Raw genomic sequence first — 55,074 nt, 5'->3', positions numbered from 1 at the left:
GACTTCGGCACCGCCCTCGCCATCCGCACCGGTCATGTAAAGTCCGATGCCAGAAGAAAGCGTAGACTTGGCGTTTTTGCGAGCCACCTCGTTGTAAGCAGTGCGAAAACGGCGAACCATGATCGCGTCGCCGTCATCGTCAAACATCTGCTCGCCGGTCATTTCGTCGATCAGAGGGATCACGAACCCGAACAGATTTATGAGAATGAAGATGTCCCAGGCCATCAGGTCTATCGGCTTACCCGCCAGTGCGCCTTTTACGTGAGGGACAAAGTTGTAGAAGTCGAGAATGTGCTGGGCGCGATCCTCGTAGAAGTAGACGCCGCGTTCCGGCCCATGCTCTAAATCGTTAAGGAATCGCTGGCACGATAGGCGCACCAGTTCGCCAGCAACAATCTCGCCGGAGAGCACGCGCTCGGCGTACTGGATACCATCCGAAACGGTTGCCATTCATCATTTGCGCTTTTTCAAAAATTCTTCAAGTGGGTCAGCTTCTCCTGCACCCTCGCTGCTTACCTTGCTGCGAGACGCCGGTGTCATGCCGAATTCTGCCATCATGCCGCGTAGGCGTTTCCAGGAATCTGCCATCATTCCTACCCGTGGATGAGCTTTTATCAGAGTGTCGCCTGTCATCGTCCTTGTTGTGTAGGTTTCCCCCTCTTCATCCAGAATGTCTCTGTGACTTCTCCATTCCACATAAGCACCGATCAACAATTCAAGTGCCATCCCATCGAGATGCGTGATCACCTTGGAACAGTCCAGCTCTTCACCGATCCGCTTGAACCAATACTTCTCTTGCTTATTGAAATGCTTCGGGATTGGGGGGACCCCTGACGGGGGTTTCGGCTCTGACTTGTTTATTGAACGTTTTGAAGGGTTCCCCTTGATCAAACGCAGATTCGTTGGGGTTCTCGGTGGTCCAGACATGATAGAAAACTCCTATTAATCGCGATTGGGGATCCCCATGAAAAAGGTTTCCAACCTGCGGGCGCGTAACAAAAACTTAGGCGGCGGTCCTGAGGCGCAAGGGGTCTGAACTTTTGACCCGCCCTCCCCCTCGGAAATGAGAATTGATATCATTTGCATTGAGATGATTCAAAATGCAACTATTTATTGTGTTATTAATAATCATTATCATTTGAAGCGTTCTCGCCCTGTTTTCTTTCGATGGCAGGGCCAGCAGAGGCTTTCGAGATTGCTTTGATCATCGGTACCCCCATTGGCTTTAGCGATAATGTGGTCGACAGTTGTTGCCGGAGTCAGCCTGTCCTGACGTTTGCACTCTTGGCACAGGTGTTTATCACGGGCGAGAATGAGTGGTCTGAGCTTGTCCCAACTGGTGCCATATCCACGCTCATGCCTTGACTGTCCACGCTGGTGCTGCTGCCAACCTTCGTTACGGTGCGTCTCACAGTAGCCCGACCTGTCAGTCGTAGTGCGGCCGCATCCATGCTTTCTGCATGCGCGAGGTATTGCTGCTGGCATGATTAATCCTTGTTATGGAGATACGGCAAGACGCCAGGCGCGCCGACGCTCGCTCCTTGGCTCGTTGTCCGGGTGCCGCTCAACGGACGCACCATCGGCATGATCAACCAATGAGTAACACGGATAGATAACCTCACCACCCAGTGCGTCACCGACTGAATAGTCAGCAGCCTGATTGCGATTCCAATTGCTGAGTATCTTTGCAATCCCACTGACTGGCGGGCTGTAGCAAACGCCGTGAATGAGGCGGCCAATTATGATGTGGTCACCCTGGCGCTTATCGGCATCAATCAGCCGCGTTGCTATTTGCTGCTGGTACTGCGGCGGGCGGCCCGTACCGAGGTAGAAGCTTATGAGATGATCAGGGAATCTGGTCACCCATTCACTCACCGACTCACTGAAGCCTGGCAACAGCAGGGCATCGTCTTCCAATATCACCACGCGGCAATCTTGCTGGCTGGCCCACTCGATAGCGCGCCGGTGATTCCAGTTGCTGCCGTGGTCGCCTTCATCAATCATCAGTTGTGCGTGCAGCGTATCAGCGAGGCGAGTCGCCATGTCTCGGCGCTTGTGATGTCCTACAACACAGAAGGTCACTTGTGGCGATACCATGCGAACTCCTTACCCATACCATCATCAGATTTAAAGACGGTGTGAACCCTTGGCCCCGTGACAACACGGTCACCGAATGACTTTGCAGCCATGCCAAACGCTCCCATATCAACCGCTGTCGCTGGCGCTGTCTCCATCTTCCAGAATCGCTGGCTTTCGATGCGGTAATGCAGCCTGATGATCCGGTGCGCAAACTCCATCACGTCATCACGCGAGCCGCCGAGAAGTCCAGCATTAAGCAGTGGCTCATCGCGGTGTTGATCAATGAATTCACCGTATGCGCGCCCGTGATGATTGGCCTTCATCCAGCCGTCGGCGTAAGTCTTATGTTCTGAGCCAACGTATATCGTGCCGGGTACCATCTCAGCCCAAGGCTCACGCAGCATCTCGACGTCCGTCCCATCCGTACACCACACTAACCGGTATTCTGGATGCGCTCTGAGGTGCTGATAGATGTGCACCCAGCGGGCAAAGTACGGGCTCATCTGAACCGCGGGCACCATAACCAGAGAAGCGCCAGCAGGTGCAACACTGAGCTGGTCGGCCAGCACCACAGCGTCAGCGCCGCGAATCGAAGACGACCAGACAGAAAGAGCTGATTCATCAGGCTTCATTGCAGCTGCACGCTGGGGATCTGGCTGGCTGGTCAGCAGGGTCGTAATGACCACATCACGTTCACGCCGATAAGGGGCAAATCCGGTATAGCCACTGTCACGCCTGCTGTTGTAAATCCCGACATTGCGCTTTACCAGCGCCTCACGGTCAGGCCGAGGAACAGAACGCTCGACAGACATGTGCTCATCGAGGGAATGGATCAGCTTTTCCGAACCAGTCACATCAGCGAATGCCCACGTGGACAGGCCAGCGTTATGGATGCGCAGCGCCAGATCGGGATGTTCGTACATGCCACGACCATAGATCGGGTCAAAGCCGCCGACCTTCTCAATCGCGCTGCGGTGGTAATACAGCATCACGCCGCGCTGGCCGGTGTAAGCAACATGCTGATCATCTCGATACAGCACGGCCATATCTTTCAGCTTCTGCGCGCCAGCCAGATCGAGAAATTGGTAAGCCAGGTGAGGCTCAGGTGATTCGATGTAAGGAACGTGCCAGTTATCTCTGATCGGATAGGCGTCATCGTCCCAAAGGAAAAGGTGCTCGCAGCTAGCATCAATCAGCGCCTCGAGGCTCCGGTTCTTCGAAGCGACGATCCCGAGTGATTTCTCATGCCTGATTATTTCAATACCGCCAGCGGTGGCAGTTTGCGCTGAACCATCATCTATCACGATCAACTTGGCGCCAGCAGGTAAGTGCTTCAGGTGCTGCTCAATCGTCTTTGCCAGAACAGCAGGCCGGTTGTGCGTCGTGACGGCGATTCCAATCTGAAAGCCCGAACTGCACACCGGCGCATACTGGACACCATCGATAGTGACCTGCATATAAGCTCCAATAAAAAAACCGCCCTTAGGCGGTGCTTTAATCTTATTTTGTACAATCTGAACAAACTACTTCGGCTCTCTAATATTAGCAGCCCAAATATTAATTCTTTTGTCTATTACAACGGTGAAACCAGATTTCAAATCAGCGTAAAGCTCATTAGCTCTTGTTGGTTTTGATACGGTATAACTAACAATGCTGTTTTTTTCTAACTTTTGGCAACTGAAATCCAAGGTTTCCAGTCCCATATTGACATATATTTCTGCGGATTTTTTATCTGCATCACAAGGATTTTTAACGATGTAGGATATCACTATGCTAGACCAGTCAGTGCCTGGACCGACAATACTCACCAAAACAGGCTGGTTATCCTCTGTCTGAGTGGTTGCATAAATAACACCATCCGTTCTTCGCCAAACGTTGTATTCACCTTCGATGTAAGCAGCATTTACACTCGATGCAAACAACAGCCCAATAACAACACTAAATATAATCTTCATCTGTTATCTTCCCTGTTAGAGATCTTTTGTCGTCCTTGCTTATAAAATAACATTCACTCTTACACTTTTACAGATATCACTTTAAACAAAGTGAATTTATCTATCAGCCGACCTCATTCCCTATTTAACGTTGCAACGTTTCTGGGCTTCAACTGCAAAGCCCTGAAGGTATTGGATCACTTTGTCGTCTTTGATGGCGCTGGCTCGGAGATCGAGAACAGCCCGTCCACCAGCGCCAGAGAGTTCGACTTGTGCTGCATCGCCCACGCCGCCGGTTCCGGTAGTGCTATTCCCGACGAGCTCGCAGGTGGCAAGGTTTGCTGCTGCGATCCGCACCCGGCGAGTGCCAGCAGCGACATCAGCGCGCAGCCTGTCATTCTTGGACTGTTCATCGGCTAATTCCTTCGTGTGTTTGGCATCCAGCGCAGCCAGTGCGGTTTGCGCCGCTTCGGTGCGTTTCTTCTGGTTGGTCAGGTCAATCACGGCCTGATCACTGAATTTCTTCAGCTCTGCGGTGTGGGTCGCTTTAAGCTTTGAAACATCAGAGTCCCAGCGCAGCCCCTCAATCCACCAGACCAGCGCGGCGGCCAGCACTATGGCAACAGCCGATTTCCAGTAAGCCTTAACCACAGCAGCAAACAATGATGTTTCCACGTCGTGCCTCTTAGATGCCCAGCGCTTTCTGGGCAATTACCAGACGAGCCTGACGATCGGCCAGACCGTTCACGCCGCCGTTGATGCGCTTGGTCAGCCCCACAAAGTCGCCTGAGTCGGCAAAGCTGTTGCAGTTGTTTGCCTTCCAGAACCAGCCCGCCGACCGCGCCGCGTATTCATCTTTCAGAAGCAAGTCAGGGTCGGTGATTAGGTCAATGCCCAGCGCTCGGCCACAGGCCAGATAGTTATCGAGGAACGTGATTTGTTTTAGGCCACGTCCACGGAATTTATAACCGTCACCCGCTGCTTTGTTGCCGTACCGGCCACCATAAGCAAGATTGGCAATGGCGCGCTGGCGCTCAACAGGCAGTGGGCCTTCTCCATTCCGGCGCCCGAGCTGCTCACGCTGTGATGCAGTGAGGCGCGTAAACACCGAAAGCCCGGCGATCGAATAGTTGAATGACTCGACCAGGGTTTTAAATCCACCGGACTCATGGCCCACCTGCGCAATGAATGCCGCCTGACGCGCCGGAGTGGAAATGTCGAATTCAGCCATCGTGCGCACCACATGCGGATACCAGCGCGCGGCTAAGTCGGCGCTCAGGGAAGCCGCCCGGGTAAATTGGTCTTTTGTCATTGTGGATGTCTCAGGACACTGAACAGTTTTGCGACGTTACCGCGGACTGCGAATACCGCGATGCAGATGACGATGTTCAATAGCAGGATCGCCCAACGGGTACCGTCATAATGATCGAAGAAAAACCGCAGCGGCACATGGCCGTAAAGCAGGATCAGCAGGTAGGCCAGCCATGACGCCCATTTTCGATGGGTGGCGCCGTTCTTGCGAAAAAAGCTCAACCGGATAACCATCAGCGAGCACAGCACCACGTTCAAGATTACCAGCGGGTCATTTATTACCACTTTGCCCCCTCCACCGATCAATCAGTGATGTTGGGTTTTTTGCCCGGTTGCTGGCGAACGTAAGCAACTGCACCGCCAGTGCGGAGATGATCACCGCGCCCAAGGCATCCAATGGTTTATCAGGATAGTTAAGCCAGCCAGCTAATTTTGCACCGGCGACGCCAGCACCGAACAAGCCGCAAATAAACGAAACGCCGAAATATGAAATGCGGCGCCAGGCTGACAGGTCCACCGCGGATGTGACGTAAAAAATAGCGCCAGCAAACGCACCAAACACCACGCCGTAATCCAGACCGGTGAACCAGCCGAAGACGCCGACCGTGGCGAGCGCCGCTGAAGCCGCTGAAGCTGATACCGGCTCGGACATTGATAAACCCCTTATCGCTGTGTTTGTCCTCCACGAATCGAGGGCAATAAAAAAGGCCGCCTAACGGCAGCCCCAATACGCAAAAACCCCGCCGGAGCGAGGTTTTTTTTCATTTATGGCAAAATATCAAATATGCTTAAAATATGCAGTACTTTGTTCATTTTTGCAAGTATTAAGACGTTAAAATCTTGGAACGTGCATCACTTCTTTTACATGAAATAGCTCTTAAAGCTGATCTATCCAGATCCTGACACAGCCAAAGTAATTCATCCCATTGCGCAGCATAATTCTCTGACCAATTTGATTTCGTAACGCCAGTGAGTTTTGCCAATTCCCCGGCGGGATATGTTTTCCCAATGCGGCCGGTACCTTCTGTGGCGTAATGCTGAACAGCTAGCCAGACAAGGGATGATAGTCTCGCCCGTTTTTTCGCGGTGATCTTGCTACCGCGGGATTTACTTTCAAATTGTTGCCAAATGAATTTGCAGATTGAAACCTGATGGGCGAAATCCAAATCATACCCATAGCAATATCGGAGCCATGCACAGCTATCTTCGTCTAAAGCTGACAGTGCACGGCGCCAACTGCTCGAGCAGAAGGTTATTTCATGTATCGGCGGGAACGGCCTAACTCGAGAACGTGTCTCTGAACAGCTGACCGGATCTAAGTCGGCGCTGACACGGCTTTTATCCAGAACGACGAAATGCAGGCGCTTGCGTTTTTTGCTCGATGTGTCGGCAGGTGCATGTTCTTCGAAAGCAGCAAGCTGCCCCTTTGTAGCGCCGCAGTAGTTGGCCAGTGCGATGATCACTCGTTCTCTGATGTATTCAATATTCATGCGGACTCCACACTTATTTTGCTTTGCCGGTAGCGATAACACCCATCGCCAGCGCGCGGTCTAATGTCGTCAGTAACAGGTGTTCCTGTGTACCGTGTTCGTTTTCCCAATCCTGAGTATTCGCATGAAGTGAGTCGTGACACCGTCTGCACAGCGGGATCACGAACAGGTCATGCGCTTTTGTCGCCATTCCACCAAATCCGTTGCCGGTGATGTGGTGCGGATCATCAGACCCGTTACCACAGGCACAACATGCCTGGCGCTTTACCCACTGGGTGTATTTCGTGTTTTCATAGCGGCGGCGTTTCGGGCGCAGCAAGAAAGATTCGGGCGTCTCCGGATCGATTGCCAGCGCCAGCACAGGTTTAATATTGTTCCCCAGCGACTCACGCGGTTCTTTCTCGTACGGGTTGGTGTCCGATTCTTTCAGTTGGGTGCCCGGTGCGCGGTATTTCACGCCCAGAGCCTCGCAAATTATTTCCTCCGGCAACTGTCCCGCCAGCCCTTTACTCGTTGCCCACCAGCACAATTCCGGTAAGGTCAGGCGGTGGCCGTCTGGTAGCCGAGACCGCGCGCGGATTGCTTCTGTCACGAATTCAGTGACGTTCGCCAGCGAAGCGGCGTCCAGTTTGGCTGATTCTTTGTCGCGGTATTCATTGTCGTGAGACCAGCACAGGGACACCATGCCGCGCGCCCGGCGCACCTGCACCAGCTCATGATGATGATATTGGCCGCCGAAGTCGGTGCACTGACAGCCGCGGTTACGCTTAACCCAAAGCTTCAGTGCATCCCAGCCACCAGCCAGACCAATCACGCGCTCTGACGAAAGAAAGGCCGCCAGACGCGGATCACGCGATAACGGCTGAGCCTCTACCGGTACCAGACCGTCGGGCGCGGCGCGCAGGTCTGCTGGCTCGTCGGTGATCAGCAGACGTTTACCGCTAAAGTGCTGCAGCATGTCGCCCGGCGGCCGCAACAGCACGATCCCCAAATCCCGCTGGGGGTATGGCTTTAACAATGCTCTCACGCCGCGTTCTCCTGTTTCTGTTTCAAATATCCGGCCCACAGCCCGGCAACCCATTCAACACCCTTTGCCGTGAAGCGAGCCTGCCGGAATGCGTGCTGATTCTGCTGGCTGGTACCGGTTTTCACCTCAAACCGGCCGGCCTCTAAATGATTGGCCTTCGGCGTCAGCTGGCCTTCCAGCCGGTAAACAATGTCTTTCTCCAGCAGGAACATCCGGAATTCAGGTTCTTTCGCATGCAGCAATTTGCAGACCGCGCGGAATCCCATAGAACCCTTAGCCATGACGTACTGATCAACGAATTCTACTTTCGGGGCCGCCAGCGCCAGCTGTGATTCTAGTACCTGTTTTTCTTCGGCTAGATCAGCAGCCAGTCGTAACGCGTCCGGCAATGACTGCGGTAACTGGTTTTTCAATTCCAGCTCCTGCCAGCGGTCAACCACCGCGGCGGTGAACTCAGGCGACAGCCGGGCAACCAGCACCAGCGAATCGCGCTTATTGAACCAGTACTCCTGATATTCTTCCCCATTCTGTTCGTGCAAATAGGGGGTGTGCTCCAACGGCGCGCTTAAAATTCCAGCAACAACCAACCTTTCAGCCGACCTTTTCACGTTGCTGTGCTTACTCTGCACCAGCTCAGCAATCTCACGGCTCGACATCGTCACCACTTTTCCTGACAGCAAACTGTTCGACATAAATACCCCACACGTTAAACCGGCTGCACACCGGCAGGTTTGAAATCAATGATCCTTACTTCTGCTTTCCCGTCCTTCGTTAAGTCTCCCCATTCAACGGTCATTCTCTTCACCTGGCTGTCGTCTGCCCACACTCCGGCGTGCGTCAGGCTGTCAAACAGCGCCTTCTGGAAGTTATCCAGATCCCGGCGCGCCCGGTTCGGTGGGAACAGGACGACATGCACGTCGAGTTCAGCAGTTAGCGGCTGCGGCTTGCGCTTCAACTGCTCATACACGGCGGCAATCGCGTTTGACCGGTATACCCGCCCGCGGGCGCTGATCAGCATGCCTTTGCTGGTGGCGCGCCAGTAACCGTTAACGCTCGGCGGGAATGGTAGTGTGAGTTTCATTCAGCCACCTCGGTAATCGCTACGTTGGTGAAGTGAATTTCGCTATCGAACGGAAGCTCACCACCCAGATATAGAACCGGTCCGAAGGTCTGCATCAATTCCCATATCTGAAACTTTGAATAACCTTCTGAATCGACCGCGGGGGGCGTGAAGTCAGGCAGGCTTGGCGCTAATATCTCAAGCTTTTCACGCTGGGATTTCATGACTGCCAGGCCAAATTCGTTCAGCTTGACTTTGACGCAGTTATTTATATTTACCGTTGCCGTTTTCATAGTTGCACCTCCGGATCGGTGTAGGTATCGCGAGTGACGGCAGCGACCGGAATACCAGCTGCAATGCTCTTGTTGGCAATTTCCATGCTGATTTTTGCCAGCTTTCCTTCAGCGTTTTTAATACGGTTTCGAGTGTTGAGCTCTTCTCGTTTCAGCTTTTCAAGACCCTCACGATGTTCAACTACTTCCCGACGCAGGGATTTAAGCTCCCAGTCGATCTTCTGCTCGCCTTCCGCGCGGGCATTAATCCAGTCGAATGCATCCACGACTGCACCACAGCGCCTACATGTGAGTTGCCGAAGGTGTTCATCAACTAATACATTCACATGGCCACAACGATATGCAGCATGTTCGGGCTTATCTGCCTTGACGAGGTTTAGCATTTCTTTGATGTCGGCATTCGACTCAAAGCGCTTGGTGAAAGCCAGCACGTTTTCGCTGTCGTCTTTCGGTTCATCAATCACAATTCACCTCCCCTGCTTTGAGCAGGCTATTCAGCACAGCATCGGCATGATCAAGCGCACTATCGTGATCCGACGGGCAAAGCTCGCCAGTAGGTGATGCAGCCTTGAGATAGCTGCGATAGGCATCAAGCCAGATTTTCTGGAGTTCGTTCACGCTGCCACCTCCTGCAGATAATCAGCGCCAGCAGTGATCAGCGCTTCACGCGATACTGTGGTGAACTGCCCGCGCGGTTTGATGAATGGCCTCCAGATAACCAGCAGACTGCCCTTGCTGTTGCCGTTCTTCCCTGGCTTGCCGGTCCCGGCATTTATGAAGGACAGGCGACCATCAGTGATAAAGCGGATTTCGTCGGCGGTAGTCAGCGCCAGCGAGAACCAACCTGTTGAGGTATCGGCGGGCAACAGCATTACCACCGGCTGGTGCTGGGTGCGGCACTGCTCGGCTGCCTTCTCAACCCACGGGGTGATCGCGCTGTATGGAGGGTTACACCAGATTGCCCCGTAACTCTCCCAATCGGCGCTCAGCGCATCATCGGTTTCAGTCAGGTACCTGGCGCAGAGCGCGTTCTGGTGGTCGGCGGCAGCGTCCAGATAGAAACCAAACTCCAGATCAAGCGCGGTGAAGACTTCAACCGGCGTCTGCCAGCGGTCTTTGTGCTCGATCGGTGTTGTGCTCGCAAATTCAGATGTCATGCCTGTCCCCTTCCCTGACGTACTGCCCACAAATTACGCTCAAACTCAGCATTGATTTCAGCCTGCGTTTTCACTGCCTCGGATGCCGCGACGAGTCGATATTTACGCGGCGATTTTTCGGTCATGGTGATTGTGATTTCTGGTCGGCGGCGCAGCGCGTTGAGGGCGCCATGAACTGCCGTAGGGTGCGGAGTCAGCCCGGTGTTATCCACGATAACGGCCTCGATTTCAGCGGCGGTGCGCGGGGTGTTATCGCTCGCCAGCACTTCAAGAACTAATTCTGGGTATGATTTCATGCGGCTTTCACTCCCTGCTGGCGCTGGGCGCACTCTTTCCAAATCTTGGCCCACGTAGTAATGGCGAAGTCACTGCGCATGCTGCGGACGCTGGCTTTGCTAGCCTCGGTGCACACCAGTTTTTCCAACTCGCTCGGGGCTTTGGTTGCTGCTACACCGCTGATGAACCGGCGGTATGCCGCGTCGCGTTCGGCGGAATCAACTGCAACTTCACCTTCAGCTGTCCACTTGCCGTTCACACAGACCGGGCGCCACTCTTCGCCCATTTGGTCGCGCTGAGCAGGTAACCTTCGAATTTGTCTGGCTGGAACAGGGTTGTCGGGCGCAGATACTCGGCCATTTTTGGAGAGTCTCCCCAGTGAACCTGCTTGTATTCGATAACCAGCTGCAGTTCTTCCAGGGTGTGACCTTCGCGGAGACGGGCACGCATGTTTTGCAGCGAGCTTTTGGTGGGCTGGTAACGTGACCCGGTGATTTGGTTGAGATGTTTCAGTGCCTGTTTAGCCTGATCAGTAATTTCAACCTCGGCGTCGGTCTGCGCAGCAGGCTGACAAAGGGTTTTTATATCTGATGGATCTTGTTTTGAATTTACTAACGGATCCCCTCCAGATTCTGGACGGTCAAAACCGCTTTTAATCACGTTTTCTGGACGTTCAGAATCTGAATATTCAGAATTGGAACGTTCAGAATCTGAATGTTCAGGAACTGGACTATCAGAATAGAAACCCGCAGCGGCTTCGCGGAGCTTCTTAACGTTCAGGTAATACAGGTTGGTTTTATTGCGGTTGCCCTTGCGGCGTTCTTCTCGGGATAACCAGCCATCTTTCTGCAACTGAGTGATAGCAGTAATGACCGTACTGCGGCCAGCGCCGATCTGGCGGGATATCGTCTCAATGCCCGGATAGCACGTGCCTTCATCGCTGGAGAAATCAGCCAGACGCAGCATTACCAGCAATTGGGTACCTTTCACGCCAGCCTGAGCCAGCCCGTCCCAGACGTATGCGGATAACTTAACGCTCATCGTAATTCCTCACGGCAGCTGCAAATCTACGGCTTGTTACTCGCCCTTTTTCAACCAGATAACGAGCCCTTGTTATTGAAACACCGAAAATGGCGGCGATTTCGGCAAAGGTTTTCCCGTCAACGCGGAGTGCAGCAGCAAACAAATAACGGCGCTCAGCCTCTGGCGATTTGGTAGTTATTACGGTATCCAGGAATTCTCGACGTGACAGATTATTAGTCATGATCTTCTATCCTCTCAAACAGCGATCGGAACAACTCAACCGGCTGTGCGCACTCATGCGGGTAACCGGCGCGCATGAAGATGACGCGATCCCCCGCTCGGTCGAAGCCCACGACGTGTACCACAACGCCCCGCCAATCCTTGTAACGCCGGTCCAGCTTTTGGATTTTTTCAGACATGCGCTTACCTTCCGGCTGTGTTCACAGACGTAACCTACCCACCATGCCGCGAACTGGTAGTTGCACGGGATCCAGCGGTTGCCTATCATCACTTCGTACGAAAGAGAGCCAGCAGTACCGCCAGTCGCTACACAGCGAATTTGCGGAACTCCTGCTTTTATGAGTAAACTGTTCATGCGTTAATTACTCCACACGATTTGTTAATGCGCCCGACGCCTCGGGACTGCACTCCTGAGGCGTCAACCTTTCCGGCTTTCGCCTTTTTGCTGAACAGCGCCAACACAGCTCGAACTTCCGCATCACGCGCCGACAGATGGCGTGAGTGATACTTCATGATTTCTTTCGCTTCCTCAGCATCAATGAACCCATCTTCCAGAGCGGCTTGAATGATCATGTCTACGTGACCACGGTGCGCCGCTGTGCGCATACTTTTGCTGAACAGCTCCACTTGGTCGAGTTCTTCCAATTGCGGGATATCGACGAACAGACCGCCGCGGCGTTGTGCAAAGTGCTCAGCCAGGCAACTCGTGCCGCTGATGTCTTCCATCGCTTCCAGCTCTGCCACCTCGAAGAAGCGACAGCCGTTCTTTTCGTACAGGTTGTTGTTGAACTGAGTTTCAGTCATGCCTAAAGCGCCAGCCATTGCAGAACGACCGCCGGGGAATGCTTTGCACATCGCTTTTACTGTGGATTTCAGGTCTACCATTTCGTTTTTCCTTCGGTAGTTATGCTAAGGATGCTGATGCGTTAGGATTTGCTGAGTCTGGTCGCTCGAGTGAAACCAGTATTTCTGCCTGAGAAATCTGGCCGTTAGTTGCAGCTGTGAGAGCTGAAATGTAGCGGGAGCTAATCTCTGCGCCGTTGAGCCACTTACTAACCGTTGATTGGCCTACGCCAATTCGGCGAGCCAATTCAGACTGAGAGCCGGTGATGCTGATTGCTTTTTCAATGACATGGTTCATTTGGTTATTCCCTCCATCATAATTATGCTTAATTATGCTTTAGGGAATAAAAATAAGCAAGTCGGTAGAGACTTTGACAGAATATGCGCGTGGGAATAACTTTTGGGGTATGAAAACACTATCTGAACGACTGGCGAAAGCCATGGCCGATACCGGATTTGACAGTCAGACCCGGCTCGCTCGAGCTGCTGGGGTTGAACAGTCTGTTATTTCAAAGATCATTGCGGGGGCCAGCAAAACTTCAAAACACAGTAGCAAGTTAGCGGCTGCGATGGGTATCAGTGCTGATTGGCTGATCAATGGCGCTGGAACAATGCAAGGCGGCATTGATAGCCCATTACAACGCATTGATGTTTCTAAGTTAGTAAAAGTCTTCGATGAAAAAGGCGATACCGGTGAAGCAATCACATGGATCTCTGAAGTTCCTGAACACTATCGCGCATATATCATGAAGAGAAACACTGGCATAGCTCAAGCGCCAGCAGGCACCGTTGTGGTGGTTAACCCAAACCGTAGCCCTTCCACTAACGATCTCGTCGTCACGTTAATCTCAGGCACTTTATCGGTTTTCAGATATCACTTATCAGGTGATGGCGGCGGTTTCTTATCGGTTGATGACACGCGCATTCCTGTAACTCCAGTTCGTTCAGAATCGGATATCGTCGGACCCGTAGAACAGATCTTCATTCCTGCATTAAGCAAGTGAACCACCCGCGAATCAGGCACAGGAGAGCCCTTAAACTCTCCTGGACCAACTCTTACAAGCCACGTACCCATATCCAAATACCTCGCAGCATCAAAACCTTTTGATGATAGTTGCCGCCAAAAAAACAACTGTATATAACCCCAGTATAAGCACGAATTCCCCTTTACTGCAAAAAATTGTCACACTCCCGTGACGCCAACAAATCACCCAAAGAATATTTTTAATTATTCTTTATTGACTATATTTATTCCCTAAAGCATACTTTAATCATCAGCAGCACAACGTTAAGAGCACTGGTTGTTGAGAGTCTCACTAACAATCAACTTCTGAACCACAGAATCAGTGCTCTTAACGTTGTGGCAAGCATCAGGTGATGGCAGGGCTCCTTACCCTGTTGCGGGTTCAACTCCCGCCGCCCTATCAGATCGACGTGGAACTCGATAATTGCTGTGTGTAGTTGTCTTTCGGCGGTGGCATGACTCTTCAACCTACCCAAGGGGGAGCGAAGATAATGTTCTGATCATGACCACCGCCAATTTTTTCGCAGACATAGACAAGGGTTCGCTGGCCCCACCAGCACACCCAGTGCGTCACCGGTGGCCCTTTTCTATGTGTGTGAGTAATTAGCCCGGTGCAGTGGGCATAAACAGGAGTAATTAACGTGAAAGAACTTTGGTTTAAAAGCCTCCAGATTTACCGCATGAGCCGCGATATCGCGCTCGATGCAGCTGAAATGCAACGTCAGATGGCTCAGTTCGTTTTCTCGCCGTGTGGCAGCCAGGACATGGCGAAAACCGGCTGGGTTTCACCGATGGGTAAGTTCGGTACCGAAAAGCTGGTGCACGCAGCCGGTCACCAACTACTGATCTGTGCAAAACGTGAAGAGAAAATCCTTCCGGCGCCGGTGATTAAGCAGGAACTAGCTAACAAGATTGAGCAACTTCAAAACGAGCAGCACCGCAAGCTGAAGAAGACCGAGAAAGATTCTCTGAAAGATGAGGTGTTGCATAGTCTGATGCCGCGCGCGTTCAGTCGCCTCACCCAGACCTTCATGTGGATTGATCTGGATAGCCGCCTGATCATGGTCGACGCGGTCAGCGCCAAAAAGGCAGAAGACATGCTGGCACTACTGCGTAAAAGCCTCGGTTCGCTGCCAGTGGTGCCGCTGACAATGGAATCGCCGATCGAACTGAACCTGACCGAGTGGGTGCGCAGCGGCCTACCGCCAGCTGGGTTCGCTTTGCAGGACGAAGCCGAGCTGAAAGCCATTCTGGAAGAAGGCGGCACTATCCGCTGTAAGAAGCAGGCATTGGTCAGCGACGAAATCAGCAGCCATATAGAAAACGGCAAACTGGTCACTCAGGTTTCGATGGACTGGCAGGAACGCGTCAGCTTCCAGATCAATGATGCCTTCACGCTGAAAAAATTGAAACCGAGCGACACGCTGGCTGATCAGAACGACGACATCGACCGCGAAGATTTTGCCGCGCGCTTTGATGCCGATTTCATTCTGGTCACCAGTGAATATTCTGCGCTGATATCGAACCTTATTTCCGCGCTGGGCGGCGAAGCCCAAAGATAATTTAAAACCATCTGAATTTAATTAATTGCCATCACTGGCAAGGGATTCGATCAAGCCCAAAACGGTGTGCAGCCTATTTATTTTAAACGTGTGGAGTAATTTTATGACCTGGTTAACCACTTTTTCAGGCGAGCATTTGGATTTCTCAAATCCTAATCTACTTGCCTTCAATATCACCGACATCGCGCAGGGGCTATCCCACGAATGCCGCTTTGCCGGGCAGATTTCAGACTTCTACAGCGTGGCGCAGCATTCTGTTCTGTGCAGTCTGATTGTTCCGCCACAGTACCAGCGCGAAGCCCTGTTGCATGACGCTACTGAAGCGTACATGAAGGACATCCCAGCCCCGCTGAAGCGCATGCTGCCTGACTATGCACGCGTCGAGCGCCAGATTGATTCCCTGATCCGCGAAAAGTACGAACTCCCGCGGGAGATGAGCGCCATCGTCAAAACAGCTGACCTGATCATGCTGGCAACCGAACGTCGGGATCTGGAAGTCGATGCCGATAATTTCTGGCCGATTCTGGAAGGCATCATGCCGACCGACATTCTTATCACACCTCTCAACCCAGTACAGGCCCGAGCTTTATTTATGCGCCGCTGGGAAGAGCTGATGTTCTGAACAGGGGGGTGTCATGGGAAAAATAACTTTAATTGTTGAATTCGAGGACGGAAAAGAACCGGCTTTAAGCGCCTCAACTACCCTGCTCGGCGGCCAGCTGGTTGCATTTGCGTGGCGTGACCTGCTCAATGACCAGGTTGTGTCAGTTGATGCGGAACTGCCATCTGCGAATGAAGAGGTACTTCTTTTTGATGCTAATGGCGAAGGCTGGGTAATTGGCTGGCGTTCAATGTGGATGGCAATGGGGCAGAAAGAAACCGGTGAATGGGAGTGGTCATTCCAACTGGATGGATTGAGCCATGAGGATGTGCGGATCACCCACTGGGCATCAATTCCAGATGAACCAGCGCCAGCAGGGGTAAAGCTATGACTAAGGCAACCAAAGAATTCCAAATCTTCAGCATCATGAAAGCCCGTGTTGAGAATGCACTTAATCAAGGGCATGACCAAATGGCTATCCCTGTCGAAGCCCTGAAAATAATCCTCGATCAGCTCGAAGTTATCAGCAAATCGGAGTGGAAGCTGGCTGGTGAATTGACCGAACTGCAAATGAATTACAACGCGATTCAATTGAAAGGTGATCAGGTCCCGGTGGCTTGGTTAAACGACGCGCACCTTGCGCGCGGCCACATCAAAGGTGAGGCGGGTGAAGAGGATGCCGGTCCGGGTATGATGCCCGTTTACCGGGAAAAATACCTTCCGCCGCAGAAACCTGTCATCAGCAAGGAAAAGCTCTGCGACTGGTTAGAAGATAATTTTGATATCAATGATAGCCAGCGGGACGCATTCGCTCAGTGTTTCGCTCATCACTGCAACTGCATCGTCAAAAAGGAAGATTAATAATGAAAAATTTAACCAACGAACGTCTGAAGGAAATTATCGCGCACCGCTCCCCTTCTCTGCGCTGGGGAGAAGCGGAGGCAATGGCAAGCGAGCTTTTGATTTTGCGACCGGGTGAAGCGCCAGCCGTTACGCCTGACTCAGCGCCATCATTTATTCTGGATTTAATGGCCCAGATCCGCGCCGCAAAATCACCAGAGGAAGTCCGCGCAATTAAGGCAAAGGTCTGTGCCGCTGATCTGGATGTTGCTGTGGAGACGTTCGACAAGGCGATCGAAAAGCTTTCAAATCTGTAAGCCGGTGTGCAGCCGGCTCTATTAACGTGTGGGGGTTCGCATGATCAGTTTGGACTGTATCCCAGTCAGTGCCTATTGCAGCACAACTGGGGAAACAATTGATGCCATCAACAAGCGCATTCAGCGCGGCGTCTGGAAAGAAGGTGTTCAGGTGTTAAAAGTTGATGGCGTAAAAGAACGTTGGATTGATCTTGCGGAGGTAACAAAGTGGGCGAGAGGGAACCGGCAAAACTGCCAAGAGGCGTGACGTTACGCAGTCACAAATCAGGCCAAACCATCAATATCACATTCACGTATAAAGGGGTGAAATGCCGTGAGCCCCTTTCTAATATCGATGTGAACCCAAAAAATATTAAATATGCCGAAAGGCTGCTGGGAGAGATTTACAATAAAATTGAGCGTGGCATTTTTAATTACGCGGATCAGTTCCCGAAATCCACGCGGTTAAAACTCTTTGGAAATAATCAGAGCTCTAAATCTGTAAAAGACTATATGGACGAATATATAACTCTTTGCGAATTGAGGGGGCTGGCCCCCTCAACTATCACCGGTTATAAAAAATGCCGGTCCGCGCTGAAGGGCATGCACAAAATGCAGGTCTCTGACATCACCACGGCGATCGTGAAAAGCTGGATCAAGAACCAGACAACCACGTTGAAAACCACCCGTAACAGGCTGTCATTCCTCGGGCTCGCGATAGATGAAGCGGTTACTGATGGGTATCTGGCAACAAACCCGGTCTCTTTGGTTTCAGCATCCCGTTATAAAAACGATACGGACACAGCGGAGAGCGAATACATCGTTGACCCTTTCGAGCCAGATGAAGTAACGGCTATACTCTCCGCCGCCAGGTCACCACAGGAAGAAAACCTTTTCCGGTTTGCATTCAGATCAGGGCTGCGAAGTTCTGAGCTTTGCGCGCTGCGATGGGATTACATCGACTTTGTGGGCGCCACCGCACATATACAGACGGCCAGTGTTGAGGGGGTAACGAAGGGAACGAAAACGCGGGCGGGGAAAAGAAAGGTAGAGCTGGACGGCGATGCGATGCGGGCGCTAAAAGACCAGAAACAATTCTCCTTCACGCACAGCGAGTTTGTTTTTCTGGATCCAAAAACGGGGGAGCCTTGGGCGGGGGCTGATGCGATCAGGAAGAAAGCCTGGTTACCGGCGCTGAAGAAAGCCGGTGTCCGGTACCGCAATCCGTACCAAACCCGTCACACCTTCGCCACCATGCATATCAGCATGAATGCCAACCTGTTCTGGCTGGCCGGGCAGATGGGTCACAAGGGTCCGGAAATGCTGTTCCGGCATTACGGTTCATACCTGAAAGCGTACAGTGGGGTGACGGAGGAAGTACGTCAAAAGAGCCGTAAAGGATACGCAGAACCGTAAAAGTAAAATAACTCTTTTATTTTTAATTGGTTGGAAAGGTTCGGACGCGGGTTCAAATCCCCCCAGCTCCACCAAATAATGATCCGGTTATTACCAGATAAGTCCGGAGAAGTCCTGAAAGCCCGCATCCCTTCTAGGTTTGCGGGCTTTTTTGTGTCTGTAGAAGTCCGAGATCGAGAACATTCCTGTTCAGGAGCTGAAAGCATGCACACTTATTCAGGTGTTAGAGCCAATCAAAGCACGCGCAGCGTTAGAAGCTGTCGGAAGGTTAGTTCAGCGCATCAATGAGATAATGATTTATGCGGTGAATGTGGGATTGATTGAGGCGAATCCAGCTTCAGGTATAGGTAATGCTTTCGAACGCCCGAAGAAGCAGCACATGCCTACAATACGCCCTGCAGAAGCCTCAGCAATAGCTTGGTCAGAGACCGATATCGAGAACAAGCAGTAGTGTATTCCAGCGGAACGTATGAAGGCAAAACGTGATCATATAGCCCCTCTCTCAGAACAAGCTTTAGAGCTGCTGGAAATCATGCCTCCAATTAACGGGAATCGTCAGCACGTTTTCCCTAGCCGAAAGGTCGGGCTGTGCCGCAAACGTTGAAAGAGTATGAGATTGAATTCTTGAAGAAAAAGACCAATCCGGGTCTGCAAACCAATCTGATCTTAAGTGAAGACTGCGAGACAGACTGGTTGCCAATGTGCGAAATCAAGAATGCTTAAAAAGAAACCGGCTCAGGCCGGTTTTTTTCATTGAGAAGTAGTAACTGGTCACTTGAAGTGATGAGTTATGGGCAGTTCAGGGCAAACTAATCACCACATAACATAATGAAATTAAACAAAAAAACAAAAAGTGAACACTGTGAACACTGTGAACACTGTGAACACTGTGAACAGTTTTTATATAAATCTTTTTTCTGATGTTCAAATTGTTGCCTTCTTAGAGGCTCTTCCAGTCAGGCAACTTGTTGGACCGCTTGCGCCAATAGTGGAATAACGCCATGAATAAACCAAACAGCAAACCGGCAAAGAGGGCGATGAATACCGCATGCAATACGCTGAAGCCTTGATTTTTCCAGATAGTGAACCACATGAAAATGCCCCATATAGGGCTGTACAAGGCGGCGAAGAACATCGTATTAAGCCAGAAAGGGGCAAACGGAGGCGGTGGCATTTTACTCCCCATTTTCCAAAACAAGCGTAAGATGGGGGGCGCATAATTGCTCCGCCACATCTTTTTATTTTCCATCAGGTCTATTGCCTTTTTCTTCTTTTCTTCAAATACCATCATCCGACTCCTTTCATTAGATACCAATAAAGACTTTCTAATAATATGCCTTATTCAACGTAAGCCATTAGAGTGAAATAAACTAAACACTCAGCCTCCTATATCAGAATCAGAGCAGCCAAAATCATCGTGAGAAGCACCTCAATAATCGGTTCAAACCGGAATTTTGCATTTTTTGGCCAACGGTTCATTGTAAGTGACCAGTTAGGGCAATCTCATCACCATTTAACCATTTGAAAAATAAAGTAAACACATAGTGGACAGTTTGAGCATTTTATTCATAAATCTTTTTTTTGCTCTACGCCTGCATTTGATTTAGACTTTATTTAAATTAGATAAACCTGAAATAACATATGAAAAATACTGACCTTGAATTTTTGCAAGATAGCGCGGCTCAGGCGACCAGGCTTCTCAAGTCCATGAGTAACGTTAACCGACTATTGATTCTTTGTACTCTCATTGACTCACCGGGAACTTCAGCAGGTAATCTAAGTAAACTGACAGGATTAAGTCCTTCAGCCACATCGCAGCACCTGGCGAGAATGAAGGAAGAGGATTTGATTGAATGTTCCATAGATGAGCAACGAAGAAATTATTTCATTAAAAATGAATCGATTCGAAAAGTTATCGCAACGTTAAAGGACATTTACTGCCCTGAGGATTTAAAATGAGCACAAGAACTGTAAGTCCTGCAGAAGCACATGAACTCATGAAAAATGGCAGCACTCTGATCGACATTCGGGAGCCTGCTGAATTTCTTCGAGAGCACGTTCCTGGAGCTATCTCTTTTCCACTATCCGATATTTTGTTGGGGAAAAAAATCAAGGACCTGCCTGTAAATCATCCTGTTATTTTTCACTGTTTGGCGGGTTCACGCACAGCTCAAAATGAAGATGCGCTGGTCAGAACAGCAGACCCGGCAACAGTTTTATTGTTGTCTGGCGGCATTAATGCCTGGAAAAATGCAAATCTTCCGACGATTGAAGACAAGAAATATCCTCTTCCAATCATGAGGCAAGTTCAGATTGTAGCTGGAATACTTATCCTCGCAGGGGTATTGATGGGATACGCAATAGATGAAAGCTTCTTTCTATTATCGGGGTTCGTCGGTGCAGGCCTGCTTTTTGCTGGTGTAAGTGGTTGGTGCGGAATGGCAGTTTTGCTTTCCAAAATGCCATGGAACAAGCTTAAGCATTAAAGATTGGGTATACGTTTAGGTATACAAACAAAAATTGAATTCAATTTTTTACGGAAACCCGGCAATGGCTGGACAAACTGGAGTGAATGAAAGTTACACGCTGAAAAAAGGTCCGTCGGGGTGAATTCATCAGTGAGCTGTTCTGATAAAAGCTGAATATCAGTATTTTCATAGTCCAACATGGACCTCACTGATTCCCACGGCGTATTTTGTACCCAATCTGGTAGGGTCCCACGTACATCGTCGAAGCTTTTAATCAAAAAGTCGTAAGTTTCTTTAAAATTAATTTTCATTAAAATAAAAAATTATGTACTTTCGGCTTTTAATAAAAAAACGAGAAGGCACAAATATTTTTAAAAACAACCACATCCCTAATCTTCCTGCATCCAAACCAATATGATTCAGGAGAATAAGCCATGACATCATCTAATGTTAAGGTTCTACGCTTACCCGCTGTCGCGCTCAAAATGGGTCTTTCCAGATCCACAATTTATGACCGGATGAACCCAAAACCTCCCCGCTTTGGCCCAACGTTTCCAAAAACAAGGTCTTGAGGGAGTCAGTTGGTGGGATGGCGAGAGGCTGATCGTGAGTTCAGCCCCCCAATAATCACATTTATTTATAATTGGCAGCCAAAACATTTATTTAAATGATGCGAGTACCTTTATTATTTAAATACACATGGTTAAGGGTAAGTTTAATTTACTCATTCTTAATATATAATTAAATACTATGCAAATAATGCAAATGATATAAAGGCGCGTATTTCTTGTATCCTTGTTAATAAACGAGTTTATAGACAAATTAGGAAGTCACCTATGCGCTTAAATAAATTAACTAAAGCAATCCTGTTTTCTGCTATTGGATTCCCAATAATTTCGTCTGCCGCCACTGTGACGGCAAGCGATCAGACTAACACCTTCTCCGGCCTCGATTACTCAATGATGATCACCAAAGATGGTGGTCACACCTGGACTGCGTATACCAACGCATCGCAAAACAACTTCCCAGGTACTGTCTTAGCGCAAGTCGCGCCAAAACAGGAACTGGCTATTATTTCTGAGGATTACGATCCAAACCGCACCTATAAAGGCGGCGATACCGTTCGCTTCCTGGGATACTACTGGACTGCACAATGGTGGGTTGACCAGGGTATTAGCCCGGGAACCGATCCAGTATGGGTATCCGGTGATGCTATTAACATCAAGCCTTACATCAGCTTCCAGTTCACGCCGTATACCGGCCAGGACGCTATCGATCTGCAGAACCGTGAAAAAGCCAACGTAGCTGCACAGCGTAAAGTGATTGGTTACTTCCCGGAATGGGGCGTGTATGAAGCCCATAACTTCTTTACCCCTGATAAAGTGGACTACTCTGGTCTGACCCACCTGAACTACGGTTTTGCGGTGGTGAAAAACGGTGTGGTGACCATGCATGACACCGATAAAGCCCCTGGACTGATTAAAGACCTGGATAAACGGACTGAAGCGGCCAACGTGGCGCATATGATTTCTGTCGGTGGCTGGAATAACTCCCAGGAAGGTGTCTTCGAAGCGGCAACCGCCACGGATGCAGGTATTGAGAAACTGGCCAACAGCATGGTCAGCTACATGGCACAATGGCATTTCGACGGCCTCGACATTGACTGGGAATATCCGAATACCGAAGCTGAGAAAAACCAGTTCACTAAACTAATCCAGTCGCTGCGTACCAAACTGGATGCGCAAGGTCTGAAAGATGATAAGTATTATCAACTTTCTGCGGCGGTCACCACTAATCACAACAACATTCAGTTCATCAACCCGGCGGTAACCACGCCATTGCTGGATAGCGTGAACGTGATGGCGTATGACATCCACGGTGCCTTCGATCTGCTAACCGGTCATAACGCACCGCTGTATGAAAACAGCCATGATGAAGATAAAGATCTGAACGTGGCTGACACCATGACGGCCTATGTCGAAACCTGGAATGTGCCGAAAACCAAGCTGATGATGGGAATCCCATATTATGGTCGTGGCTGGGGCCATGTGCCGGGTACAGAACTCATTCCTGGTTTGCCGGGCATGTTTAACACCGGCGCGGCAACCGTAAAAGGTGCATGGGATGATGCGGATCAGTTTACAGGTACCAACCCGTGGTATGTGCTCAAGCAAAAACTGGCCAGTGGCGAATACACGCGCTATTGGGACCCAGAGTCACACGTTCCGTATCTCTACAGCAAAACCAAGCAAGAATTCCTGACCTATGACGATCCGCAGTCCATTGATGAAAAAGTAGATTACATTCTCGATCAGGGCTTCGGTGGTGCGATCCTGTGGGATATCAGTGGCGATACTCCGGAACACGAACTGGGTAATATCGTTAAAGAAGTGAAAAACACGCCGCTTCCGGATGATTCCGATGTGCCAGTACCAGATGAAGATCCGGTTATCGATAAGACCGATCTGAAAGCTATTCTGGTCAGCGTGGATGATGGTCAGACTCGTGTTTACATGAATCTCGATTCCAGCAAAATTACGAGTGGCACGGCATATACAGCCTATGTTGACGGGAAATATCTTTTCGGCACAGAAGGCACTCACTATTACTACAGCAACAAGAAAAGTTTAGGTAAAGAAGCTTCATTCCGTACAGGGGATGTTGAAAGCCGCCTGGCAGTAGGTTCTGTCATTTCGGTCAAACGTGAGTACCCGAATCAGGCTGTTCTTGGTCAGATTACGGTCACGCAGGATATGCTCGACGGTAATAACCCGGTGATCTCTGATGGCAGCGTGAAGTCGATGAGTGTGTCGAAAATCAATAACGTGCCGTATATTTTCGTTGATTTTGATAAAGAAAAACTCCACAGCGCAGATGGTTCTTCTTATGTTGCTAAAATCGTTAATGATAGCAAGAGAGGCAACTATATTTTCAACTGCGATAATGGCAAATGTGATTACAGTACCGAGACTGTAGATGGCGCTATTTCACACGTTAAGTCGGATGAAAAAGACATTTCTATCGGTGAAACCATTGTCATTCAGCGTGTGTCACCTAATCCGGCAGTTGTGGCCCAAATGGTGGTCACCAGCTTTGAGCCAGAACCGCAGCCAGAACCGCAGCCAGAGCCTGTGACCGGTCTTAAAGTCACCCTGTTCCAGAACGCTGGTTATACTGGCGATAGCCTGGAAGTCACTGGGGACATCGATTGCTTAAACGGTGTTAAGATGAAAAACGGTACTGACGCCAATGATCAAGTGTCGTCCTTTACGATACCAGAAAGTTCGTTGGGGGTGCGTTTATTCACAGAATGTCAATTCAAAGGAACTTCGAACCTATTTCCATCTTCATCTCAATATGATCTGACCAGGTATCTCAGCGAAATGAACAAAGCAGTCTCCTCTGTTCAGGTCGTTAAAGCAGAAGCTCGTGAAGCAAGCTATGATCGTGGCGGGTTCTTACAGATTTACGGGGATATTCCACGGCTCAGCGCCGAAAAAAGGGGCGATTATAGAGATACTTACGATAATGTCATCTCCCAAATAGAGGTTGCTGAGGGTTATACCGTCCGCCTGTATTCTGAGCGTGACTATCAAGGGTCTTATGTTGATGTGAAATCAGGTCAAAAGATTCCCGACCTTAGCGCAGTGTCATTTGATAACAAAGCCTCTTCATTAAAAGTCTTCATCGATAAAGCCAAGTAATCTTCCATGAACGGTCTTTGACAATGTCATCTTAAGTCAAATGCAGACCTTCAATCGCCTTTACTCCTGTGGGTAAAGGCGATTTTTTTGCCTGATATCTTCAGACATTGGAATATTTATCCTGTTGTTTTTAAGAATAAACGCAGCCCCTCTGCCGCTATAGACCCGGTAAAACCCTCACTTACTCTGCCCAAAAACCAATACCCCCTATGTCACGCTAATGACCATTTTGACGATAAGATTGGCGCTTGACCCTAGATATCGCAATCGTCATATTCAAAATATGAATAATTCCTTTACCCTCGCCGCAGCCGGGCGGGGGTTTGTTTTTATTGGGCACCACCGGAGAACAATTGTGAATAAAATCCCCTTGCTGATCATCGCGGCATTATCGGCCACCAGCGGGCTGGCACATGCGGAGACGACATTGCGTTTCGGTGTGGATCCGTCATTTCCACCTTTTGAATCAAAAGCGCCAGATGGCAAGCTGGTCGGTTTTGATATCGATTTAGGTAACGCCATTTGTCAGCAGGCAAAAGTGAAATGTGAGTGGGTCGAAACCGCCTATGACGGCATTATCCCGGCGCTGAATGCTAAAAAGTTTGATGCGGTACTTTCTGCAATGTCCATGACACCAAAACGTAAAACGCAGGTCACTTTCTCCGACATGCTTTACCACGTACCAAGTGTGCTGATCGCGAAGAAAGGGAGCGGCCTGCAACCCACAGCCGATTCACTGAAAGGAAAAACGGTGGGTGTTGCTCAGGGCACTACGCAGGAAGCCTACGCCCAGGGCGAATGGCAGAAAAAAGGCGTGGATGTGGTTTCCTATCAGAATCAGGATTTCGTGAATCAGGATCTGGCATCAGGTCGCATAGACGTGACGCTGACCAATGCCGCCGCCGCAGAAACGGGCTTCCTGAAAACCCCGGAAGGCACAGGTTATGCCTTCGCCGGGGAGCCATTAAACGACACCCGTTATTTGGGTGAAGGCACGGCCATCGGACTGCGTAAGGATGATCAGGCACATCTGACACTGATCAATAATGCACTGGCAGAAATACACAAAAACGGCACTTATAAGACGCTGGAAAAGAAATACTTCACCTTTGAAGTTTATAACAAAAAATCCTGATTACTTTTCCGTCGCCGCAGGGATCTTGCTCTGCGGCCTTTTTTGAATACCGCTTCCACTTATCAATAGCTGTTACTGAAACAGATAAAAATTTTCTTGCGCGTCTGCGCAACCCTCTGTTCTGCCAGTATCTTTTAATCATCATCGGCCATAAAGTCAGCACAGGTTGAAGCCAGAAACCGGATAAAGATTAAACAACAATAATCTCTGTCGATGTTTGTTGGAGCGCCTGCTGCACATCATCGCTGATAGCGGAGTCAGTAATGATGGTGTCGATTTTTTCCATAGGCAGCACCAGGTTATATCCGCGTCGGCCAAATTTAGTGGAATCAGTCACCACGACAACACGCTGAGCGGCATCAGCCATAATACCGCTGATACTATAGCCTTCATTAAATGTGGTGATCCCTGTGGCCGCGTCGAGGCCATCAGCGCCGACAAACATGAGGTTAGCGACGATGCCCTGCAACGCATATTCCGTGATGTTGCCATGTAGCGAGCGCGTTTTGTGGCGTAGTGTTCCGCCGCAAACGACCAGAGTGATATCCGGGTTTTCTGATAATACAAACGCAGCCGGTAAGTTGTTAGTAATGACAGTGATATCACCCGCTTTCACTAACTCCTCAGCCAGCAGCATGGTCGTGCTGCCACTGTCGAGGATCACGGTATCCCCCGGTTTAACCAACCCCGCGGCGGTCTGAGCAATGCGTTTTTTCGGGTCGCTGGCGTGAAGATAACGCTCTTCCAGAACCATTTCATCCAGTGGTTTTTCGTGACCAGGCGTTTCCTTTGCGATCCACTTTGCCGCCCCTCCGTGAAAACGACTGAGCGCACCTTTTTGTTCCAGCAAACTCAAGTCTGACCGAATTGTCACCTCTGAAACTTCGAAAGCAGTCGAAAGGTCAGTGACCAGAACACTGCCATTTTCATTCACTAAATCAATGATTTTATTGCGACGTTCATAAGTATTCATTATGAGTAATCCGAAAGGTCATATTCCTCACAGTGTAAACAAAAGGCACCTTAATGAGGAGTAAAAATTCCCTGCGCTGTGAAGCATAGCAACTCCGCATGTGCCTTTGCTGCATTCTCAGACGTTATCTTTTCAATCCCCGAGACGCCCCTAAAACGAAAGAAAACGAATGCAATAAACTTACGAAACATTTCGATCGCCATCACATAATGCAGAAAACGCTATTGTTTGCCTTTCGGAAAGGTATGATCCTCTTCGGAAATAAACGGAGGCATAAAATGAAAGACATTATTGCTAAACACAAGACAGGCGAAAGGATCGGGATCTGCTCAGTATGCTCTGCGCACCCGCTGGTGATTGAAGCTGCATTACGGGAAGACTTACACACTGGCCGAAAAGTGCTCATCGAGGCAACCTCCAACCAGGTAAATCAGTTTGGCGGCTATACCGGCATGCTGCCAATTGATTTTCGCGATTTCGTTCTCGCCATTGCCGAGAAAATCGGATTTCCATTACAACGTCTGATCTTAGGGGGCGATCATCTGGGGCCAAACTGCTGGCAGCACGAAAACGCCGAAACAGCGATGGCAAAAGCACAAGAGCTTATCGCGCGTTATGTCGAAGCCGGATTCAGCAAAATTCATCTGGATGCATCCATGTCCTGTGCAGACGATCCTGTTCCTCTGGATCCTTTCGTCGTGGCTCAGCGCGCGGCGCGTTTATGTCAGGTCGCAGAAGAAGTGGCAACTGCACAGCAGAAAGCGTTGCTGACCTATGTCATCGGTACTGAAGTTCCGGTTCCAGGCGGTGAGTCATCGGCGATTCAGCACGTTCATGTCACTGAAGCCAAAGATGCAAAAGCGACTCTGGATATGCACCATCAGGCATTTCGTGAACTCGGGCTCAATGATGCCATAGATCGGATCGTCGCCATCGTGGTTCAGCCCGGCGTTGAATTCGATCACAGCCGCGTGATTCACTATCAGTCTGATCTTGCTCAGGATCTGTCAGCTTATATTGCGACTACACCGCTGGTTTATGAGGCACATTCCACCGATTACCAGACCCGTGATTCCTACCGCAACCTGGTGAAAGATCACTTCGCTATCCTGAAAGTGGGTCCCGCGCTGACTTTCGCTTTGCGGGAAGCCGTCTTTGCCCTGGCCAACATTGAACAGGTATTGATTGCGCCAGAATGCCGCAGCCAGATCCTGACGGTCATTGATGGCGTCATGCTGGATGAACCCGGTTACTGGAAAAAGTATTACAACCCAACATTCAGCCTTTCGCTTATCGATCTGCATTTCAGCTTATCCGATCGAATTCGCTACTACTGGCCTCATACACGCATCAACCGGGCGATGGACGTTTTAATGGCCAACCTGCGTTCAACAGATATCCCGCTTGGTCTGCTGAGCCAATATCTTCCTGCTCAGTTTGAACGGGTGATGAACGGCGAACTCGCCAGCGATCCGCATGAACTTATCATCGATAAAATTCAGGACGTTTTACGCGCATATCACTTCGGCTGCACGCCGTTGCAAACGATATGCGAAGGAGCCTGCCATGCATAATTGCGAAATCTTCGTCAAAACAGGTATCAGCTTTGCGGATTATCACGAAGCACTCATGCATATCGGTGAGCGCATGGTGCAGGAGGGCGTGGTGGAATCGACGTATCCGCAGGCGCTGGTCAATCGCGAGGCTGAATATCCCACCGGCATTCAGCTTGAACACCACGCCGTCGCCATTCCTCATTGCGAAGCCACCCATGCCCGCAGCCCGGCCATTTATCTGATCAGGCCAGATACAGCGGTGGAATTCTTTCAGGCTGATGATGAGGGAACGATTCCCGCGACACTCATTATTGCCCTGATTGTCACTCATCCTTCTGAACAGCTGATGTTGTTACGTCAGTTATTCAGCCAGCTACAGGATCCTGTTTTTTTCGAAAGCTTACTGACAGCGCCTGAAGAACAGTTATCCGCGCTTTTTGAACGGCACATTTTTATCCCGGCACCTGAGAAACGATCCGCCGTTTGTACCTGAAAATGTTCTCAGCAATAAACCCGACGTCTTACCTAAAAAAATAATATTTAAAACAATCTGTTAAGGAGCCTTACCGTGAAGCGAAAAATTATAGTCGCCTGTGGCGGAGCCGTTGCCACCTCTACGCTGGCAGCGGAGGAAATCAAAGAATTGTGTGAGGCGCATGGCATACATGTGGATCTCGTTCAGTGCCGGGTAACGGAAATCGAAACCTATATGGACGGTGCCCATCTGATTTGTACCACCGCCAAAGTTGACCGGACATTTGGCAACATTCCTGTGGTGCACGGCATGCCGTTTATCTCCGGCGTGGGTATGGATACGTTACGTCAGCAAATACTGACCCTGTTACAGGAGTAAGTCATGTTTACCGACATCATGCGCTACATCCTCGATCTCGGCCCGACAGTCATGCTGCCTGGGGTGATCATCGTTTTCTCTCTGATATTAGGGATGAAACTGGGGGATTCATTTAAATCTGCGATTCATATTGGTATTGGCTTTGTCGGGATCGGTCTGGTCATTGGCCTGATGCTCGACTCCATCGGCCCTGCGGCAAAAGCCATGGCAGAGCATTTCGAAATTAACCTGCAGGTCGTCGATATTGGCTGGCCGGGTTCGTCGCCAATGACCTGGGCATCACAAATCGCGCTGGTCGCTATTCCGATTGCGATCGGAGTGAACATCGTCATGTTGCTGACGCGTATGACACGTGTCGTCAATGTGGATATCTGGAATATCTGGCACATGACTTTCACCGGTGCCATGTTGCACCTCGCCACCGGTTCTTACTGGCTGGGGATCATGGGGGTCGTTTTGCATGCGGCATTCATCTACAAGCTGGGCGACTGGTTTGCAAAGGATACGCGTGACTTCTTTAATCTGGACGGTATTGCCATCCCCCATGGTTCCTCGGCGTATCTCGGCCCGATTGCGGTACTGGTTGATACCCTCATTGAGAAGATCCCAGGGCTGAACAAAATTCACTTCAGCGCTGATGATGTGCAAAAGCGTTTCGGTCCGTTCGGTGAACCCGTCACCGTCGGTTTCGTGATGGGGCTGATTATTGGTTACCTCGCGGGATACGACGTCAAAGGCGTATTGCAGCTGGCCGTTAAAACCGCTGCGGTTATGCTTCTGATGCCACGAGTCATCAAACCGATAATGGACGGTTTAACGCCCATTGCCCGCCATGCCCGTACACGTCTGCAAGCCCGCTTTGGTGGACAGGAGTTCCTGATTGGTCTGGATCCGGCTTTATTACTCGGTCATACCGCCGTTGTTTCAGCCAGCCTGATTTTTATTCCTCTGACAATCCTTATCGCCGTGCTTGTCCCGGGAAATCAGGTCTTGCCATTTGGTGACCTCGCCACTATCGGCTTCTTCGTTGCCATTGCGGTGGCCGTGCATCAGGGCAACCTGTTCCGCACGCTGATTTCGGGTTGCATCATCATGAGCATCACACTGTGGATAGCGACGCAGACCATTGATTTACATACCCAACTGGCTGCAAATGCGGGTGCACTCACGGCTGGAGGAAGAGTAGCTTCAATGGATCAGGGCGGCTCGCCGATCACGTATTTACTCATCCAACTTTGCACGCTCAAAAACATCACCGGACTCACCATCATCGGCGTTATTTACGCCATCGGTGTATTCCTGACATGGCGTCGCGCCCGTCAATTCACACAAACAGAAAAGCGGGCAGCCGCTTCACTGGCTAACTCTTAACTTTTCATCCCGGCGGGGGGAAATCCCCCGCTTAAGGAATCTGACTATGAAATCAGTTGTTGTACATGCTGACAGCAGGATAACTATTGAAGAGCAACCGGCTCCCACGCTGAGTGCACCCGATGAGGTTCTGGTTCGCATTGCCTACTCCGGGCTTTGCGGATCCGATATCCCGCGTATTTTCGCCAGCAGTTCACATTTTTATCCCATCACATTAGGCCACGAATTCAGTGGTCACGTCGTTAGCACCGGAGAAGAAGTCAGCGATTTATATGAGGGGGATGCCGTGGCCTGCGTACCTTTATTGCCATGCTTTCAGTGCGAAGAGTGCCGCAAAACAGCGTATTCCCAATGTAAGCATTATCAATTTATTGGCTCCCGACGGAGTGGCGGCCATGCTGAATTTATCGTGGTTTCGCGTAAAAACTTATTTAAATTGCCGGAGAATTTTTCACTTCTGCAAGGCGCTTTTTTGGAACCGCTCACCGTTGGCTTGCATGCCCTGAAGCTGGCAGGAGGCTGTGAGGGTAAAGAAGTGATAGTCATTGGAGCCGGCACCATCGGGCAGTTGCTTATTCAGGCAGCCAGCGCCCTGGGGGCTAAATCGGTGACAGCGATCGATATCAATCCGCAGCGCCTTTCCCTGGCGCAGGAAACAGGTGCCAGCCACGTTTATAACAGCACAATATGCAACGCCGATGAAATCCGCCAGCAAACTCATGAACGGCGCTTTAATCAGCTGATTATTGAAACAGCAGGCACAGCGCAAACCGTGGCCTTGTCTCTCAATATCGCAGGCCCCAAAGCGCAAATCGCGCTGGTCGGCACCTTACACAAAGACCTGACTTTAGACGTCACTACTTTCGGCCATATCCTGCGCAAAGAGCTGACCTTGCTCGGCAGTTGGATGAACTATTCCTCTCCGTGGCCGGGCAGTGAGTGGCGACTTGCCATACAGCTTTTTGCTGAGAATAAACTAAACCTGGCCCCCCTGATCGCCAGTGTTGCCCGTCCCGCAGAGTTTGTCAGGGACGTCACGGCACTGGCTGGCAAGCCGATGACGGGAAAGATTTTGCTGGATATGACGGGAGGCTAAGAAAATGTATCTGATTTCAAACAGGGAAATGCTGCTCGCAGCTCAGCGCGGAGGTTACGCCGTCCCGGCTTTCAACGTTCACAACCTCGAGACGGTACAAGTCGTGGCAGAAACGGCGGCAGCCATGAGTTCTCCGGTGATCCTTGCCGGAACGCCGGGGACATTCAGTTATGCAGGTACAGACTACCTGATCTCGATATGCCATGAGGCTGCGCGGAAGTATCGCATTCCACTGGCGCTGCATCTGGACCACCATGAAGATCAGGGCGATATCGAAAACAAAGTCCGGTCGGGGATCCGCTCCGTAATGATTGATGCTTCACATTTCCCGCTGGCAGAAAACATCCAACACGTGTGTGAAACTGTACGGTTGTGCCATGCCTTTGATGCCAGTGTCGAAGCAGAACTCGGCCGTCTTGGCGGGCAGGAAGACGATCTGGTGGTAGACGAAGGCGACAGTTTTTTCACCGATCCCGTTGTGGCCAGGCACTTTGTTGAATCCACACGCATTGACTCGCTGGCCGTTGCGATTGGCTCCGCGCATGGTCTGTATCAGGGCGAACCGAAACTGGACTTCTGCCGCCTTGGGCAAATCCGTCAGCAGGTCGATGTCCCGCTGGTCCTGCATGGTGCGTCCGGTATTCCTGAAAGCATGATCCGTCAGGCAATAGAATTTGGGATCTGCAAAGTCAATGTTGCGACCGAGCTGAAAATCGCATTTGCCGGCGCGGTAAAAGAGTATTTTGCACAACATCCGGATGCTAATGATCCCCGCAAATACATCGTGCCTGGAAAACTGGCGATGCAAAAAGTTGTTGAGGAAAAAATCAGGATCTGTGGCAGTGCCGGATGCTTATAACTGGCCTGTATTAACGAAGCGGGCTAAGCGCCCGCTTTCCGGATTTTTATTAAAGCGCCGGTTGCAGGCGTCATTCCATTCTGATTTTATGGAAGTTCATTGAGAGTAAAATGGAAACGCTATGACCACCCTTAACCACTTCGGCCAACCCATTGGTGATGCCCTTCCCGACTGGCAACCCCGCGAACGACCTTCTCATGTTCAGCTTGACGGCCTCTGGTGTCGTCTGGAGCCTCTGAACGTTGAACGCCATAGTCAGGATCTCTTCAAGGCCTGGCACAGCATTGATGATAATCGCGACTGGACATATCTCTCCGTCGATCTTCCTGCGACCCAGGCTGATTGCGATCTGTTTATTTCTCAACAGGCCAGAAGTGAGGATCCCCTGTTCTTTGCGGTTGTCGATATGCAGACACAACGCGCAGTCGGCAGCGTTTCTCTGATGCGCATTGATGCGGTGAATGGCGTTGCCGAAATTGGCTGGGTGAACTGGTCTCCGCTGATGAAACGCACGCGTTTTGGCACTGAAGCAATTTATCTGCTGCAACGCTATCTGTTCGATACGCTGAAATATCGCCGCTGCGAATGGAAATGCCACAGCCTGAATGAGCCATCAAAACTGGCCGCACAGCGTTTTGGTTTCCACTATGAAGGTATGTTCCGTCAGGCCATCATCAATAAAGGCCACAACCGTGACACCTGCTGGTATTCCGTTCTCGACTATGAATGGCCAGCGTCGAAAGCCGCGTTTGAACGCTGGTTAAGCGCAGATAATTTCACGCCGGAAGGTCAGCAAAAACAACGGCTGGAAACACTGCGTGGGTGAATATTGCCTGCGCTATTCACTGACGCAGGCGGGGGTTTGACCGCCAGGGGGATTTACAGTGCAGTCAGCACGGTAATATCAGGCCACGCATAGATTATGTTAGGCGAGCGCCAGAGTGGCCCGGCATCGGTATATCGTCCGGCTTCGCGGCCACCTAAAGCCTGGTAAAAACGAATGGCCGGTTCGTTTCCTTCGACAACACCCAACCCTGCGCTGCGAAAACCTTCAGCGGAAAGATGCTTTGCGGCTTTGGCGATCAACAGTCGGCCAATTCCCCGACGTTTAAATGCCGGAGAAACATACAGAAATTTGATTTCTGCCATGTCGCCAAATTCCGGGTTTGAGGAAGCCGAAGCCAGACAAAATCCGGCGAATGCTCCATCAGTTTCCGCAATAAAAATGCCCTGACCGTCAGCAGGATGTGCAAATTTATCCTGCCAGAACGCTTGCCGACGCGGTACATCGAGAGCCACAAAAGCCTCCGGAGGAGCAAGCTCACGATAAGTATCACGCCAGATGGCAACATGTAATTGAGCAAGAGCATCGATATCTTTGGGTTCAGCAATCCGTAAAGTGCAGGCTGGCACGGCATCCCTCGTTATAAAAAAGTTCATGAGATCATAAAGTCTGCTCAGTATAGTCAGCCCTTCTCTTCCCGCGCCAGCAAACTGCGCTTTCGTTCTACCCCCCAGCGGTAGCCGGAAATATTGCCACCGGTTTTCACCACCCGATGGCACGGGATGGCGACCGCCAGCAGGTTCGCGGCGCAGGCCCCGGCCACCGCGCGGACGGATTTCGGCGAGCCAATTTTGTTGGCGATCTCGGCATAGCTGGCTGTTGTTCCCGGCGGAATATCACGCAATGCCTGCCAGACACGCTGCTGGAAAGCCGTGCCGCGAATATCCAGCGGCAAATCCAGACCCATCTCTGGCGCTTCCACAAAGCCGACGACCAGGGCAATACGCTGCTCGAAAGCCGGATCACCGCCCAGTAATTCTGCCTGCGGAAAACTGTTTTGCAGTTCGTTAATCAGCTTTTCAGGGTCATCTCCCAGCAAAATGGCGCAGATCCCCCGCTGACTTTCGGCGACCAGTATATCGCCGAGAGAAGATTTACCGATGGCAAACCAGACGCGTACATCACGGCCGCCCGAGCGGAAATTTTGCGGCGTCATACCCAGTGTCGCCACGGAGGTTTCGTAAAACCGGCCATCAGAAGGATAGCCCGCCGCGTGGATCGCCTCGGTGACCGTCGCAGAATCTGCCAGTTTTTCACGTACCCGGCGTGCTCGCTGCGCCTGTTGGTACTCTTTAGGTGTCACGCCGGTTTGTGCTTTAAACAGGCGATGAAAATGATATGCACTGATGCCCACTTTGGCAGCCAGCTGATTCAGCGTCAGCATGTCGGCTGATTGTTCCAGCAACCGGCAGGCCTGAGCCACACGCTGAGCATGAAACTGTGCCAGTGAAATCAGCCCCTGACGGCAACGCTTGCAGGGACGGAATCCTGCCTGTTCTGCGGCTTCGGCATCATCAAAGTAGATAACATTTTCCGGATTAGGCTGCCGCGACGGACACGACGGTGCGCAGTAAATTCCGGTGGTTTTTACCGCATAAACAAATTTACCATCCGCATTCGCATCACAGTTGACGACCGCCTGCCAGCGAGGATCCTGGCTCTGCACACAGGCAATATTTCCCCATGCCTTATCTTTGATGACTTCTGTTTTACCTGACATTTTATGCCTCACGTTTGCGACTGGATAACTGCCAGCATAAATCGCCGTGAACACCCGCGCCCTCCGGCTCTTGCTTTCTCATTCAGCGCGGCGCCCTCAGCCTGCAACCGGTTTTAAGGGCGTTTCGAGGATCATCTGATAAAAAGCCAGATCCAGCCAGCGATCAAATTTGAAAGCCGCCTGTTTAATCGTGCCGGTATGGATGAATCCATTTTTTTCGTGCAGGGCAATACTGCCACTGTTAGCCGCATCAATGGCGCCAATCAGCGTATGCACGCCCCGTTCACGGGCAGCTTCCACCAGTGCGCTTAGCAGGATTTTTCCCAACCCTTTTCCACGATGATCTTTATGGATATAAATCGAATGCTCGACCGAATATTTATACGCAGGCCAGGCGCGGAACGTGCCATAACTGGCAAAACCCAGTAACGTCCCCTGCGCGTCTTCCAGCCCAATCACCGGAAAGTTATGGGTCAGTTTAGTGGCAAACCACGATGTCATGCTGTCGATATGGCGTGGCTTATAATCATAAAGCGCCGTAGATGTCAGAATCGCATCATTAAAGATATCCAAAATTGCGACAGCATGCTGGCGTTCAGTGCAGGTAATCATTTTCATCAGTCGTTCCCCGGTGGCTTCCGTTATGCACTCAATTCCACTATAGTAGAATTATTTCCACAAAAGTAAATAACGGAACTTACCTCATGTCAATCGACCAATTGATCGCCACGCGCCTGCAGGCTTTGCGAAAATCTCAGGGTTTAAGCCTCGAACAACTGGCCAGCAGTTCGGGCGTCAGTAAGGCAATGATTTCGAAAATTGAGCGGCAGGACAGCAGCCCGAGCGCCAGTCTGTTAGGCCGCCTCGCGGCCAGTCTGGGCGTGTCGCTGGCGCAGTTGCTGTCAGAAGATAACGAGCAGCCTGCACCCTTGCGCCCGCTGGCGCAGCAGGAAGTCTGGCAGGATCCGGATATCGGTTATCTGCGCCGTCAGGTGACGGCGCATGAGGAAAACGGCGGCGCGGAACTGGTCGAAATTACGCTGCCAGCGGCGGCTCGCGTCAGTTATCCGGGCTGGAGCCATCAGGCCTATAAACAACGTTTATGGATGGTGGAGGGGTCGCTGACGATTGATTATGGTGATGAAAAATATGCGTTAACCGCGGGTGATGCGCTGACGTTCGGCGTTGATTTGCCCATCACATTCAGTAATCCCGGCACCAAGCCCTGCCGGTATCTGCTGGTCATGAGCGACAAATAGCCTCCACGCTGTCCAGCAGCGCCAGCGCACGGTCACGCTGACGGCGAAAGCGCGTTGCCATCATCAGCCACATTTCCGGCGAGGTATCTTCCCGCCGTGCAGCCAGTTCCTGAAAACCGGGGAACGCACCGCCGCGATAACTCAGATCGTAATGGAAGTCATCCACGGAGCTGTAACGCAGGCGATGTAAACCGGCGATCGCCTGTTTCAGTTGCCGCTGCCAGGTCTGCGGATCCGCCTGCCAGTTCGTGGTCAGTTCGCTCAAAACAGGCTGTAATTGTTGTAATTTTTCAGCCACGGTAAAGAGATCAAATTCAGGTGAAATTGTGGCGGCGAGTTCTGCCAGCGATTGCTGCAAACCGTTCAGGTAAGCCAACGGATCAAGCGGCAGCGCGGGTTGTGTCAGCAGGCCTTCCAGCCAGTGCGCGTGGATTTGCGTATCGCGCCAGAGAATATTCAGATCCACTTTATCGTAAGTGTCGTCTTGCGTGTGCCACCACCAGCCGCCGCCGCTGCCCGGCGACTGACTGTTTTTTTCCAGCGGGACTTCACGAAAGGCAAAATGCAGTGGCAGACCGCACCCCCAGAATGACTGATCGCCGCCTTTGCCCAGGGGGGTAATGCGCTGCGCCGGTTCACCGGTCACGGCTTTCACCGCCGCATTTAAAAAGGTCTGTGATTCCGCACCACTGGCATTGAGCACAACATTCACCGCATCCTTACACCCCGGTGAATCGACGTTAATATGTGCCACGCAATGCTGTTTCAGTTGCTGGCGGTAGTTGTCAGCGTACCAGGTCGAGCCACCATAACGGGCATTGGAATGCCCGGGCCACCAGATAATCCGCAGTCCGCGCAGCAACGTTTGTGGTTGCTGATGAATATGAATTGCCATCGCCAGACAAAGCGCATTACCGGTCGCGTTATCCGTGACGCCTTCGTGCCAGGAATCATAATGTGAGGAAAGGAGAACGAACTCCGGCGAACGGCCGGGAATTTCCACCACCGGCATGCTGCATTCAGCAACGTGAAAATTCAGTTCCGTGGCGATTTCCAGCGTCATCAGCGGGTGTTGCTGATACTGCGCCAGCAAACGCTGACCATCCTGATGATTAACGGAAATCACCGGCAAGCGCGGATAACGCAGAAAATCATCCGGTTCCGGCGTCCCCCAGACCGGCCCGACGGTTTCTTCATGCAGTGCGGTTTCAGCCGACCCCCAGATATGGATAAGTCCGGCAGCACCTGCAGCGCACAGGCGTTGCACGTAATCTTCAAAGCCCTGCCCCGCAATCACAATTTTGCCTTTTACGTCCTGCGCCCAACGTTGCCATTCAAGATCGGTACGCGGCTGACAGGCGCCGTCATCGTGATAACCCTGTGCTTCCACGCCCTGCGGGCAATGAGCCGAGAACGAACGGGTTTTGGCGTCGCACTGCCATTGCGGAAATTCAGGCAGCCGTAATCTTCCGGCCAGGGGATCGCTGAGATACAGCGGGCACTGCATCAGCCGCGCATCCAGTCCGTGATCCTGCAACACAGACACCATGTGCTGCGCCGCCCGTTGTGCATCATCGCAGCCGGAAAGCCGGTGCAACCCGGAAAACTCGCGCAGCAGGTCATCCATCAGCGGTAACAAATGTTCACGAACAGGCGGGCGCAAACTCATGATTATTTAGCCTTTTCCTGATGAACGGATATATCCAGCGGACCGAAGTATTGCGTCTTAATTTTTTCCCAGGTGCCGTCGGCAATGATTTTCGCCAGCCCGTCATTGAGCAGTTTTTTGATATGGTCGTCGCCTTTACGCAGACCGTACGACGAACCGATACTGAACAGTTTGTCGTCGCGCACTTCCGGGCCGGTCAGGGTAAAATTCTTGCCTTCCGGTTTGTTGAGGAAACCAAAGGTCACCGCCACCGCCGGGCTGAGCGCGCCGTCTAAACGACCGGCCACCAGATCCTGATAAATGGTGTCCTGATCGGCATATGCCACCACATCCACCCCTTTCGGCTGCCAGAAAGTATTGGCATACATTTCCTGAATCGACCCCTGCTGAACTGCGATACGTTTGCCCTGCAACGATTCCGGCGTCGGCAACAGCGGACTGCCTTTTTGCACCACCAGTTTGGTCGGGATGTGATACACAAAATCGCTGAAGTCGATCACTTTGCGACGTTTTTCGGTCGCACCCTGCGGCGAAATGAAATCCACTTTTTTGGCGATCAGCGAAGGAATTTCAGCGTCAAAGCTGCTGACCACATAGTCACATTTCACTTTCATCTCTTTGCAGATGGCATTGGTGACGTCAATTTCAAAGCCGGTCGGCGTGCCCGCCGCATCACGGAACTGGAATGGCGGATAACTTAAATCTGCGCCGACACGCAAAGTTTCGCCTTCGGCATGTGCCAGCGCACTGCCAAACGTCAGTGCCATAACGGCAGCCGCCAGTGTTTTTTTCATCATTATCCTGTCCTCTTACCCAAGGTTATTATTTTGATTGTTAAGTTAAAAATGAGACTTCCAGTTTAAAAACTCTTCCCGCACGGCCTGAAGTTTTGCGCCGTCCTGACACAAATCCACTGTCGTCATCGCCAGCGCTTTTGCCGCCTGCAACATGGCCTGCAAACCGGCCCCGGAACCGGCCGCTTTGGCAAATTCCGGTGTATGCGGCAGCACATCACCGATACGGATATACGGGTGGATCGCCGCTGTTATCTGACTGACATTGCCGATATCCGAAGAACCGATCCCGCCACTGAGCGGCGGCGGAACCACTTCCACACCCAGAATGTCCAGATTCTGTTTAAAGTATTCCGCCAGCGTCAGATTGTTATTGCGCTCGGCGTAGGTCAGCCCTTCTTCAACTTCCAGCCGCGCACCGGCCATCAGCGCCGCGCCTTGTGCCGCATCAAACACTTTTTGTTTAACAATGCTCAGCCCTCTGACCGTACTGGCCCGCATCAGGAACTTCGCCTCCGCATAAGCCGGAACAATATTGGTCGCGCTGCCGCCGTCGGAAATGATGCCGTGCACGCGCACATCGTCGGTGAACATTTGACGCAGGGCGTTAATGCCGTTGAAAGTGTGGATCACCGCATCGAGTGCGCTGATGCCGTTTTGGGGTGCCGACGCCGCATGCGCCGCTTTGCCATAGAACTTAAACACCGCATCGACACACGCCAGCCCGCCGCGCACCACCATGGTTTTGTCGCGCGGATGGAACATCATTACGGCGTCCACATGGTCGAAAATGCCTTTCTCGCTGAGAATAATTTTGCCGCCGCCCTCTTCTTCTGCCGGTGTGCCGATCACTTCCAGCCTGCCGGTCAGCAGATGCGATTGCTGTTTCAGCGCCAGCGCGGCCGTCACGGATGCCGTGCCAATCAGGTTATGTCCGCAGGCATGCCCCAGATCCTTCAGCGCATCGTATTCCGCCAGCAACGCGATCACCGGCCCCGGCTTGCCACTGTCATAGGTTGCGCGAAACGCCGTCGCCAGGCCGCCAGGTTGTTCCTCAATCTCAAACCCCGCCGCGCGCAGTGGTGCAATCAGTGCCGCTGCGGATTCGACTTCCTCAAAGCTGAGTTCAGGGTTGGCATGAATATTCATCGCCAGCGCGCTGGCCTGCGCGGCGAGTGAATCCACAGCCGCAATAATCTGAGTTTTCGGTTCCCCGGCGTGATGAACTGATGTAGTGCAATTCGACATGTTTATTCCCTGCGATGGTGCAAAAACCAAAAATTATTTTCGGATGAATACAATCTGGCACTGCGATAAGACGTCTCTGTGCCTTACAGAAATAGGGCTTTTGACGTTTTCGGTCAAATTGAGCCTTTTTATCTGTTGCGTCTTTTACGCAAAAATTATTTTATGGCTGAGGGATTTTACTGGCGGCGGAAAACGATGAACGAGAAAGACTGGCTGATATTGCGGGCGGTATATCAGCATAAAAACATTACCCGGGCGGCAGAGCAGCTTTATACCTCGCAGCCCGCGCTCAGTTACCGTTTGCGCCAGATTGAACGCAAGCTGGCGATCCGTCTGTTTGAAGAAGGACAAAAAGGACTGGTTTTCAGCGCGCAGGGGGAATATCTCGCGCAACACGCGTTGACCGTGCTCAACGATTTACAACAACTGAAACTCAATCTGCACAGTCTGGATCAGGAACAGCAGGGAGAGATTTCGCTGGGCGTGTCGAGCAACTATGCAGCGTACCGTCTGCCACCATTACTCAGCCAGTTCCGGCAGACGCATCCGGGGATCCGCGTGAATCTGATGAGTGGTTTTAGCGAGGAAATCATTCAGAAACTGTTGCGCGGGGAAATTGATATGGCGCTGGTCAAGGACGATTTTAACTGGAAGGAAGGCAAGCATCTGATTGAGGAAGATGACTACGTGCTGATCAACAGTCAGGATTTTGATTTCGCCCTGCTGCCGCACATGCCGCAGATAAAAATTCATCACGGCCCGCACGTGACACAACTGATTGAGCGCTGGTGGAATGCCAACTTTTCCCATGCGCCGACTGTCACGATGGAAGTCGACAAACTGGAAGTGTGCATGGCGATGGTGGAACACGGGCTGGGTTACGCGATTGTCGCCACTTATTTACCGCTGCCGGAGCATTTTTACCGCCGCCCGATTAACGTGGACGGCGCGACGGTAAAAAACCGCACCTGGCTGCTGCACCGCCATAACCTGAACGCCACGCCGTACATGCAGGCATTTATTCATCTGTTACAGACAGCACAGCACGGGCTGACGCCCCGCTGATCAGAGATCTAACGTGCCGTCGATCAGCGTACAGGTATCGCCACCGATCCAGGGTTCGCCATCCACAAACGTGACCGTCACGCGGCCATCGCGCTGGAGTTTGGTGCCCTGCCGCACGCGGTAAGTTTGTGCCATCTGAGCGCCATCCGGGAAATTCGCCGCTTTCAGCACCCGGGCCAGACAGGCATTGGCGCTGCCGGTGACCGGATCTTCTTTCAGCACGCCGTCCTCATCGATAATCGCCCGCACTTCATAATCCGCCGGGCCATTTTTATCGTGTAAACCGTACACCGCGATGCCGTTAATCCCGAGTTGTTTTTGTAGCTGGCTGACTGCCGCGGCATCGGCGGTGATGTTCAGGCAATCCTGCGCACTTTCCATCCGTACGACCAGCCAGATGATGCCCATATCAACCGCAACCGGCATGACATCAGCCTGAATATTACCGCCGCGCAGCGCGGTTTCCAGCAAGGTGTGATGTTCAGCCGCCAGCGGTTTCATCTGCGCAGGCGGCGCGGAAAATGCCTGACCGCCATCTGCCAGTTGCTTCACCTGCACCAGCCCGACACCGCATTCCTGCACCAGATATCCCGCGTTTTTTGGCTTCAGCCCGCTTTGCAACAGCGCGTACGCCGTGCCCAGCGTCGGATGTCCGGCGAACGGCAGCTCTTTGTCGGTCGTAAAAATCCGCACACGGTAATCCGCTTCGGGTGAAACCGGTTTGAGCACAAACGCCGTTTCCGCCAGATTGGTCCAGCGGGCCATCGCAAACATTTCGGCATCCGTCAGTCCTTCCGAATCCAATATCACGGCCAATGCATTGCCTTTGAGTGGCTCAGCGGTGAACACATCAACTTGTTTAAAACGGCGCAGGCGGGTCATAGCAAATCCTTTTAAATCATTAAGAAAGAGAGGGCGAACTGACTGAGTTTAGGAATATTTCGATAAGTTATCGAGAAAAATGTCAGCCGCTGTCGGCTGACCTATGCTTAATAACGTCGTTTCCAAAATATCCTAAAAACATAAGGAACAGAAAGATGCCCGTGAAGGATTTAATTGGTATTGGTATCGGCCCTTTTAATTTAAGTCTCGCCGCCATGGCAAAAGACACAGAAAAACTCAACGCCGCTTTCTTTGATGCTAACCCGGAATTCAGCTGGCATCCCGGTATGTTATTACCCACGGCGACCATGCAGACCTACGTCCTGCAGGATCTGGTCACTACCGTTGCGCCGCGCAGCGAATTTTCGTTTATTAATTATCTGGTTGATCAGAAGAAGATTTACCGTTTTCTGGCCACGGAACAGCTGATCATCAGCCGCGATGAGTTTTCCGACTATCTGCGCTGGGCGTGTGACCGCATTGCGGGTTTGCATTTTTCCGAACCGGTTGAGCGTATTGATTTCGACGATAAGCGACAGGAATTTATCGTACAGAGTGAAAAAGGCGAGCACCGCGCGCGCAATATTTGCCTCGGCACCGGCCATGCGCCGTGGATCCCAAAACCGGCACGGGCGGCGCTGGGTGATAACTGTTTTCACGCCGCAGAAATAGAACTACGTGAGCCAGATTTCACCGGTAAACGTGTGGTCGTTGTCGGCGGCGGACAAAGCGGTGCCGACATCGTTCTCAACGCGCTGAGCGGCCACTGGGGCGAGTTCACCGAACTGAGCTGGATATCACGCCGCCCTAATTTTCAGCCGCTGGATGAATCCATTTTCACCAATGAGTATTTCACGCCGGAGTATGTGAATTACTTTTATACGCTGCCGGAAGAGGTGCGCGAGCAGGAAATCGAAACACAAAAACTGCCCTCTGATGGCATCAGTTATCACACGCTCGAAGACATCTACAAGCAGCTTTATCACCGTTTCGACGTGCTGCATCAGCGGCGTAATGTACGTTTGTTGCCGCACCGTGCACTGGATCATATCGTGCGTAATGCGGCTGGCGATTTCAGTTTGCAGGCAAAACACGGGCTGGAAAAATGCGAGGAACATTTCAGTGCCGATATTGTGATCCTGGCAACCGGCTACCGTCCCGGTTTGCCGGATTATCTCGAGCCATTGCTGGATCGTATTCCTTATGACCGCGAGCAGCATCTGCCGCTGCAGCCGAATTTCAATCTGCGCTGGGACGGCCCGGAGCAGAACCGCATTTACGCGGTGAATGCCGGTATTCACAGCCACGGCAGCGCCGAGGGGCAACTGACACTGACTGCGTGGCGATCGGCGAAAATCCTCAATCATCTGCTGGGCGAAGCGCATTACGATCTGCGGCCGGTGCCTTCACTGGTGCAATGGTGGTCGGACGACGCGGGTAAGAAATAGCAGGCACAAAAAAGCGGAGCATCAGGCTCCGCTTTCCTTTTACTGAATTGAATTAAATACATCAGACGTAAAAATAGATGGCTAAAAAGTGGCAGGCGCTGCCGCCGAGCACAAATCCGTGCCAGATCGCGTGGCCGAACCGAAAGCGTTTCGAGGCGTAGAAAATAACGCCCAGCGTGTATATCACGCCGCCCAGCGCCAGCAATATCACACCGCCAAGAGAAAGTGTGGTCGCAAGCTGGTAAATCACAATCAGTGACAGCCAGCCCATCGTCAGATAGGTGACCAGCGAAAGCACCTCAAAACGGTGCGCAAATGCCAGTTTAAAAATCACGCCGAACAGTGCCAGCCCCCAGATAACCGCCATTAATCCTTTCGCCAGCGGGGAATTGAGCCCGACGAGCAGGAACGGTGTGTAGGTTCCGGCGATCAGCAAATAAATCGCGCAGTGATCAAGTTTTTTCAGCCAGTATTTGGCTTTCTGATGCGGTATCGCGTGATACAGCGTGGAGGCCAGATACAGCAAAATCATACTGCCGCCGTACAAACTATAACTGGTGATCGCCATGGCGCTGGCGTTATCGCCTGTCGCCTGAACCAGTAACAACACCAGTCCGACAATCCCGAAAACCAGACCAACGCCGTGACTCAGGCTGTTGGCAATTTCTTCGGCCCACGGATATCCCTGTGGGGATGGAGACAACTTACCCATACGTTGAGAATCCTCAAGACAAAAAAGGGAAAATGATTGTTAATAAAACGGTTCAACAGAATCAGATTAACTGAGAACCATTCCAGTGTACATCTGTAAGCTTAAAATGAGTATTATCTGATGTAACAGTCTCTTAGGCAGATCATCATTTCATTCACCCCGTTGTGTGAAGCCCTTCAATTCATTCAATTTGTTTATAATTCATTCAGATTACATTTTTGAGACACATGCATTTTCCGCACCCAAAAACATGATTTTTTTATATCAAGCGACTAAGGTGTAGCGGAAAAGTGAAATAACGCCGTTTACCATGCCGTCAATATGACTAAGGTTTTAGTATGTCTGCAGCCACTACCCCGCTGAATTTCGGCGCAATGACCGAAGTTTTTCAGTTCCTGATGGAAATCGACAAACTGAAAAGCGTGCAACGTCGCACCAAAGTGTTAGGCACTGAGCGTCAGGAAAACTCCGCAGAACATAGCTGGCATTTCGCCGTGGCAGCAATGTCCCTGGCCCCTTTCGCACCGGAAGGCGTTGATATCAATAAAGTCATCCGTATGGCTTTGATCCACGACATCGTCGAAATCGATGCCGGTGATGTGCTGGTTTACGATCTCGCTGCCCGCGCAGCAGTTCACGATCAGGAAATCATTGCCGCGAAACGCCTGTTCGGCCTGCTGCCTGCACCGCTGAACACACAATTCCTGGATTTGTGGAATGAATACGAAGCGGGTGAAACCCCGGAAGCGCGCTTTGCGCTGGTGATCGACCGCGTGATGCCGATGATCATGAACCTGAATAATCAGGGGCAGAGCTGGGTGGAGAACAATATCCGTCTGGAGCAGGTGTTAGCCCGTAATGCCTTTATCGCCGATATCCATCCTGAACTGTGGCTGCATATCCGCAGCCATCTGGACAACGCCCACCAGCAGGGCTGGCTGAAGTAATTTTTTTGCTCCTTCCCCTCGTAAAGGGGAAGGAGCGAGATCACCTACTTTGGAACAGTCAGTGCCGTTGATTCCACATAAGGTTTCATGATGGTGTCGGCGTCTTTCTGTGCCTGTGCCGCCGCCGCTTCCGGCGTGACTTTCTCATCATTAACCAGCGCCGCCAGCTGATTTTCCATCGCCTGACGCACCGCCACGGTTTCATACGTCGCATACCACGGATAGGCGTACTTCAGCTGCTCCAGCGCAATCGCCGCACGCGGATCTTTCGCCAGATATTCTTTCATTTCCGGTGTGTCATAAGACGCCATACGCGGTGAAAAATAGCCGGTAAAGCGGCTCCAGGCACCGTTCACTTTCGGGCTGACCAGATATTGCAGGAAGGTGTAAGCCGCTTTTTTCTGGTCATCGGAAATGCCTTTAAAACTCACCAGACTCGCCCCGCCGATGGTGACACCGTTACGCACTTTGGCAGGCATCATCGCCACGCCCAGCTCAAAATCTTTGGTATTTTCACGCATAAAGCCCAGTGCACCGGTGCTCAGCATCGCCATGCCGAGTTTGCCGGAAAAGAACGCCGCGCTGATTTGCTTGGAGTTCAGCACACCCGACGGCATCACTTTGTCGCGGTATACCAGATTCTGCCAGAAGCGCAGCGCGCCCAGGGTGGATGGTTTGTCGTAATACACTTCGCCCGGATAATCGGCGTTGTAATACTGGCCGCCATTGGCGCGGGTCAGTGCCGACAAAATCCAGCCGCCGTAGTCATCGTTGGTCGATGGCAACATGATCCCCCACTGACCTTTCGCCGAATCCGTCAGCTTTTTCGAGTCTTCCAGCAATTCATCCCAGTCTTTCGGCGGCGCGGTAATGCCCGCTTTGGCGAACATGTCTTTGTTGTAATAGAGAATAGGCGTCGAATTATGGAACGGGATCGCGTAAGTGACGCCGTTAAGCTGAGCGTTCTGGCGCATGGCGGGCCAGAAGTTTTGCGTCAGGAACGGCGTGGCTTTCTGGTCGCCGAATTTGAACAGTTCGTCCATCGGCAGAATTTCGTTTTTGATCGCCAGATCCGCCGTGAAGTTAGCGGACATGATCACCAGCGCCGGTGGCTGGCCGGATTTCGCTGCCGCTTCGGCTTTCACTTTGGTGGTGTCATAACTGCCGGTAAATATCCCGCGCACTTCCACATCATTTTGTGACTGGTTAAATTCTTTGATAACGCGGGTCATTTCCATGGTCAGCTTGCCGTCAACCGGTGCAGGGAACATGAAATCGATATTTTCTTTGGCGGACGCCGTGCCTGCGGCAATAAAGCCGATGGCGAGCGCCAGCACAGATACTTTACGCATGATGGTGATTCTCCCGGTGCAGATTCTGCTGGTTTTGGCCTGAAAAAAGATGAAGGTCGTGCAAAGAGAAATACAAAGTAATGCGGTCGCCGGGTTGTGGAATGTCCCCGCTGTTTTCCCGCAACTGGTTTTTACGTACGTAACGGATTTTCCCGAGCGGCGTGTCGGCATGGCACAGATACTCCGCGCCGAGCAGCTCGCGATAGGTCAGCGTCGCCTGCAATTGCAGGCTTTCGCCTTCCACCGGCCGGTCGCTGATGTGTTCGGGTCTGATGCCCAGATACACCTCATCGAGCGCCTGCGCATGTTCAGTTTGCGGCAGACGGACCGGCTGGTTTTCGACTGTCAGTACGCCAGCGGCGCACGGCAGCAGAAACAGATTCATCGACGGGGTGCCGATAAATCCGGCGACAAACAGATTGGCCGGGTGCGCGTACAGCGTTTCCGGCGCGCCGATTTGTTGCAAATGGCCTTTATCCAGCACCGCGATCCGATCCGCCATGGTCATGGCTTCCATCTGATCGTGAGTGACATAAACGGTGCTGGTTTTCAGTTGCTGATGCAGTTGCATGATGCCGTCACGCACTTCCGTGCGCAGCCGTGCATCGAGATTCGACAGCGGTTCATCCATCAGAAACAGCTTCGGATCGCGCACAATGGCGCGCGCCATCGCAACACGCTGACGCTGGCCGCCGGATAACTTACCGGGTTTACGTTTGAGCAACGGCTCCAGTTGTAATAATCCGGCGACACGATCCACCCGCGCCTGGTGCTGATCTTTCGGCTCATTGCGCATACGCATGCCAAAGGTGATGTTCTGTTCCACGGTCATGTGCGGGAACAGCGCGTAGTTCTGGAAGATCATTGAGAAATTTCGTTCGCGCGGCGACAGCCCGGAGATGTCATTGCCGTCGAGCATAATGCGCCCGTCGCTGACCTCTTCAAGACCCGCCAGCAGGCGCAACAGGGTACTTTTGCCACACCCCGACGGCCCGACCAGCACCAGAAATTCGCCGTCGGCAATCTCCAGCGACAGCTTATTCACCGCCGTGCTGCCTTCAAACTGTTTGGTAATATTTTCCAGACGAATGCCAGACATCATTGCTCATCCGCCGGGCAACTGATTTGCGCGTCATACAGATACGGCCCCGGATATTGCGACAGCGGATGCAGATAGCTGACCAGCCCGGTGTTATCCACCAGACGGTGCATCACGCAGGCCGCCGGTTCGAGGTTATAAAACGGTGCCGGATTGTGATGATAATACGGCACCTGATGCACCGTGCCGGGAATGGTGGTGATGATCGCCTGTTTGTACTGGGTGAAAATCAGGCGGTGCGTGTGGCCGCAGAACACGCGAACCAGCGACGGGAAACGGTCGATCAGCGCCAGCAGCTGATCGCCGTTTTCGCAGGAAATCGCGTCCATCTGCGCCGAACCCACTTTCACCGGCGGATGGTGCATAAACACCGCCGTCGGTTTATCGCCGCCCTGCTCCAGCTGACCTTCCAGCCACGCCAGCGTTTCGAGCGTCAGGTACCCTTTCGATTCTCCGGCCAGGCTGGAATCGACAAACAGCAGACGCATCGGGAAATCATCGATGGCGTAACGCATATTTTGCGGGTCAGTACCGAGCTGCGGACACAGCGGATGCAGCGCTTCCAGAAACTGCGCTTTGTCGTCGTGGTTGCCGGGAATGATAAACAACGGATAGCGCAGGTTGCCCAGCGTGCGGCGCGCCACCTCATATTCCTGCGGCAAACCGCAGTTAACGATATCGCCGGTGATCACCACCGCATCCGGTTGTTCTTCCAGCGCGTTAAGCTGGCTGACCACTTCGGCGTTACAGCCGTTCACATCGATAAAGTCATACAGTTTGCGGCCGTGGCTGCGAAAGTGCATGTCAGAAATCTGAGCTAAAAACATGGATGACTCCTTTATTTGATGCCCGAGAAGCCGAAGCTTTTCAGGAACTGTTTCTGAAAAATAATGAACGCCAGCATCAGCGGCAGGCACACCATCAGCGTTCCGGCAGTAATTAAGCCCCACTGCCCGCCCGATTCCGCACCCATCGCGAAAGACACCAGTCCGACGGTCAGCACCTGTTTGTCCGGATCGTTAAGCACCATCAGCGGCCACAGGTATTCATTCCAGTGATAGGTAATGCTGACAGTGGCAAAGGCGAGGATGGCGGGCCACGACATCGGGATCAGCACGCGGAACACCACCTGCCACCAGCGGCAGCCCTCCATCAGCGCGGCTTCTTCGATTTCACGGGGAATGCTGAGAAACGCCTGACGCATCAGGAATACGCCAAACGCTGAGGCGAAATACGGCATCATCACGCCGGTCAATGTATTGAGCAGCCCGAACTGTTTGAGGATCATCATGTTCGGCACCATCATAATCACCGGCATGATCATCAGCTGGATCAGCAGCAGGTAGAACAGTGTCTGTTTGCCGCGAAATTCGTGATATGCGAACACGTAACCGGCAGTGGTGATCGTCACCAGCTGAACCAGAAAGGTGCCGAAGGAGAAGAAAATGGTATTGGTGTAAAGCCGCAGCCAGTCGGCGCTGTCCCACGCATCACGGAAGTTTTGCAACGTCAGCGGGAAGCGCGGCAACAGCGAGGCCATATCCGGCGAAAAACTGCTTTCACTGAATGCTGACGACAGCATCCACAGGAAAGGCGCCATCCATAAAAAGGCCGCGCACAGCAGTAAAACCGGCAGTGTCGAACGGCGCGCACCGCGCAATAACATCGATGGCGAACGCACGCCCGCCCGCAATTTTTTACCGGTCATCACCGGCGCTTCAGACGTTTCAACGCTCATAGTGAGCTCCTCTTTCCAGCACACGCAGATTCAGCATCGAAAAACCAAACAGCAACACCAGCGTCAGGAATGTCGCCGCCGAAGCTTTGCCTAAATCATGGGTGTCATTCGCCAGACTCTGGATGTAATACAGCAAGACGGTGGTGGCGTTATTCGGCCCGCCCTGCGTCATCACCGCGACGTGATCTATCTGGGTAATCGAATAAATCAGCGCGATAGTGACCACAAAACTGATGGTCGGGCGCAGTAACGGCAGCGTGATATAGAAGAAAACCTGCGGGCGCGACGCCCCTTCCATCAGCGCCGCTTCGCGTGCAGAGGCGGGGATCGACTGCAATCCGGCGAGGAAAAACAGCATGTAATAACCGGCGAATTTCCACACGCCGATCACGCTCAGCGCAATCAGCGCACTGTTGCTCATACCGAGATAATTGTTATTCATCGGCCCGAATGCTTTCGCCAGGTAGTAATCCAGCAGCCCCATACCGGGCATGAAAATGAACAACCACAAGGTGGCGGCACTGACCAGCGGGATAATCATCGGGAAGAAAAACGCGGTACGCAGCCAGCGGTTCAGCGAGGTGTTTTCCCACAGCGCAACCGCCAGCAGCAGCGCAAGAATAATGCCGGGCACCACGGTCATCAGGATGTACGCCAGATTATTGAGCAGCGCGCGCCAGAAGACTGAATCCTGGATCAGGCGCAGATAGTTTTGCAGACCGACAAACGGCGGCGCGTCTGACGACAGACGACTGTCAAACAGGCTGTCCGTCGCTGACTGAAATAAGGGGTAATAGGTGAATAAAAACAGAAAAATCAGCGTCGGCAGCAAAATCAGATAAGGGAACAACGTGCGGCGCATTACAGGGTACCGGTCAGCGAAATAAGGTGCCTATCCTGTCCTGCATTTGTGTCAGCCACATGGCGGGAATGTGATGGTTATTTGAATGAAATATGAGCATTGTTACTGAACAAAATAGAGGTCGGGTTTAAGGTATCATCCCAAAAGGGAAATCCTGGTCAGAATATTGCCGAATATAAAGTGGATAATTTGTGCATTAATGATTCCTTAATATATTAATAAGCCTTCTTTACGGAACTCCTATTTATGATATGCGTTCAATCTTCAATAAAAATTGAATATTATAATTTAATTTTATATTTACCGCGCAATTCATAATGGATGTGAATATGAAAAATTCAATTTACTATAAAAATAAATTTTCCAGAAGATCCAGTTTAGTTATAAAAGGTAGCCTGCTTATCATTGCAACGCAGTGTGCAAGTAACGCTCAGGCAGAAAAAATCACCAGCCCGGTTTCTGCCTCTACAGGTCAGGTAATAACACTCACGGCCGATGATGAGCTGGAAATTACGTCAACAGGTACTCCCGCTATTCATGCTAACAACGGAGGCATTATTGATGCCAGAGATGCCACTATTCTTTCACTCACTACATCAGGTGATTACGCCGATGGAATCCGGGCAAATAACGGTGGAAACATATACCTGAGTGGCGGTTTTTCGGTCACCACGTCAAGTTTTGACGCAGACGGATTACTCGCCAGAGGAGGAAATAGTCTCATTGATATAGGCCCTGGCGATGTCCATGTCTCGACAAGTTATGACAACACCTACGCCATATTTATAGCTGAAAACTCTCAGATTAAAATTCAGGATAACGTGAGCATCACAAGCTCAGGAAATAATGGAGAAGCAGTAACACTGAACAACCAGAGCACCCTGGAGTCCGGGGGAATAAATATAACCACAACAGGAAAAAAATCCGCAGGGATAGTTAACAAAAACAGTAATATTATTATTCATGATCTGGAAAGTAGTATTCATACCCTTGGTTCAGATTCAACAGGAATGCGTAATACAGCGTCAGCTCAAACTTTATTTAATCAGGCGCTCATAATTTCCACTGAAGGCGCCGGTGCAACAGGTATTTACGCCAGTGATGCAGGCACTCAGGTCACGCTGAATGGCGGCAGCATCAGTACTCAGGGAGATAATGCATACGGCGTGGATGTGGGGCAGGAAGCCCATGTTAACCTGAATCAAATTGATATCGACACTGCGGGTGTGAACGCCCATGGCGTTCGTGTTGGCGGAGCAGGCCAGTTCTCAATGACTGGCGGCAGCATCGTGACACAAAATGACACCGCAAATGCAGTTCTGTTTGATCAGGGTGGAGGCGGAAGTTTTACCGCAAATGATGTTCTGATCAGCAGCACGGGAACGGCCAGCGGCATGATGGCGAATGATGGTAACTGGCTGGCGACACTCAATGCTTCGCAGATAAATGCTTCTGACGCCATCGTGGCATATGGTACAGGTACATCAGGCGTTCAGTTGACCGTTAACGCGCAAAACAATTCGCTAATCAATGGCAATATTTCTACAACTGCCAGTGAGGCAAGGGAAACACCGCCTTCGGTTGCGGACTCATTATATCTGAATCTTACACAGTCAACTCTGAACGGCGCGGCAGAGGGAAATGTTTCCATCAACGCCACACAACAAAGTGTATGGAACCTGTCAGCGAGCTCTGATATAGCCCAACTTTCAATGGATAACAGTCAGGTTAACTTCGCCTCAGGCGGAGATTACAAGACGCTCACAATGGGCAGTTTGTCAGGTTCCGGTACCTTTAACCTGAATACAAATCTCAATGCAGGCGGAGAACAAAGTCAGACCGACCATATCCATGTAACAGGTAATGCAGAAGGCCAATATGCATTACTCATTAATGGCTCAGGGATCGGCGCTGATGCCGTGAGCATTCCTCTGGTGATGATTGACGGTAGCAGTACGGCATCATTCTTGCTGGCGAAGGAAGTGAGCGCAGATGCTTACGATTACACACTTCAGGAAGGCAGTAGCAGCGATGCTAATGACTGGTACCTCACCTCCGAAATAAAGGCTTCGCCCATTCCTGACCCGTTGCCAGACCCGACTCCTGAGCCGGGTCCAGAACCTATGCCCGACCCGACTCCAGAACCTCAGCCTGCACCTGAGCCACAACCTGTAATCGACAGATCCTATCGCCCGGAAATACCAGCTTATATTGCCAGTACCACACTTAATCTCAACTACGCTTACAGTACGGTAGGAACCTTCCATCAGCGGCAGGTCAATACAGAGGGGGTTTGGGCACGAACTGAAGCCAGCAAAACGTCTTATAATGCGGGAAGATTTGGATACGATACCAACACCTGGTTCCTGCAAATGGGTAACAGCATCTATAAGCAACAAGCGGACAATGGCACGCAAACTGACGCGGGTGTGATGGTGACTCTTGGACATCAGACGACAGATGCACAAGATCAGCTACGCAGTGTACTGGGCAAATCAGTTGATACTGGCAGCCTTCGCACAGATGCCTACAGTCTGGGGAGTTATTACACCCGGATGGCTTCTGATGGGGGATATCTGGATCTTGTCGGACAAATCACCTGGTATCGCAACCAGTTTGATAGCCGTTATGATGCTAAACAAGACAGTTATGGGGGTTTATTATCCGCTGAAGCAGGTAAACCCTGGACAATTGCAGGTTCGGTAAAAATTGAACCTCAGATGCAACTGGCCTATCAGTATTTAAAATCTGGCGGCTTTTCCGATGAAATATCCGACATTAAAAGTCACCATACCAATGCAGGCATGGGTCGCGCAGGTATGCGGATTTATCACGACAGCGCCACTTCATTCATCAGCCCTTACCTGACACTGGACACTGTGCATATTCTAAATAATACGCCATCTACGCAAATTGGAGAGTCAACATTAAACGCTGATATGGCATCCGACTGGTGGCAAGCGGGCACAGGTTTTAGCAGCAATATAAAAGGGAATACGTCATTTTATGGCGAGATTAAATACCAGAAAGGATACAACAATGATATCGAAGGCGTCATGGGGTCTTTAGGCGTTAAAGCCACTTTCTGATTGCCCGTTGTTTATAGCAACAAACGGGGCACTGTCCCCGTTTGTTATTTCCCGTCAGTTCTGTAAATAAGCCCCCTGCCCTGCGTTTTTGCTCGTTACATGGCGGGAATGTGATGGTTATTTGAATGAAATATGAGCATTGTTACTGAACAAAATAGAGGTCGGGTTTAAGATTGAACGGTAACATGCGGATAAAACCCCACTAAAATGGGGTTGAGTTGAGGTATATAAAGACAGAATCAGATTGGTTGGTAAAACTATAAATAGTTCCTTTAACTGTAAAATAGAGATATCTGCCCTTCAATTGCATTTGGACATTTGAATCTGAAGTAAAAAGAACAGAAGGATAATCTCTGACATCCGCCAGAAACTCTTTCTCTGTTTTTACAGATGGATAAAGATAATATTTATACGTATTTTGGGTCGTTGCACCCGCACTACCTTCAGTCACATAAAGGGTATTAAACTCGCCTATACTTTCCTTTCGTATAATCGTTTGTTCATAAGGTGAGAAATCTAATACCACCTTAATTAAATATCCCAGGAAAGCTATAACCAACACGATGAAAATATATATTTTCCTAAAAACCCGTTCTTTTGGCATAATCAATTCCTGCTCTTATCCATGTCTGATCTTTAGGATCATCCCAATGGGAGTTTGGTCCCTCATAAGAATCCCATTCAGGATCATTTGTACCTGCAAATTTTTGAGCCACGCCAGCACCTCTTAATAAAACACCAGGTGAAATACCTGCTGCTGTTCCTACAGCCCCGTAATGAAAATTCCCGAAATTTTCATATTTTCCACCCAACTGTTTATAGTCCCAGGGTCCATGATTCCTGACCTGATTATAGAACCATATATAAGTTAATGCAGATGGACCTTTGTGTAAACGAGCCGTCATCATATGATTACTCATAGATATGCCTGGGGGGATGATTGCAGATATATCATAAGGAGGATGCTGATTTACACCTTCTACAGGGTGTCTGGACATAATTTACGCCCTTTCATTCCATGAGTCTGTGAACATGATGTTCCCATCGCAATGTTTCCACGTTATTTTTTCGTAACGGAGTTCAACAACTTCAAGATGATTGTGCTTTTCTTTGGTTGGATCTTTAATATCATGCATCAGCGGGGAAATGCTCACAACCTTAACGCCTTCGATAAATATATTGAAATACTCAACTTCTTGCCCTGCATCATTGATATGATACCATTTAAATTCTGCTGACTTTAAAGTTTGGCCTTTTGAAACCGCTTTATATAAATAAGGTGATGATGAATCAAACTCTTTTTGGAAAATCATCGCAGAATGATTACGCGTTGCTGTAATGCTTCCGGTTAAAGGGTCTGTTGGCAATCGTAAATTATGTGAAAACCCTGTGACCTCAATACTACGTTCTCTATTATTTACATCCACAGACCCTTTGATTTCCGCACCGCCGTCATCTTTTAACCATAAATAAGCTGGAATTGCCATTTAAATATCCTTATTGAAATAATAAATTCACCATACAAACACTACCTCTTTGTAATTTAAAAATCAATCGCCTGAAACAGTAATGCTTTCGCTTAACTATATGCAATAATAACCATCATCAAATTTAATATAATAAATTTTTATCTAAATTGAGAATATCTTTATTAGATCCCAGCCAATGCCTCCGCATTGATTTTGGACGTGTGAGTAAATTGTTATATATATGGTTAAAATAAAGTTGTAATAACGTTCAAGATAAAATCTGGAAGATGTCTCGCAGGAATAACGCAGTCGGCGCCCTCCCCTGCGAAGGGGAGGGTTGGGGTGGGGTATTAAAGCAAAAATCAAAAAAGTTGAAGTGTGCTTTGAAAA

Annotated in this window: 68 protein-coding genes and 1 pseudogene (1 of these 69 only partly in view); 26 read left to right on the top strand and 43 right to left on the bottom strand. The window is 50.9% G+C overall.

Annotation, left to right across the window (positions count from 1 at the left end):
* From UC14_RS00345 to UC14_RS00230, 25 genes are all read right to left on the bottom strand, one after another.
* Window positions 1-450, bottom strand: the 5' end (the start) of a protein-coding gene (locus UC14_RS00345; protein WP_112197042.1) for a terminase large subunit. Its footprint begins 1,281 nt before the window's first position; the window shows 450 of its 1,731 coding nt (coding positions 1-450); its start codon is at window positions 448-450; its stop codon lies off the left edge, out of view.
* 3 nt (window positions 451-453) lie between these two features.
* A complete protein-coding gene (locus tag UC14_RS00340) occupies window positions 454-927 on the bottom strand; it encodes a phage terminase small subunit P27 family (RefSeq protein WP_112197041.1) in 474 nt (157 codons plus the stop codon).
* 207 nt (window positions 928-1,134) lie between these two features.
* Window positions 1,135-1,485 carry an HNH endonuclease gene (locus tag UC14_RS00335; protein WP_112197040.1) on the bottom strand — a complete coding sequence of 117 codons (351 nt, stop codon included), beginning with the start codon at window positions 1,483-1,485 and terminating at the stop codon, window positions 1,135-1,137.
* A gap of 12 nt (window positions 1,486-1,497) precedes the next feature.
* Entirely contained in the window at window positions 1,498-2,097 is a 600-nt protein-coding gene (locus tag UC14_RS00330; RefSeq protein WP_112197039.1) for a hypothetical protein, read from the bottom strand.
* Window positions 2,079-3,536, bottom strand: a complete 1,458-nt coding sequence (locus UC14_RS00325) for a glycosyltransferase family 2 protein (protein ID WP_112197038.1) — start codon at window positions 3,534-3,536, stop codon at window positions 2,079-2,081. Before UC14_RS00325 ends, UC14_RS00330 begins: the two co-directional genes overlap by 19 nt.
* 66 nt (window positions 3,537-3,602) lie before the next feature.
* The gene (locus UC14_RS00320) at window positions 3,603-4,034 is read right to left on the bottom strand and encodes a hypothetical protein (RefSeq protein WP_112197037.1); all 432 of its coding nucleotides are present in this window, start codon (window positions 4,032-4,034) and stop codon (window positions 3,603-3,605) included.
* Between the two features lie 120 nt (window positions 4,035-4,154).
* Window positions 4,155-4,688 carry a lysis protein gene (locus UC14_RS00315; protein ID WP_112197036.1) on the bottom strand — a complete coding sequence of 178 codons (534 nt, stop codon included), beginning with the start codon at window positions 4,686-4,688 and terminating at the stop codon, window positions 4,155-4,157.
* A 10-nt stretch (window positions 4,689-4,698) separates the two neighbouring features.
* Window positions 4,699-5,325, bottom strand: coding sequence for a glycoside hydrolase family 19 protein (locus UC14_RS00310; RefSeq protein WP_112197035.1), 627 nt, complete (start codon window positions 5,323-5,325; stop codon window positions 4,699-4,701).
* On the bottom strand, window positions 5,322-5,609 hold the full coding sequence (locus tag UC14_RS00305; protein WP_112197034.1) for a phage holin family protein: 288 nt from the start codon (window positions 5,607-5,609) through the stop codon (window positions 5,322-5,324). Before UC14_RS00305 ends, UC14_RS00310 begins: the two co-directional genes overlap by 4 nt.
* On the bottom strand, window positions 5,596-5,976 hold the full coding sequence (locus tag UC14_RS00300) for a phage holin family protein (protein ID WP_112197033.1): 381 nt from the start codon (window positions 5,974-5,976) through the stop codon (window positions 5,596-5,598). Before UC14_RS00300 ends, UC14_RS00305 begins: the two co-directional genes overlap by 14 nt.
* A 172-nt stretch (window positions 5,977-6,148) precedes the next feature.
* Entirely contained in the window at window positions 6,149-6,814 is a 666-nt protein-coding gene (locus tag UC14_RS00295; protein ID WP_112197032.1) for a bacteriophage antitermination protein Q, read from the bottom strand.
* Window positions 6,815-6,827: 13 nt separating this feature from the next.
* Window positions 6,828-7,841, bottom strand: a complete 1,014-nt coding sequence (locus UC14_RS00290) for a DUF968 domain-containing protein (protein WP_112197031.1) — start codon at window positions 7,839-7,841, stop codon at window positions 6,828-6,830.
* A complete protein-coding gene (locus tag UC14_RS00285) occupies window positions 7,838-8,533 on the bottom strand; it encodes a phage antirepressor KilAC domain-containing protein (protein WP_112197030.1) in 696 nt (231 codons plus the stop codon). The genes UC14_RS00290 and UC14_RS00285 overlap by 4 nt, the downstream gene beginning before the upstream one ends.
* 14 nt (window positions 8,534-8,547) lie before the next feature.
* Entirely contained in the window at window positions 8,548-8,922 is a 375-nt protein-coding gene (locus tag UC14_RS00280; RefSeq protein WP_112197029.1) for a RusA family crossover junction endodeoxyribonuclease, read from the bottom strand.
* Window positions 8,919-9,194: a hypothetical protein gene (locus UC14_RS00275; protein ID WP_112197028.1), complete on the bottom strand. Its 276-nt coding sequence runs from the start codon at window positions 9,192-9,194 to the stop codon at window positions 8,919-8,921. Before UC14_RS00275 ends, UC14_RS00280 begins: the two co-directional genes overlap by 4 nt.
* Window positions 9,191-9,658 (bottom strand): hypothetical protein, encoded by a 468-nt coding sequence (locus UC14_RS00270; protein WP_198670042.1) that lies wholly within the window; start codon window positions 9,656-9,658, stop codon window positions 9,191-9,193. The genes UC14_RS00275 and UC14_RS00270 overlap by 4 nt, the downstream gene beginning before the upstream one ends.
* Window positions 9,651-9,812 carry a hypothetical protein gene (locus tag UC14_RS26835; RefSeq protein ID WP_198670041.1) on the bottom strand — a complete coding sequence of 54 codons (162 nt, stop codon included), beginning with the start codon at window positions 9,810-9,812 and terminating at the stop codon, window positions 9,651-9,653. The genes UC14_RS00270 and UC14_RS26835 overlap by 8 nt, the downstream gene beginning before the upstream one ends.
* Window positions 9,809-10,351 carry a phage N-6-adenine-methyltransferase gene (locus tag UC14_RS00265; protein ID WP_112197027.1) on the bottom strand — a complete coding sequence of 181 codons (543 nt, stop codon included), beginning with the start codon at window positions 10,349-10,351 and terminating at the stop codon, window positions 9,809-9,811. Before UC14_RS00265 ends, UC14_RS26835 begins: the two co-directional genes overlap by 4 nt.
* On the bottom strand, window positions 10,348-10,647 hold the full coding sequence (locus UC14_RS00260; RefSeq protein ID WP_112197026.1) for a hypothetical protein: 300 nt from the start codon (window positions 10,645-10,647) through the stop codon (window positions 10,348-10,350). Before UC14_RS00260 ends, UC14_RS00265 begins: the two co-directional genes overlap by 4 nt.
* The gene (locus tag UC14_RS00255) at window positions 10,644-10,886 is read right to left on the bottom strand and encodes a hypothetical protein (protein WP_157962057.1); all 243 of its coding nucleotides are present in this window, start codon (window positions 10,884-10,886) and stop codon (window positions 10,644-10,646) included. Before UC14_RS00255 ends, UC14_RS00260 begins: the two co-directional genes overlap by 4 nt.
* Window positions 10,883-11,668, bottom strand: a complete 786-nt coding sequence (locus UC14_RS00250; RefSeq protein ID WP_112197024.1) for a conserved phage C-terminal domain-containing protein — start codon at window positions 11,666-11,668, stop codon at window positions 10,883-10,885. Before UC14_RS00250 ends, UC14_RS00255 begins: the two co-directional genes overlap by 4 nt.
* The gene (locus UC14_RS00245) at window positions 11,658-11,891 is read right to left on the bottom strand and encodes a hypothetical protein (protein WP_112197023.1); all 234 of its coding nucleotides are present in this window, start codon (window positions 11,889-11,891) and stop codon (window positions 11,658-11,660) included. Before UC14_RS00245 ends, UC14_RS00250 begins: the two co-directional genes overlap by 11 nt.
* Entirely contained in the window at window positions 11,884-12,069 is a 186-nt protein-coding gene (locus UC14_RS00240) for a DUF4222 domain-containing protein (RefSeq protein ID WP_112197022.1), read from the bottom strand. Before UC14_RS00240 ends, UC14_RS00245 begins: the two co-directional genes overlap by 8 nt.
* 172 nt (window positions 12,070-12,241) lie before the next feature.
* Window positions 12,242-12,775, bottom strand: coding sequence for a YmfL family putative regulatory protein (locus tag UC14_RS00235; RefSeq protein WP_112197021.1), 534 nt, complete (start codon window positions 12,773-12,775; stop codon window positions 12,242-12,244).
* Between the two features lie 19 nt (window positions 12,776-12,794).
* Window positions 12,795-13,031 carry a YdaS family helix-turn-helix protein gene (locus tag UC14_RS00230; protein WP_112197020.1) on the bottom strand — a complete coding sequence of 79 codons (237 nt, stop codon included), beginning with the start codon at window positions 13,029-13,031 and terminating at the stop codon, window positions 12,795-12,797.
* 142 nt (window positions 13,032-13,173) lie between these two features.
* On the opposite strand from UC14_RS00230, the gene UC14_RS00225 reads away from it, so the two are divergent.
* The 9 genes and pseudogenes from UC14_RS00225 to UC14_RS26950 all read left to right on the top strand — a co-directional run.
* Complete coding sequence (locus UC14_RS00225; protein WP_157962055.1) at window positions 13,174-13,737, top strand: helix-turn-helix domain-containing protein; 564 nt, start codon at window positions 13,174-13,176, stop codon at window positions 13,735-13,737.
* 661 nt (window positions 13,738-14,398) lie between these two features.
* Complete coding sequence (rdgC, locus tag UC14_RS00220; RefSeq protein WP_255563049.1) at window positions 14,399-15,319, top strand: recombination-associated protein RdgC; 921 nt, start codon at window positions 14,399-14,401, stop codon at window positions 15,317-15,319.
* Window positions 15,320-15,422: 103 nt separating this feature from the next.
* Window positions 15,423-15,941, top strand: a complete 519-nt coding sequence (locus tag UC14_RS00215; RefSeq protein ID WP_112197018.1) for an HD family hydrolase — start codon at window positions 15,423-15,425, stop codon at window positions 15,939-15,941.
* Window positions 15,942-15,954: 13 nt separating this feature from the next.
* A complete protein-coding gene (locus tag UC14_RS00210; RefSeq protein WP_112197017.1) occupies window positions 15,955-16,311 on the top strand; it encodes a hypothetical protein in 357 nt (118 codons plus the stop codon).
* Window positions 16,308-16,781 (top strand): hypothetical protein, encoded by a 474-nt coding sequence (locus UC14_RS00205; RefSeq protein WP_112197016.1) that lies wholly within the window; start codon window positions 16,308-16,310, stop codon window positions 16,779-16,781. The genes UC14_RS00210 and UC14_RS00205 overlap by 4 nt, the downstream gene beginning before the upstream one ends.
* Before the next feature lie 2 nt (window positions 16,782-16,783).
* Complete coding sequence (locus tag UC14_RS00200) at window positions 16,784-17,077, top strand: hypothetical protein (protein ID WP_112197015.1); 294 nt, start codon at window positions 16,784-16,786, stop codon at window positions 17,075-17,077.
* 40 nt (window positions 17,078-17,117) lie between these two features.
* Complete coding sequence (locus tag UC14_RS00195; RefSeq protein WP_112197014.1) at window positions 17,118-17,324, top strand: excisionase; 207 nt, start codon at window positions 17,118-17,120, stop codon at window positions 17,322-17,324.
* Window positions 17,285-18,472, top strand: coding sequence for a site-specific integrase (locus UC14_RS00190; RefSeq protein WP_112197013.1), 1,188 nt, complete (start codon window positions 17,285-17,287; stop codon window positions 18,470-18,472). The genes UC14_RS00195 and UC14_RS00190 overlap by 40 nt, the downstream gene beginning before the upstream one ends.
* Window positions 18,473-18,644: 172 nt before the next feature.
* Window positions 18,645-19,049 (top strand): annotated as a pseudogene (locus UC14_RS26950) (integrase); the annotation flags it as partial.
* A gap of 363 nt (window positions 19,050-19,412) precedes the next feature.
* Here UC14_RS26950 and UC14_RS00180 read toward each other — a convergent pair.
* On the bottom strand, window positions 19,413-19,760 hold the full coding sequence (locus UC14_RS00180; RefSeq protein ID WP_112197011.1) for a DUF6404 family protein: 348 nt from the start codon (window positions 19,758-19,760) through the stop codon (window positions 19,413-19,415).
* Window positions 19,761-20,113: 353 nt separating this feature from the next.
* Between UC14_RS00180 and UC14_RS00175 the strand changes: the two genes are divergently transcribed.
* The 5 genes from UC14_RS00175 (at window position 20,114) to UC14_RS00150 (ending at window position 25,779) form a co-directional block, all read left to right on the top strand.
* Window positions 20,114-20,431: a helix-turn-helix transcriptional regulator gene (locus tag UC14_RS00175; protein WP_015690325.1), complete on the top strand. Its 318-nt coding sequence runs from the start codon at window positions 20,114-20,116 to the stop codon at window positions 20,429-20,431.
* Window positions 20,428-20,958 (top strand): rhodanese family protein, encoded by a 531-nt coding sequence (locus UC14_RS00170; RefSeq protein ID WP_112150846.1) that lies wholly within the window; start codon window positions 20,428-20,430, stop codon window positions 20,956-20,958. Before UC14_RS00175 ends, UC14_RS00170 begins: the two co-directional genes overlap by 4 nt.
* A 416-nt stretch (window positions 20,959-21,374) precedes the next feature.
* On the top strand, window positions 21,375-21,512 hold the full coding sequence (locus UC14_RS00160; protein ID WP_081481102.1) for an AlpA family phage regulatory protein: 138 nt from the start codon (window positions 21,375-21,377) through the stop codon (window positions 21,510-21,512).
* 264 nt (window positions 21,513-21,776) lie between these two features.
* Window positions 21,777-24,644 (top strand): glycosyl hydrolase family 18 protein, encoded by a 2,868-nt coding sequence (locus UC14_RS00155; protein WP_112197010.1) that lies wholly within the window; start codon window positions 21,777-21,779, stop codon window positions 24,642-24,644.
* A 355-nt stretch (window positions 24,645-24,999) separates the two neighbouring features.
* Window positions 25,000-25,779: an ABC transporter substrate-binding protein gene (locus UC14_RS00150; protein ID WP_013576744.1), complete on the top strand. Its 780-nt coding sequence runs from the start codon at window positions 25,000-25,002 to the stop codon at window positions 25,777-25,779.
* Window positions 25,780-25,969: 190 nt separating this feature from the next.
* On the opposite strand, the gene UC14_RS00145 is transcribed toward UC14_RS00150, so the two are convergent.
* Window positions 25,970-26,752 carry a DeoR/GlpR family DNA-binding transcription regulator gene (locus UC14_RS00145; protein WP_013576745.1) on the bottom strand — a complete coding sequence of 261 codons (783 nt, stop codon included), beginning with the start codon at window positions 26,750-26,752 and terminating at the stop codon, window positions 25,970-25,972.
* Between the two features lie 278 nt (window positions 26,753-27,030).
* Here UC14_RS00145 and gatZ point away from each other — a divergent pair, with 278 nt between their 5' ends.
* From gatZ to UC14_RS00110, 7 genes are all read left to right on the top strand, one after another.
* Entirely contained in the window at window positions 27,031-28,326 is a 1,296-nt protein-coding gene (gene gatZ / locus UC14_RS00140; RefSeq protein ID WP_112197009.1) for a tagatose-bisphosphate aldolase subunit GatZ, read from the top strand.
* Entirely contained in the window at window positions 28,319-28,801 is a 483-nt protein-coding gene (gatA, locus tag UC14_RS00135) for a PTS galactitol transporter subunit IIA (protein WP_013576747.1), read from the top strand. Before gatZ ends, gatA begins: the two co-directional genes overlap by 8 nt.
* Window positions 28,802-28,876: 75 nt before the next feature.
* On the top strand, window positions 28,877-29,161 hold the full coding sequence (gene gatB, locus UC14_RS00130) for a PTS galactitol transporter subunit IIB (protein ID WP_013576748.1): 285 nt from the start codon (window positions 28,877-28,879) through the stop codon (window positions 29,159-29,161).
* A gap of 3 nt (window positions 29,162-29,164) precedes the next feature.
* Window positions 29,165-30,532, top strand: a complete 1,368-nt coding sequence (locus UC14_RS00125; RefSeq protein WP_112197008.1) for a galactitol-specific PTS transporter subunit IIC — start codon at window positions 29,165-29,167, stop codon at window positions 30,530-30,532.
* Window positions 30,533-30,578: 46 nt separating this feature from the next.
* Window positions 30,579-31,628 carry an alcohol dehydrogenase catalytic domain-containing protein gene (locus tag UC14_RS00120; RefSeq protein WP_112197007.1) on the top strand — a complete coding sequence of 350 codons (1,050 nt, stop codon included), beginning with the start codon at window positions 30,579-30,581 and terminating at the stop codon, window positions 31,626-31,628.
* A gap of 4 nt (window positions 31,629-31,632) precedes the next feature.
* Window positions 31,633-32,487 carry a tagatose bisphosphate family class II aldolase gene (locus UC14_RS00115; RefSeq protein WP_112197006.1) on the top strand — a complete coding sequence of 285 codons (855 nt, stop codon included), beginning with the start codon at window positions 31,633-31,635 and terminating at the stop codon, window positions 32,485-32,487.
* A gap of 121 nt (window positions 32,488-32,608) precedes the next feature.
* The gene (locus tag UC14_RS00110; RefSeq protein WP_112197005.1) at window positions 32,609-33,313 is read left to right on the top strand and encodes a GNAT family N-acetyltransferase; all 705 of its coding nucleotides are present in this window, start codon (window positions 32,609-32,611) and stop codon (window positions 33,311-33,313) included.
* A 53-nt stretch (window positions 33,314-33,366) separates the two neighbouring features.
* On the opposite strand, the gene UC14_RS00105 is transcribed toward UC14_RS00110, so the two are convergent.
* The 3 genes from UC14_RS00105 to UC14_RS00095 form a co-directional block, all read right to left on the bottom strand.
* Complete coding sequence (locus tag UC14_RS00105) at window positions 33,367-33,900, bottom strand: GNAT family N-acetyltransferase (protein ID WP_013576753.1); 534 nt, start codon at window positions 33,898-33,900, stop codon at window positions 33,367-33,369.
* Between the two features lie 53 nt (window positions 33,901-33,953).
* Window positions 33,954-35,051, bottom strand: coding sequence for a bifunctional DNA-binding transcriptional regulator/O6-methylguanine-DNA methyltransferase Ada (ada, locus tag UC14_RS00100; RefSeq protein WP_112197072.1), 1,098 nt, complete (start codon window positions 35,049-35,051; stop codon window positions 33,954-33,956).
* Between the two features lie 96 nt (window positions 35,052-35,147).
* Window positions 35,148-35,669, bottom strand: a complete 522-nt coding sequence (locus UC14_RS00095) for a GNAT family N-acetyltransferase (protein WP_013576755.1) — start codon at window positions 35,667-35,669, stop codon at window positions 35,148-35,150.
* Between the two features lie 86 nt (window positions 35,670-35,755).
* On the opposite strand from UC14_RS00095, the gene UC14_RS00090 reads away from it, so the two are divergent.
* Window positions 35,756-36,310 (top strand): helix-turn-helix domain-containing protein, encoded by a 555-nt coding sequence (locus UC14_RS00090; RefSeq protein ID WP_013576756.1) that lies wholly within the window; start codon window positions 35,756-35,758, stop codon window positions 36,308-36,310.
* On the opposite strand, the gene UC14_RS00085 is transcribed toward UC14_RS00090, so the two are convergent.
* Genes UC14_RS00085 through UC14_RS00075 form a run of 3 tightly spaced genes read right to left on the bottom strand, consistent with a single transcriptional unit; the run spans window position 36,294 to window position 40,021 of the window.
* A complete protein-coding gene (locus tag UC14_RS00085; RefSeq protein WP_112197004.1) occupies window positions 36,294-37,979 on the bottom strand; it encodes a M28 family peptidase in 1,686 nt (561 codons plus the stop codon). The two genes, UC14_RS00090 and UC14_RS00085, sit on opposite strands and share 17 nt — an antisense overlap.
* Before the next feature lie 2 nt (window positions 37,980-37,981).
* Window positions 37,982-38,776, bottom strand: a complete 795-nt coding sequence (locus UC14_RS00080) for a transporter substrate-binding domain-containing protein (RefSeq protein WP_013576758.1) — start codon at window positions 38,774-38,776, stop codon at window positions 37,982-37,984.
* Window positions 38,777-38,818: 42 nt separating this feature from the next.
* On the bottom strand, window positions 38,819-40,021 hold the full coding sequence (locus UC14_RS00075; protein ID WP_013576759.1) for a M20 family metallopeptidase: 1,203 nt from the start codon (window positions 40,019-40,021) through the stop codon (window positions 38,819-38,821).
* A 195-nt stretch (window positions 40,022-40,216) separates the two neighbouring features.
* Between UC14_RS00075 and UC14_RS00070 the strand changes: the two genes are divergently transcribed.
* Window positions 40,217-41,086, top strand: a complete 870-nt coding sequence (locus UC14_RS00070) for a LysR family transcriptional regulator (protein WP_112151093.1) — start codon at window positions 40,217-40,219, stop codon at window positions 41,084-41,086.
* Here UC14_RS00070 and UC14_RS00065 read toward each other — a convergent pair whose 3' ends face one another.
* Window positions 41,087-41,968, bottom strand: coding sequence for a PhzF family phenazine biosynthesis protein (locus UC14_RS00065; RefSeq protein WP_037036707.1), 882 nt, complete (start codon window positions 41,966-41,968; stop codon window positions 41,087-41,089).
* A gap of 155 nt (window positions 41,969-42,123) precedes the next feature.
* Here UC14_RS00065 and UC14_RS00060 point away from each other — a divergent pair, with 155 nt between their 5' ends.
* Entirely contained in the window at window positions 42,124-43,416 is a 1,293-nt protein-coding gene (locus UC14_RS00060) for a lysine N(6)-hydroxylase/L-ornithine N(5)-oxygenase family protein (protein ID WP_013576762.1), read from the top strand.
* A gap of 61 nt (window positions 43,417-43,477) precedes the next feature.
* Here UC14_RS00060 and UC14_RS00055 read toward each other — a convergent pair whose 3' ends face one another.
* Window positions 43,478-44,128 (bottom strand): hemolysin III family protein, encoded by a 651-nt coding sequence (locus UC14_RS00055; protein WP_112197003.1) that lies wholly within the window; start codon window positions 44,126-44,128, stop codon window positions 43,478-43,480.
* 338 nt (window positions 44,129-44,466) lie between these two features.
* Here UC14_RS00055 and UC14_RS00050 point away from each other — a divergent pair, with 338 nt between their 5' ends.
* A complete protein-coding gene (locus tag UC14_RS00050) occupies window positions 44,467-45,075 on the top strand; it encodes an HD family hydrolase (protein WP_013576764.1) in 609 nt (202 codons plus the stop codon).
* A 44-nt stretch (window positions 45,076-45,119) separates the two neighbouring features.
* On the opposite strand, the gene UC14_RS00045 is transcribed toward UC14_RS00050, so the two are convergent.
* From UC14_RS00045 to UC14_RS00025, 5 genes are read right to left on the bottom strand one after another with little or no spacing between them, the layout of a single operon-like run.
* On the bottom strand, window positions 45,120-46,427 hold the full coding sequence (locus UC14_RS00045; protein WP_037036703.1) for an ABC transporter substrate-binding protein: 1,308 nt from the start codon (window positions 46,425-46,427) through the stop codon (window positions 45,120-45,122).
* Window positions 46,420-47,526, bottom strand: coding sequence for an ABC transporter ATP-binding protein (locus UC14_RS00040; RefSeq protein ID WP_015690330.1), 1,107 nt, complete (start codon window positions 47,524-47,526; stop codon window positions 46,420-46,422). Before UC14_RS00040 ends, UC14_RS00045 begins: the two co-directional genes overlap by 8 nt.
* Complete coding sequence (locus tag UC14_RS00035) at window positions 47,526-48,353, bottom strand: phosphodiesterase (protein WP_013576767.1); 828 nt, start codon at window positions 48,351-48,353, stop codon at window positions 47,526-47,528. The genes UC14_RS00040 and UC14_RS00035 overlap by 1 nt, the downstream gene beginning before the upstream one ends.
* 11 nt (window positions 48,354-48,364) lie before the next feature.
* The gene (locus tag UC14_RS00030; RefSeq protein ID WP_013576768.1) at window positions 48,365-49,264 is read right to left on the bottom strand and encodes a carbohydrate ABC transporter permease; all 900 of its coding nucleotides are present in this window, start codon (window positions 49,262-49,264) and stop codon (window positions 48,365-48,367) included.
* Window positions 49,254-50,126, bottom strand: a complete 873-nt coding sequence (locus tag UC14_RS00025; RefSeq protein WP_013576769.1) for a carbohydrate ABC transporter permease — start codon at window positions 50,124-50,126, stop codon at window positions 49,254-49,256. Before UC14_RS00025 ends, UC14_RS00030 begins: the two co-directional genes overlap by 11 nt.
* Before the next feature lie 329 nt (window positions 50,127-50,455).
* Between UC14_RS00025 and UC14_RS00020 the strand changes: the two genes are divergently transcribed.
* Window positions 50,456-53,215: an autotransporter outer membrane beta-barrel domain-containing protein gene (locus UC14_RS00020; RefSeq protein ID WP_157962053.1), complete on the top strand. Its 2,760-nt coding sequence runs from the start codon at window positions 50,456-50,458 to the stop codon at window positions 53,213-53,215.
* A gap of 202 nt (window positions 53,216-53,417) precedes the next feature.
* Here UC14_RS00020 and UC14_RS00015 read toward each other — a convergent pair whose 3' ends face one another.
* From UC14_RS00015 to UC14_RS00005, 3 genes are read right to left on the bottom strand one after another with little or no spacing between them, the layout of a single operon-like run.
* Window positions 53,418-53,819, bottom strand: a complete 402-nt coding sequence (locus tag UC14_RS00015; RefSeq protein WP_112150859.1) for a hypothetical protein — start codon at window positions 53,817-53,819, stop codon at window positions 53,418-53,420.
* Window positions 53,797-54,213 carry a polymorphic toxin type 44 domain-containing protein gene (locus UC14_RS00010; RefSeq protein ID WP_015698440.1) on the bottom strand — a complete coding sequence of 139 codons (417 nt, stop codon included), beginning with the start codon at window positions 54,211-54,213 and terminating at the stop codon, window positions 53,797-53,799. Before UC14_RS00010 ends, UC14_RS00015 begins: the two co-directional genes overlap by 23 nt.
* 3 nt (window positions 54,214-54,216) lie before the next feature.
* A complete protein-coding gene (locus UC14_RS00005; RefSeq protein ID WP_112197001.1) occupies window positions 54,217-54,702 on the bottom strand; it encodes an Hcp family type VI secretion system effector in 486 nt (161 codons plus the stop codon).
* Window positions 54,703-55,074: the final 372 nt, after the last annotated feature.

The sequence above is a fragment of the Rahnella sp. NRRL B-41462 genome (genome assembly GCF_003263525.1).
In the GTDB taxonomy this organism is placed as follows: domain Bacteria; phylum Pseudomonadota; class Gammaproteobacteria; order Enterobacterales; family Enterobacteriaceae; genus Rahnella; species Rahnella aceris.
This window is presented reverse-complemented; position numbering and strand designations above follow the sequence as displayed.

Coding starts and splice junctions, on each gene's coding strand:
- UC14_RS00340 (WP_112197041.1), bottom strand. CDS start 927: ATGTCTGGACCACCGAGAACCCCAACGAATCTGCGTTTGATCAAGGGG.
- UC14_RS00335 (WP_112197040.1), bottom strand. CDS start 1,485: ATGCCAGCAGCAATACCTCGCGCATGCAGAAAGCATGGATGCGGCCGC.
- UC14_RS00330 (WP_112197039.1), bottom strand. CDS start 2,097: ATGGTATCGCCACAAGTGACCTTCTGTGTTGTAGGACATCACAAGCGC.
- UC14_RS00325 (WP_112197038.1), bottom strand. CDS start 3,536: ATGCAGGTCACTATCGATGGTGTCCAGTATGCGCCGGTGTGCAGTTCG.
- UC14_RS00320 (WP_112197037.1), bottom strand. CDS start 4,034: ATGAAGATTATATTTAGTGTTGTTATTGGGCTGTTGTTTGCATCGAGT.
- UC14_RS00310 (WP_112197035.1), bottom strand. CDS start 5,325: ATGACAAAAGACCAATTTACCCGGGCGGCTTCCCTGAGCGCCGACTTA.
- UC14_RS00300 (WP_112197033.1), bottom strand. CDS start 5,976: ATGTCCGAGCCGGTATCAGCTTCAGCGGCTTCAGCGGCGCTCGCCACG.
- UC14_RS00295 (WP_112197032.1), bottom strand. CDS start 6,814: ATGAATATTGAATACATCAGAGAACGAGTGATCATCGCACTGGCCAAC.
- UC14_RS00285 (WP_112197030.1), bottom strand. CDS start 8,533: ATGTCGAACAGTTTGCTGTCAGGAAAAGTGGTGACGATGTCGAGCCGT.
- UC14_RS00280 (WP_112197029.1), bottom strand. CDS start 8,922: ATGAAACTCACACTACCATTCCCGCCGAGCGTTAACGGTTACTGGCGC.
- UC14_RS00275 (WP_112197028.1), bottom strand. CDS start 9,194: ATGAAAACGGCAACGGTAAATATAAATAACTGCGTCAAAGTCAAGCTG.
- UC14_RS00265 (WP_112197027.1), bottom strand. CDS start 10,351: ATGACATCTGAATTTGCGAGCACAACACCGATCGAGCACAAAGACCGC.
- UC14_RS00260 (WP_112197026.1), bottom strand. CDS start 10,647: ATGAAATCATACCCAGAATTAGTTCTTGAAGTGCTGGCGAGCGATAAC.
- UC14_RS00250 (WP_112197024.1), bottom strand. CDS start 11,668: ATGAGCGTTAAGTTATCCGCATACGTCTGGGACGGGCTGGCTCAGGCT.
- UC14_RS00245 (WP_112197023.1), bottom strand. CDS start 11,891: ATGACTAATAATCTGTCACGTCGAGAATTCCTGGATACCGTAATAACT.
- UC14_RS00240 (WP_112197022.1), bottom strand. CDS start 12,069: ATGTCTGAAAAAATCCAAAAGCTGGACCGGCGTTACAAGGATTGGCGG.
- UC14_RS00235 (WP_112197021.1), bottom strand. CDS start 12,775: ATGGTAGACCTGAAATCCACAGTAAAAGCGATGTGCAAAGCATTCCCC.
- UC14_RS00230 (WP_112197020.1), bottom strand. CDS start 13,031: ATGAACCATGTCATTGAAAAAGCAATCAGCATCACCGGCTCTCAGTCT.
- UC14_RS00225 (WP_157962055.1), top strand. CDS start 13,174: ATGGCCGATACCGGATTTGACAGTCAGACCCGGCTCGCTCGAGCTGCT.
- UC14_RS00215 (WP_112197018.1), top strand. CDS start 15,423: ATGACCTGGTTAACCACTTTTTCAGGCGAGCATTTGGATTTCTCAAAT.
- UC14_RS00210 (WP_112197017.1), top strand. CDS start 15,955: ATGGGAAAAATAACTTTAATTGTTGAATTCGAGGACGGAAAAGAACCG.
- UC14_RS00205 (WP_112197016.1), top strand. CDS start 16,308: ATGACTAAGGCAACCAAAGAATTCCAAATCTTCAGCATCATGAAAGCC.
- UC14_RS00200 (WP_112197015.1), top strand. CDS start 16,784: ATGAAAAATTTAACCAACGAACGTCTGAAGGAAATTATCGCGCACCGC.
- UC14_RS00195 (WP_112197014.1), top strand. CDS start 17,118: ATGATCAGTTTGGACTGTATCCCAGTCAGTGCCTATTGCAGCACAACT.
- UC14_RS00180 (WP_112197011.1), bottom strand. CDS start 19,760: ATGGTATTTGAAGAAAAGAAGAAAAAGGCAATAGACCTGATGGAAAAT.
- UC14_RS00175 (WP_015690325.1), top strand. CDS start 20,114: ATGAAAAATACTGACCTTGAATTTTTGCAAGATAGCGCGGCTCAGGCG.
- UC14_RS00170 (WP_112150846.1), top strand. CDS start 20,428: ATGAGCACAAGAACTGTAAGTCCTGCAGAAGCACATGAACTCATGAAA.
- UC14_RS00160 (WP_081481102.1), top strand. CDS start 21,375: ATGACATCATCTAATGTTAAGGTTCTACGCTTACCCGCTGTCGCGCTC.
- UC14_RS00155 (WP_112197010.1), top strand. CDS start 21,777: ATGCGCTTAAATAAATTAACTAAAGCAATCCTGTTTTCTGCTATTGGA.
- UC14_RS00145 (WP_013576745.1), bottom strand. CDS start 26,752: ATGAATACTTATGAACGTCGCAATAAAATCATTGATTTAGTGAATGAA.
- gatZ (WP_112197009.1), top strand. CDS start 27,031: ATGAAAGACATTATTGCTAAACACAAGACAGGCGAAAGGATCGGGATC.
- gatA (WP_013576747.1), top strand. CDS start 28,319: ATGCATAATTGCGAAATCTTCGTCAAAACAGGTATCAGCTTTGCGGAT.
- UC14_RS00125 (WP_112197008.1), top strand. CDS start 29,165: ATGTTTACCGACATCATGCGCTACATCCTCGATCTCGGCCCGACAGTC.
- UC14_RS00120 (WP_112197007.1), top strand. CDS start 30,579: ATGAAATCAGTTGTTGTACATGCTGACAGCAGGATAACTATTGAAGAG.
- UC14_RS00115 (WP_112197006.1), top strand. CDS start 31,633: ATGTATCTGATTTCAAACAGGGAAATGCTGCTCGCAGCTCAGCGCGGA.
- UC14_RS00110 (WP_112197005.1), top strand. CDS start 32,609: ATGACCACCCTTAACCACTTCGGCCAACCCATTGGTGATGCCCTTCCC.
- ada (WP_112197072.1), bottom strand. CDS start 35,051: ATGTCAGGTAAAACAGAAGTCATCAAAGATAAGGCATGGGGAAATATT.
- UC14_RS00095 (WP_013576755.1), bottom strand. CDS start 35,669: ATGAAAATGATTACCTGCACTGAACGCCAGCATGCTGTCGCAATTTTG.
- UC14_RS00090 (WP_013576756.1), top strand. CDS start 35,756: ATGTCAATCGACCAATTGATCGCCACGCGCCTGCAGGCTTTGCGAAAA.
- UC14_RS00085 (WP_112197004.1), bottom strand. CDS start 37,979: ATGAGTTTGCGCCCGCCTGTTCGTGAACATTTGTTACCGCTGATGGAT.
- UC14_RS00080 (WP_013576758.1), bottom strand. CDS start 38,776: ATGATGAAAAAAACACTGGCGGCTGCCGTTATGGCACTGACGTTTGGC.
- UC14_RS00075 (WP_013576759.1), bottom strand. CDS start 40,021: ATGTCGAATTGCACTACATCAGTTCATCACGCCGGGGAACCGAAAACT.
- UC14_RS00070 (WP_112151093.1), top strand. CDS start 40,217: ATGAACGAGAAAGACTGGCTGATATTGCGGGCGGTATATCAGCATAAA.
- UC14_RS00065 (WP_037036707.1), bottom strand. CDS start 41,968: ATGACCCGCCTGCGCCGTTTTAAACAAGTTGATGTGTTCACCGCTGAG.
- UC14_RS00060 (WP_013576762.1), top strand. CDS start 42,124: ATGCCCGTGAAGGATTTAATTGGTATTGGTATCGGCCCTTTTAATTTA.
- UC14_RS00055 (WP_112197003.1), bottom strand. CDS start 44,128: ATGGGTAAGTTGTCTCCATCCCCACAGGGATATCCGTGGGCCGAAGAA.
- UC14_RS00050 (WP_013576764.1), top strand. CDS start 44,467: ATGTCTGCAGCCACTACCCCGCTGAATTTCGGCGCAATGACCGAAGTT.
- UC14_RS00045 (WP_037036703.1), bottom strand. CDS start 46,427: ATGCGTAAAGTATCTGTGCTGGCGCTCGCCATCGGCTTTATTGCCGCA.
- UC14_RS00040 (WP_015690330.1), bottom strand. CDS start 47,526: ATGTCTGGCATTCGTCTGGAAAATATTACCAAACAGTTTGAAGGCAGC.
- UC14_RS00035 (WP_013576767.1), bottom strand. CDS start 48,353: ATGTTTTTAGCTCAGATTTCTGACATGCACTTTCGCAGCCACGGCCGC.
- UC14_RS00030 (WP_013576768.1), bottom strand. CDS start 49,264: ATGAGCGTTGAAACGTCTGAAGCGCCGGTGATGACCGGTAAAAAATTG.
- UC14_RS00025 (WP_013576769.1), bottom strand. CDS start 50,126: ATGCGCCGCACGTTGTTCCCTTATCTGATTTTGCTGCCGACGCTGATT.
- UC14_RS00020 (WP_157962053.1), top strand. CDS start 50,456: ATGAAAAATTCAATTTACTATAAAAATAAATTTTCCAGAAGATCCAGT.
- UC14_RS00015 (WP_112150859.1), bottom strand. CDS start 53,819: ATGCCAAAAGAACGGGTTTTTAGGAAAATATATATTTTCATCGTGTTG.
- UC14_RS00010 (WP_015698440.1), bottom strand. CDS start 54,213: ATGTCCAGACACCCTGTAGAAGGTGTAAATCAGCATCCTCCTTATGAT.
- UC14_RS00005 (WP_112197001.1), bottom strand. CDS start 54,702: ATGGCAATTCCAGCTTATTTATGGTTAAAAGATGACGGCGGTGCGGAA.